Below are 57,095 nucleotides of genomic sequence, written 5' to 3'. Positions count from 1 at the left end.
CGCCAGTACTACGGCCGGCTGATCGCCGACCCGCACCAGATGACCGATCTGCCCGCCGCGATGCGCGACACCGTAGCCGATGCGATGTTCCCGCCGCTGCTCGCCGCGGTGCGCGAGGTCGAATGCGACGACGGTCAGACACGAAAGACGGTGTGGCGCACGCCGGATGGCACAACCTTCGAATCAGTGCTGATGCGCTACCCGCAGCGCAACACCGTGTGCATCTCGTCGCAGGCGGGTTGCGGCATGGCGTGCCCCTTCTGCGCCACCGGGCAGGGCGGGTTGACGCGCAACCTGTCGACCGCCGAAATCGTCGAACAAGTGCGGGCCGCCGCGGCGCACCTGCGCGAGCAGGGTGACCGGCTGTCCAACATCGTGTTCATGGGCATGGGCGAGCCGCTGGCCAACTACAACCGCGTGCTGGCCGCGGTGCGGCGCATCGTCGATCCGCCGCCGGACGGGTTCGGCATCTCGCAACGGTCGGTCACGGTGTCCACCGTCGGACTGGTGCCCGCGATCCGCAGACTTGCCGACGAACAGCTGGGCGTGACGCTCGCGCTGTCACTGCACGCACCCGACGACGAGCTGCGCGACACCCTGGTTCCGGTGAACACCCGCTGGAAGATCGACGAGGCGCTGGACGCGGCCCGGTACTACGCCGATACGACGGGCCGGCGCGTCTCGGTGGAGTATGCGCTGATCCGCGACGTCAACGACCAGCCGTGGCGCGCAGACCTGCTGGGCAAGCGGCTGCACGCGGCGCTCGGCGCGTTGGTGCATGTAAACCTGATTCCGCTGAACCCGACTCCGGGCAGCCGCTGGGACGCCAGCCCCAAGCCCGTCGAGCGGGAATTCGTCCGGCGTGTCCGCGCCCAGGGAGTGTCGTGCACCGTCAGGGACACCCGCGGCCGCGACATCGCGGCGGCGTGCGGCCAGCTGGCGGCCGAGACCTGACGCGGACCTAACGCGTCAAGCCGCGCCGGCGCAGATACCAATCGCGCCCGACCACCACCAGGATCAGGGCAGCGAACACGATCAGATACCAGTTCTCCACCCAGCCGACGTGGTTGCCGCGCATCATCAGCAGCAAAAAGCCCGCAATGAAGATGCCGACCCAGTGCCACAGCCTGGGGGCGTCGCCGCTCCAACCCCATTCGGCGGAGGGCACTTCCGCGACGTCGACTTTGGTGCGTCGTTCAACCTCGGTGCTGGCCATGGCCGACATTCTGGCACAGCGCCACGCGGGCGTAATGTCTGCTCACCGGGAAGGAGACGACCATGGCGGGGCTGTTCGACGGCAAAGTCGCGTTCATCACGGGAGCCGCGCGCGGGCAGGGCCGTTCGCATGCCGTCCGGTTCGCCGAGGAGGGTGCCGACGTCATCGCCGTCGACCTGTGCGAGCAGATCGACAGCGTCTTCTATCCGATGGCCCGGCCCGAGGACCTCGACGAAACCGTCAACCTGGTCGAGAAGACTGGTCGTCGCATCGTGGCTGAGCGCGCCGACGTACGCGATTTCGACGCCTTGACGTCCGCGGTCTCCCGGGCCGTCGCCGAGCTGGGACGGTTGGACTTCGTGATCGCCAACGCGGGGATCGCGCCGCTGGGCGGTGAGCAGTCGCGTGACATCTCGGCGTATCTGGACGCCGTGAACGTGATGCTCAACGGCGTCTACTTCACGATCGAAGCCGCGCTGCCTGCGATGCTGGCGCACGACGACGGCGGGGCAATCGTGATCACGAGTTCAGCGGCGGGGCTGAAGTCGGTCAACTACTCGTTCGCATCGATGAATCATGGGGCGGCCGGCTACAACGCGGCCAAGCACGGCGTCGTCGGCCTGATGCGCTATTACGCAACCTCGTTGGCAGAGAAGAACATTCGCGTCAACACTGTGCACCCCGGCGGGGTCAACACGCCGATGGTGAACAACGAGAATATGCGCGGGCACGCCGACGAACATCGCGAATTCGGTGCGGCACAACGTCCGTTGCTGCCGGTTGCGTTCATGGATCCGGCCGAGATCACCGAGGCGGTGGTGTACCTGTGCGGTCGCTCGGGACGATGCGTCACCGGCGTCACGTTGCCGGTGGACGCCGGGCTCGTGCTCAAGTGATCTGCCCGTAGCGACGCAGCGCCTCCTTGCGTTCGCGGGCGTGGTCGACGATCGGGTCGGGGTAGTCGGCGCTGCCCAGCTCGGGCACCCACCGGGCGATGTAAGCACCCGCGGGGTCGAACTTTTCGGCCTGGGTGGCCGGATTGAACACGCGGAAGTACGGCGCCGCGTCGGTGCCGCAGCCGGCAGACCACTGCCAGCCGTGCTGGTTGTTGGCCATGTCGCCGTCCACCAGTTGCTCCAGGAACCACCGCGCCCCCCACTGCCATGGCAGGTGGAGGTCCTTGACCAGAAACGACGCGGTGATCATCCGGAGTCGATTGGGCATGAAACCGGTTCGACTCAGTTGCCGCATGCCGGCGTCGACGATCGGGAACCCGGTCTGCCCGGCCTTCCACGCCTCGAACTTGCGCTGCGCGTCCGGGCCGGTGTCGACCTCGATCGCGTCGAAGTTGCGGTTCCAGTTCCACCACGCGCTGTGCGGCCAGTGGAAAAGCACCGCGGCGTAGAAATCACGAAAAGCCAACTCCCGCAAAAACGCAGCATGTCCCTTGCGGCGCGCGTCCAGATCTGCGGCCATGGTGCGCGGATGAATCGTGCCGAACTTCAGGTGCGCCGACATGCGGCTCGTGCCGTCGCGGTCGGGCCGGCTGCGGTTCTCGGCGTAGCCGTCGAGTGCGCCGTCGCGGAACCGCTCCCACTGCCGCAGGGCGGCGCTCTCGCCGGCCGCCACGTCGATCTCGACGCCCGGATCAGGGATCTTCACCGCACCGGTCAGCCCGGCGGGATCGAGCCAGCGCGCCGAATTCGCACCGGAGCCGGCCGGTGCACGCCAGCCGATATCCCGCCACCGGTCGAAGTACGAGGTGAAGACCTTGTACGGACTTCCGTCGTCCTTGGTCACCCGGCCCGGTGACACCAGATACGGCGAGCCCGTCGCCTGCAACGGGACGTTGCCGAGCGCGTCGCGCACTTGTGCGTCACGCCGGCGCCCGAACGGCGCGAAGTCGTCCGAGACGTGCACCGCCGAGGCGCCAATCTCGTTGACAACGGTGGGGATTCGCTCCTCGGGACGGCCGCGCGTGACGTAGAGCCGACCGTCGAGCCCCTCGCGCAGTTCGCGCAGCGAGTCGCACAGGAACTGCAACCGACGTGGGCCCGACGAGTCCTCCAGTCGCGGGTCGAGCACGAAGCAGGCGAGCACGTCGTCACCGTCGCCCGCGGCGGCGAGCAGGCACGGCAAGTCTTGGAGCCGCAGGTCGCGGCGAAACCACAACAGCGTCGGCACCAGACCCATGCTGCCCGCCGCCCGAGCCTCATGGGGCGGCGATGTGTGTTACGAGTTCGGGACGCGTTGTGGCCGGAGCCGCCGCGTGGGTGTGGCCCGCCGGGCCGTCGGCTCGGGCACAATAGGCAGGTGAGCAAGCCGACGCGAGTGCTCATTTTGGGCAGCACCGGCTCAATCGGCACCCAGGCGTTAGAGGTGATCGCAGCCAATCCCGACCGGTTCCAGGTGGTCGGTCTGGCGGCCGGCGGGGCCAACGCCCAGCTGCTGGCCGAGCAGCGCCACACCACCGGCGTCACCAACGTCGCCGTCGCAGACCCGGCCGCCGCCGAGGCCGTCGGCGACGTCACCTACAGCGGGCCCGACGCCGCGACCGAACTGGTCCGCAATACCGAGGCCGACGTGGTTCTCAACGCTTTGGTGGGTGCGCTCGGCTTGAAGCCCACCCTGGCCGCGCTGGAATCCGGCGCACGGCTGGCGCTGGCCAACAAGGAGTCGCTGGTCGCCGGCGGCCCGCTGGTACTGAAGGCGGCCCGGCCGGGCCAGATCGTGCCCGTCGACTCCGAGCACTCCGCGTTGGCTCAATGCCTGCGGGCGGGGCAGCCGCGCGAGGTGGCGAGGCTGGTGCTGACCGCCTCGGGCGGACCGTTCCGCGGCTGGTCGGCGGCCGACCTCGAGAACGTGACGCCCGAGCAGGCCGGGGCGCACCCCACCTGGTCGATGGGGCCGATGAACACGCTGAATTCGGCGTCGCTGGTGAACAAGGGACTCGAGCTCATCGAGACGCACCTGCTGTTCGGCGTGCGCTACGAGGACATCGACGTCGTGGTGCACCCCCAGTCGATCGTGCACTCGATGGTCACGTTCACCGACGGTTCGACGATCGCCCAGGCCAGCCCGCCCGACATGAAGCTGCCGATCTCGCTGGCGCTGGGCTGGCCCGATCGCGTGCCGGGGGCGGCGGCGGCCTGCGATTTCTCGGCCGCGAGCAGCTGGGAGTTCGAGCCGCTGGACGGCAGCGTCTTTCCGGCCGTCGACCTGGCCCGCGAGGCGGGCAAGCGGGGTGGCTGCCTGACCGCGGTCTACAACGCGGCCAACGAAGAGGCCGCCGCCGCGTTCCTGGCCGGGCGGATCCGCTTCCCGGCGATCGTGCGGACCATCGCCGACGTGCTCGCCAGTGCCGACCAGTGGGCCGCCGAACCCGCTACCGTGGAGGACGTACTCGACGCGCAGCACTGGGCGCGGGCCCAGGCACGTCGCGTCTTCGCGCAGGAGGTCATACCCGCCCGATGATTTTCGTGATCGGCATCGTGCTGTTCGCAGCCTTCATCCTGGTGTCCGTCGCGCTGCACGAGTGCGGCCACATGTGGGCCGCGCGCGCGACGGGAATGAAGGTGCGGCGGTACTTCGTCGGGTTCGGTCCGACGCTGTGGTCGACGCGGCGAGCCAACAAGCTGGGTTCGACGGAGTACGGCGTGAAGGCCATTCCGCTCGGCGGTTTCTGCGACATCGCGGGCATGACGTCGGTCGAGGAGCTCAAGCCCGACGAAGAGCCTTACGCGATGTACAAGCAGAAGGCATGGAAGCGGGTGGCGGTGTTGTTCGCCGGCCCCGCGATGAACTTCCTCGTCGGGCTCGTGGTGGTCTACGGGATCGCAGTGGTGTGGGGACTGCCGAACCTGAACCCCGACACCCGCGCGGTCGTCGGCGAAACCACATGTGTGCAGCCCGAAATCGCGAAGGGCAAGCTCGGACAATGCGCCGGCGCCGGTCCCGCCGCCGCCGCGAACATCCGCGCCGGCGACGTGATCGTCAAGATCGGCGACAAGGACGTGCACAGCTTCGAAGACGTCGTCGCCGCGGTCCAGCCGCTGACGGGGCCGACGCCGGTGGTCGTCGAACGTGGCGGCCAGCGCATCGACACCGTCGTGAACGTCACCCGCACGCAGCGGTTCGTCGGCGACACGGCGTCGCAGGTCGGGGCCATCGGCATCAAGGCTGCGCCTCAACCCGGCCCGACGCAGTACAACGCACTGACCGCGGTGCCCGCGACGTTCGCGTTCACGGGCGATCTCGGGGTGCGGCTCGGTCAGGCGCTGCTGGCGATCCCCACCAAGGTCGGTGCGCTGCTGCACGCGATCGGCGGCGGCGAGCGCGACATGGACACGCCGATCAGCGTGGTCGGTGCCTCGATCATCGGCGGCGACACCGTCGACCACGGCCTGTGGGTGATGTTCTGGTTCTTGCTGGCCCAGCTGAACTTCGTGCTGGGCGCGGTGAACCTGATCCCGCTGTTGCCGTTCGACGGCGGCCACATCGCGATCGCGGTGTTCGAGAAGGTGCGCAACATGATCCGTTCGGTGCGCGGCAAAGCCGCCGCGGCGCCGGTCAACTACCTGAAGTTGATGCCCGCGACGTACGTGGTCCTGATCGTGGTGGTCGGCTACATGCTGCTGACCGTGACCGCTGATGTGGTCAACCCGATCCGGCTGTTCCAATAGCTCTCTAGGAGATACAGATGACCGTCGGCAGCGTTGGCCTCGGCATGCCGAACCTGCCCGCTCCCACGCTGGCGCCCCGGCGCAAAACCCGTCAGCTGATGGTGGGCAATGTCGGCATCGGCAGCGACTACCCGATCGCCGTGCAGTCCATGACCACGACGAAGACCCATGACGTCAATGCCACCCTGCAGCAGATCGCGGAGCTGACGGCGTCCGGTTGCGACATCGTGCGGGTGGCGTGCCCGCGGCAGGAAGACGCCGACGCGCTGGCCGAAATCGCCCGGCACAGCCAGATCCCGGTGATCGCCGACATCCACTTCCAGCCGAAGTACATCTTCGCCGCGATCGACGCCGGCTGCGCGGCGGTGCGGGTGAACCCCGGCAACATCAAGGAATTCGACGGCAGGGTCAAGGAGGTCGCCAAGGCGGCCGGTGACGCCGGTATCCCGATCCGCATCGGCGTCAACGCCGGCTCGCTGGACAAGCGATTCTTGGCCAAATACGGCAAGGCCACTCCAGAGGCGCTGGTCGAGTCGGCGCTGTGGGAGGCGTCGCTGTTCGAAGAACACGGGTTCGGCGACATCAAGATCAGCGTCAAGCACAACGACCCGGTCATCATGGTGGCCGCCTACGAACTGCTGGCGTCGCAGTGCGACTACCCGCTGCACCTCGGGGTGACCGAAGCCGGTCCGGCATTCCAGGGCACGATCAAATCCGCGGTCGCATTCGGGGCGCTGCTGTCGCGCGGCATCGGCGACACGATCCGGGTTTCGCTGTCCGCGCCGCCGGTCGAAGAGGTCAAGGTCGGCAACCAGATCCTCGAGTCACTGAACCTGCGGCCGCGCTCGCTGGAGATCGTCTCGTGCCCGTCATGTGGCCGCGCGCAAGTCGACGTCTACACGCTGGCCAACGAGGTCACCGCCGGGCTCGAGGGTCTCGACGTGCCGCTGCGGGTCGCGGTGATGGGCTGTGTGGTCAACGGGCCGGGGGAGGCCCGTGAAGCCGACCTCGGCGTGGCTTCGGGAAACGGCAAGGGCCAGATCTTCGTCAAGGGCGAGGTGATCAAAACCGTGCCGGAATCGCAGATCGTCGAGACGCTGATCGAAGAGGCCATGCGAATCGCAGAAGAGCGTGGCTCAGATGCCAGCGGTTCACCGGTGGTGACCGTAAGCTGATGGCGTAGCTTCCGGCCGGAAAGAGCGGCAGAAAGAATCCCCATGTCGGCTCCACCGATCCTTCGTCTGGTCGACGAACGGCGTGTCTCGGTGGCGCGCGACGGAGCGGCGGTGCAGCGGGTGCTCGACGCCGACCCGGTCGGCAGCTGCATGGTGGCGGCGCGGGTCGCCGAGTACGGCGTCGATCCGGTGGCGATCGGCGGCGAGCTGTGGACCCGCCGCGGACCCGACGAATCCCTTTGTTACGCAGGCGCAAACCTGATCCCGCTGCGCGGCACGACGGGCGACCTGCACGCGTTTGCCGACAAGGCGATGGGCGTGGCGCGGCGGTGCTCGTCGGTGGTGGGCCGAGCGGAGTTGGTGCTGCCGATGTGGGGTCGGCTGGAGCACGCCTGGGGGCCGGCGCGCGACGTGCGTGCCCATCAGCCGCTGATGGCGATGGCGACGCGGCCGTCGTGTGTGATCGACGCCGGGGTGCGGCGGGTGCGCGTCGACGAGCTCGAGCCGTACCTGGTGGCGGCGATCGACATGTTCATCGGCGAGGTCGGCATCGACCCGCGGCTCGGCGACGGCGGCCGCGGCTACCGGAGGCGCGTCGCGGGCCTGATCGCGGCGGGCCGGGCCTGGGCTCGCTTCGAGCACGGCCAAGTGATCTTCAAGGCCGAGGTGGGCTCGCAGTCCCCGGCCGTGGGGCAGATCCAGGGTGTCTGGGTGCACCCGGAGTACCGCGGCCGCGGCCTGGGCATCGCGGGGACGGCAGCGGTGGTCGCGGCTGTCGTCGACAGCGGCCGGATCGCCAGCCTGTACGTCAACGACTTCAACACCGTCGCCCGCGCGGCGTACGCGCACGTCGGCTTCGCCGAGGTCGGCACGTTCGCGACCGTGCTGCTGGACTGAGCCGCGACTTCGGCGCGCGCACGTGCGCTGAGCTTCGGTTTGCGCGCCGAAATCGCTTTCGGTCGGTGCGCCTCCGCCGAGGGCGCGTGACCACTTCGTAACATCAGCCTCAATGGCAACACGAGTAACAACCTTCCTGGCTGTCGCCGTCCTGGTGGCGGGCGCACTCGTCGGCTGCACACCTCGGCCTGACGGACCGGCCCCGGCCGCCCAGCAGTTCTTCGCCGCGCTGGCCACCGGCAACACCAGCGCAGCCGCCGCGCTGTCCGACCGCCCCGACGACGCCCGCGCCGCGCTCAATGCCGCGTGGGCGGGTCTGCAGGCCACCAGCCTGGACGCACAGGTGGTGGCCGCGAGCTTCTACGAGGACACCGGCGCCGTCGACTACCGCTACACCTGGCATCTGCCGAAGAACCGGACATGGACGTACGACGGCCGGCTCTCGATGATCCGCGAGGAAGGCCGCTGGCAGGTGCGCTGGACACCTGCCGGTTTGCACCCCAAACTCGGCGAGCACCAGACACTTGCCCTGCGCGCCGACCCGCCGACCCGCGCGTCCGTCAACGAGGTCGGCGGCTCGGACGTGCTCAAGCCCGGCTACCTCTACCACTACGAGCTCGACGCCAAGCAGGCTGGGCTGCAACTGATGCCGACGGCGCGGGCGGTCGTCGAGGCGTTGCGGCCATTCGACAACACGCTGGACCCGCAGCGGCTGGCCGAGCAGGCCAGCTCGACCACCGAGCGGGTGGACCTGGTCACGCTGCGGCCCGACGACAACAATCGCGTGTCGCCGGCGATCGGGCAGCTGCCCGGGGTGGTGGTGACGCCGCAACCGGAGATGTTGCCCACCGACGACGGGTTCGCACCGGCATTGGTCGCGCAGGTGAAGAAGGCGGTGACAGCCCAGCTCGACGGCGAAGCCGGGTGGCGGGTGGTCAGCGTCAACCAGAACGGCGTCGACGTGGGCGTGCTCAGCGAGGTGCCCGGCAAGCCTGCACCGTCGGTGTCGATCACCCTGGACCGCTCGATTCAGAACGCGGCTCAGCGCGCGGTCGGCAACGTCGGCAAGCAGGCGATGATCGTCGTGATCAGGCCGTCGACGGGCGCGATCTTGGCGGTCGCACAGAACGCCGCGGCCGACGCCCAAGGTCCGCTGGCCACGACGGGCCTGTTCCCACCCGGCTCGACGTTCAAGATGATCACCGCGGGTGCGGCGATTGAACGGGACATGGCCACGCCCAACACGCTGCTGGGCTGCCCCGGCACGCTGGACATCGGGCACCGCACGGTGCCGAACTACGGGAAGTTCGATCTCGGTGTGGTGCCGATGTCGCGGGCGTTCGCGAGTTCGTGCAACACCACGTTCGCCGAGTTGGCCAGCCGGATGCCGCCGCGGGCATTGAGCGACGCAGCCGCGCAGTACGGCATCGGGCTCGATTACGACGTGGCCGGTATCCCGACCGTGACGGGCTCGGTGCCGCCGACGGTGAACCTCGCCGAACGCACCGAGGACGGCTTCGGGCAGGGCAAGGTCCTGGTCAGCCCGTTCGGGATGGCACTGGCCGCGGCCACGGTGGCCGCCGGCAAAACGCCTGTGCCGCAACTGATCACGGGCCGGCCCACCGGAATCACCGGCAAGCGCACCGACGTGACACCGCAGATGCTGGACGGCCTGCGGCCGATGATGCGGCTGGTGGTCACCAACGGCACGGCCAAAGACATCGCCGACGCGGGGGAGGTCTACGGCAAGACCGGGGAGGCGGAGTTCCAGGGTGGCTCGCACTCGTGGTTCTCCGGTTACCGCGGCGACATGGCGTTCGCGGCGCTGATCGTCGGGGGCGGCAGCTCCGAGTATGCGGTGCGGATGGTCAAGTACATGCTCTCGCAGCTGCCGCCGGACTATCTGGCCTGATCTCGCGCCCGCGAGAGCTGGGCCAGCGCGCGGTAACTTGGAGGGGTCATGACCAGTGAACAGCCCCTGGAACTGCGCATCAGCGACGCCGACCGCAACGGCACGCTGCGGCGGCTGGCCAATGCGCTGGCGCTCGGGCTGATCGACATCGACGAGTTCGACGAGCGCTCGTCACAGGTCTCGCGGGCACGCACCCGCGGCGAGCTCGACGGCGTGGTGGGCGACCTGCCCGCGCCCGGCGCGATCGTCACGTCGGCCGCGGATCGGGTGGAGCTGCGCGGTTGGGCCGGCTCGCTGCGGCGCCACGGGGAATGGGTGGTGCCCACCCGGCTCGCCCTGGTCCGCCGCTTCGGCTCGATCGAACTCGACTTGACCAAGGCCCGCTTCGCCGGGCCGGTCGTCGTCATCGAACTCGACATGGTCCGCGGCTCGGTCGACATCCGGCTACCCGACGGCGCGAGTGCGTCCATCGACGACGTGACGGTCTACGGCGGCAGCGCACGCGACCGTCGCAAAGAACCGCCGGCTGAAGGCACGCCACATGTCGTGTTCACCGGCCGCCTGATCCTCGGCTCGTTGACCATCCGTGGGCCGCGGCAGCGGGGTCCGAAGCTGCCGACGCTGCGCGGGCTCGGTAATCGTTAGGCTGGTGGACATGCCTGTTCGTGCTGCCCTGCGCTCCGGCGTGCTCTCACCCACCCGCCCGGTGCCGCCGTCGATTCCGCGGCCCGAGTACGCCTGGAAACCGACCGTGAACGAAGGCAGCGAACCGTGGGTGCAGACCCCTGAGGTGATCGAGAACATGCGCATCGCGGGCCGCATCGCCGCGGGCGCACTCGCCGAGGCGGGCAAGGCGGTCGCGCCCGGCGTCACCACCGACGACCTGGACCGCATCGCCCACGAGTACATGGTCGACCACGGCGCTTATCCGTCGACCTTGGGCTACAAGGGTTTTCCGAAATCCTGCTGCACCTCCCTGAACGAGATCATCTGCCACGGCATCCCCGATTCCACGGTGATCGAAGACGGCGACATCGTGAACATCGACGTGACCGCCTACATCAACGGCGTGCACGGTGACACCAACGCCACCTTCCTGGCCGGCGACGTCTCCGATGAGCACCGGCTGCTGGTCGAGCGCACTCACGAGGCGATGATGCGCGCGATCAAGGCGGTCAAGCCGGGCCGGTCGCTGTCGGTGGTCGGACGGGTCATCGAGTCGTACGCAAACCGCTTCGGCTACAACGTGGTTCGTGACTTCACCGGGCACGGCATCGGCACCACCTTCCACAACGGCCTGGTGGTGCTGCACTACGACCAGCCGTCGGTCACCACGATCATCGAGCCCGGCATGACGTTCACCATCGAGCCGATGATCAATCTCGGCTCATTGGATTACGAGATCTGGGACGACGGCTGGACCGTGGCCACCAAGGACCGCAAGTGGAGCGCGCAGTTCGAGCACACACTGGTGGTCACCGACGACGGCGCCGAGATCCTGACGCTCGCCGAATGACGCAGCCGCGGTGACCGGGGCGCTGCTGATCGCGGGCACCAGCTCTGATGCCGGCAAGTCGATGGTCGTCGCCGGGCTGTGCCGGCTGCTGGCCCGCAACGGCGTGAAGGTCGCCCCGTTCAAAGCGCAGAACATGTCCAACAACTCGGCGGTGACCGTCGAAGGCGGCGAGATCGGCCGCGCGCAGGCCGTGCAAGCCCGGGCGTGCGGGCTGGAGCCGAGTGTCCGCTTCAACCCGATCCTGTTGAAGCCGGGCGGCGACCGGTCGTCGCAGCTGGTGGTGCGCGGCCGGGTGACGGGCACGGTCAGCGCCGGCGACTACATCGAGCACCGCGAGCGGCTTGCTGCCGTGGTGGCCGAGGAGCTGCAGGCGCTGCGCGACGAGTTCGACGCGGTGATCTGCGAAGGGGCCGGCTCGCCTGCCGAAATCAACCTGCGGGCAACGGATCTCGCAAACATGGGGCTGGCCAGAGCCGCGAAGCTGCCCGTGCTGCTGGTTGGCGACATCGACCGCGGCGGGCTGCTCGCGCACTTGTTCGGCACGCTCGCCGTGCTGGATCCGGACGACCAGAAGCTGATCACCGGCTTCGTGGTCAACAAGTTCCGCGGCGACCCGGCTCTGCTCGAGCCGGGACTGCGGCAGCTCGAAAAGCTCACGGGCCGGCCCACATACGGCGTGCTGCCCTACGTCGACGAGCTGTGGCTGGACACCGAGGATTCGCTTTCGGTGCTGGCGGACCGGATCGTCGGCAAGCCTCAGCCACCGTGCGGTACCCAGTGGCTGACGGTCGTCGCGATCCGCCTGCCTCGCGTCTCCAACTCCACCGACGTCGAGGCGCTGGCCTGCGAACCCGGCGTGCGGGTGCAGTGGAGCACCGACCCGGCCACGGTCGCCGGCGCCGACGTCGTGGTGATCCCCGGCACCAAAGCCACGGTGGCAGACCTGGATTGGCTGCGGTCGCATGGTCTGGCCGAAGCCGTGCAACGCCACGCCGACGCCGGCAAACCGGTGCTCGGCATCTGCGGCGGTCTGCAAATGCTGTGCAGCACAATCGACGACCGCGTCGAGTCCCGCGCGGGCAGCGTCGCCGGACTCGGCCTGTTGGACGCCGACGTGCAGTTCTGCCCCGACAAGACCCTGCTGCGCCACCACGCGCCGCTCGCCGGCTACGAGATCCACCACGGGCAGCTGCGCAGGTGCACCGAAGAGAACTGGTCGGACGTGGGGATCCGGCGCGACAACGTGTACGGGACGCATTGGCACGGGCTGTTCGACAACGACGTATTCCGGCGCGACTGGCTCACCCAGGCGGCGGCCGCCGCGGGCCGCGAAGGGTTCGTCGTGGCTGACGACGTCGACGTGGCCGCCCGGCGCGACGCGCAACTCGATATCCTCGCCGACCTGCTCGGCGCACACGTCGACGTCGATGCGGTATGGGAACTCGTCGCCAGCGGACCACCGGCCCGGCCCGTCGTCACCAGTACCCTGACAGCGTGCCCAAGCCCCTCGCCCTGATCGCGGCCGTCGCTTCGGCGGTGTCGGTCGCCGGATGCGCCACCACGGTCAGCGGCACCCCGACGTGGCCGGGGGCCAAGCTCGCCAAGGTTTTGCTGACTGCGGCCGACTTCCCGCCGGGTGTCGGCTACGGACGCATCGTCGAGCAGCCCGGCGAGTCCGGCAAAGCCGGCGCTCCGCCGCCGATGCCCTCGCGGCCCCAAGGTTGCTCTAACGGCCTCACCGACGTGATCACGTCGCACGCCGAACGCGGTCCCGGCAGCGCGGCGAAGTACAACGTGATCTACGACGGCGCCCGCATCGTGATCACGGTGCTCACCTCGCCGATGAACCTCGACGCAATCGCGGCGGAGGCCGACCGCTGCCAACGGTTCGACACCTATTTCGACCGCGGCTCGCCGCCCATTCCGATCACCACCAGCAAGCTGGCGTCATCGCGGCCGAATCAGCTGGTGTACCAGCAGACAATGACCCTGCACGGTGTCGACAGCAGCGTCTACGAGTCGTTCGAGAACGTCGGCTCGATGGCGGTGTTCGGAATGGCTTTTCCCACAACCACTCTCGGCGCCGGCCAGTCGTCAGCGCCGAAAGCCTCTCTGCCGCAAACGTTCCTCGAGATCGCCGACCGGCAAGCCCAGCGAATGCAAGACGCCTGAGCAGCTGAGCATCTGCTGGCAGACACGCGAAAACGGCCCGCCGCCGCAGTCAACACCTGTAGCGTCCAACAAGTGCCTTCGACGATGCTCACCGTCGACGGATTCCCGATAACGGTCGGCGTGACCGGTCCTGAGAAAGGACCTGTCGTGACGCTGCTCGGGGGAACGCAGCAAGCGCCCGCGGCGTACGACCCGCTGTGCCACCGGCTGCACACTGCGTCGCTGCGCACAGTCGTCATCGCGCCGGATCGTCGGCTGACGCCGAAATCGGTGGTGGGGATCCTCGACTCGCTGGACGTGAAGTGGGCGGTGCTGGTCGGCGATCGCGTCGGCGGCGAACTCGCATGGGAGCTGGCTGCGAGCCGGCTCGACCGGTTCACCGGTCTGGTGGTGATCGACCGGGGGCATCCGCGCGTCCCCGACTTGACCGGCGTGGTGCGCGACGAGCACTGCCCGCCCGTCGAGGTCAACACCACGGCGATGGTCAGCACGGCGGCCGCGCGGGCGGTCGCGGTGGCCAGCCAGCGCTACGTCTACGGCGACTACCGGATCGTCGAGATGCTGGGCCGGCGCCACGCGCAGCAGTCGACGGCGCAGTTGGCGGCCGAGATCGTGTTGCGCACCAGCACCTGGTGACTGTCAGGGCTGCGGCGCTTCCGGAGTCCAGGCCTGCGGCAGCCGGGGGTGCCCGGGGAACAGGAAGTCGATGAATGCCGCGGCGGTTGGCTGCGGCTCGTGGTTGGCCAGCCCCGGGCGCTCGTTGGCCTCGATGAACACGTACTCCTCGCCGCTCACGTCGGGCACCAGCAGGTCGATGCCGGTCACCGGGATGCCGATGGCCTCGGCCATCTTCACCGCCACGCGGCACAACTCGGGGCTGACCTTGGCGGTGACGTCGTGGATCGTGCCGCCCTGGTGCAGGTTGGCGGTCCGGCGCACCCGCAGCCGGGTGCCTTCCGGCAGCACGTCGTCGAAGGACCAGCCGGCTTCGCGGACCGTGCCTTCAGTCACCGCGTCGAGCGGGATGCGCGACTCTCCGCCGGTCGCGGCGGACCGGCGCCGGCTCTCCGCCTCGATGAGGTCACGCACGCTGTGCCGCCCGGTGCCGATGACCTCCGCAGGCTTGCGGATCGCCGCGGCGACGACCTTGCCGTCGATCACGACGAGGCGCAGGTCTTCGCCGCGGGCGCGCTGCTCGATCAGCACCTCAGGACAGTGCTCGTGCGCTCGTGCCAGTGCCGCGTCGAGTTCGTCGTGCCCGTCGACACCGACCGTGATGCCCTTGCCCTGCTCGCCGCGCGTGGGTTTGACGACGACGTCGCCGACCTCGTCGTAGAACTTGTGGTCCTGTTCGTCGAATGTGGCCAGACGCCCGCGCGACACCGTGATGCCGGCCTCCACGGCGATGCGGCGGGTGCGGCGCTTGTCGTCGCAGCGGCTCATCGCGACCGCGGAGGTGAACTCCGACAGCGATTCGCGGGTGACGACGCTGCGGCCGCCGTGGGTGAGGCGCAGCTCGCCGGTCTCGGCGTCGAGCACTTCCACCTGGATGCCCCGCCGCAACGCTTCGTCGGCGATGATGCGGGCGTACGGGTTCAGGTCGTCGACGGTCTCGGGCGTGATCGCGGTGAACAGCGGCTCGTTGATCGCGTTCTTGCGCTTGATGCACAGGACCGGCACACGGTTGAAGCCGAGCTTCTCGTAGAGCGCGATCGCGGCGTGGTTGTCGTGCACCACCGACAGGTCCATGTAAGAGCGGCCCAGCCGGCGGTAGTGCTCGGCGAGCGCGCGGGTGAGCGCCTCGCCGACGCCGGGCAGCCCGGCGGCCGGGTCGACGGCAAGTGTCCACAGGCTGGTGCCGTGCTCCGGATCGTCGAAGAGCACCCAATGGTCCACGCCGGTGACGGTGCCGACGATCGCACCGTCGGTGTCGCGCACCGCGACCAGATAGGTGACCGCCTCGCAGTTGAGGTGGTTGTCCCAGATGACGTCCACCCGGGCGGGCACCATTCCGCAGCGGACGTACACCCGGTTCATCTCGTCGGCGTCGTCGCGAGACTCCAAGGGCCGCACCGTGATTCCGGTGGGCGTCCAGTCCAGCGACTCGTCGGTGAACCGCAACCGGTAGGTGTGGCTGGGGTCGATGAACAGCTCGTGCGGGCTGCGGGCGACGACGACGTGCGCTTCGCGGGCGTACATGCAGATGTCACGGCGACCGGGGCCTTCGCGGCGCAGCACCTCGGCGAGTTCGTCGGGATCGGAGAACGTCTGCCCGAAGACCAGCCGGCCCCAGCCCAGATCCAGCACCACGTTGTTGGGCATCGCGTCCACCAGGTGTGCTGGCGGCACGTCGTGCAACCCGAGCGTGATGGCCTCGGGGTACTCGTCACCTGCGGCCACCTGACTGACCCTACCGTCAGTTGTCGGTCGCCACCGCCCAACGTTCCTCGATGCGGCCGAAGCGCCAGACCGACACGGCCACCGCCCATGTCAACAGGAACAGCCCGACGATGACGAAGCCCACGATGTTGAGGTCGACACCGGCGACCCAGTCCCAGACCCCGCCGGACAGCCCCAGCTGCTCAGCCAGCAGGCCCAGCAGTTCCACGCTGCCGATCACGAACGCCACCGCCACCGACAGCCCGGTGACCGTGAGGTTGTAGTACACCTTGCGCAGCGGTTTGGAGAACGCCCAGCCGTAGGCGAAGTTCATGAACGTGCCGTCGACGGTGTCCAGCAGGCTCATGCCCGCGGCGAACAGCACGGGCAGGCACATGATCGCGTACCAGGGCACCCCGGCGACAGCGCTGGTGCCGGCAAGCACCAGCAGCGCGATCTCGGTGGCGGTGTCGAAGCCCAGCCCGAACAGCAGCCCGAGCGGGTACATGTGCCACGACTTGGTGATCGACCGGGTGAAACGGCCGAACAGTCTGTTCAGCAGGCCGCGACCGTTGAGTTGCGCTTCCAGCGCGGCGTCGTCGCAGGTGCCGCCGCGCATCCGCACGAAGACCCGCACGATGCCGACCAGGATGACGAGGTTGATCGCCGCGATCAGGTACAGGAACAGCCCGGACACGCTGGTGCCGATCAGCCCGGTGTAGTGGTGCAGCGCCGACGAGTCGTCTTCCACCGGACCGACGATCGCCTTGACGCCCAGCGACAGCAGCACGGCCAGGCCAAAGACCACCGTCGAATGACCGAGCGAGAAGAAAAACCCGACACCCAGCGGGCGTTGGCCGTCGCTCATCAGCTTGCGGGTGGTGTTGTCGATGGCGGCGATGTGGTCGGCGTCGAACGCGTGCCGAAGGCCCAGCGTGTATGCGGTCAGCCCGACGCCGATGCCCAGCGCTTTGTCGCCGACGCTGTAGTGCTCCGGGGCCACGAACCCGACGAGCGTGATCCAGCCGACCAGGTGCAGCAGCGCGATGACGCCGAACATCGACGACAGTGCCAACCATTCGCGGCGGGTCAGTGCGGCGCGCGCGCGTGCCAGCCAAGAAGTGGGCTGCGGCGGTGCATCGGTCACCACTGTCCGACGGTATGTCGTCTTGCAAGCGATTTGCAAGAGCGGGTATCGGTGCCTGGCTTGTCGGTGGTGAGACACTGATCTGGTGAACGGGATCGGCGAGGTGCTGCGGGCGCACGGGCTGCGCCGGACCGCGCCGCGGATCGCGGTGCTGGCCACCCTGCAGCCGGTTCACGGGCACCTGTCAGTCGCCGAAATCCATGCGCGCCTTGGTGATTCGGGCCAACCCGATGTGCCGGACCTCGCGACGGTGTACCGGACGGTGACCACACTGGTCGACGCCGGCGTGCTGCACGCGCTGACCGTCGAGGGCGGCGTCACCACGTACGGGATCGCGGAGAGTCCGCACCATCACGCTGTCTGCACGCGCTGCGGCACGATCATCGAGGTGCCGGCGCAGCGGCTGACCTCGGCGCTGGAGCACGCGATCGAGGGCAGCTCGTTCACGCTGTCCGAGCGGGCCGGCCTGACACTGCACGGCTTGTGCCCCGAGTGCCAACGGCGCTGAAATGATTGACTTCTCGACATGGTGAGAGCGCCCTTGAGCCCGCGCGAGCTCGAAGAGCTGATCGAAGAGGACGCGATCGACACGGTGATCGTCGCGTTCGCCGACATGCAAGGCCGGCTGACCGGCAAGCGGGTTTCGGCGCGGCTGTTCACCGAAGAGGTGGCCCGCCACGGCGCCGAGTGCTGTAACTATCTGCTGGCCGTCGACGTCGACATGAACACCGTCGACGGCTATGCGATGAGCAGCTGGGAGACCGGTTACGGCGACATGGTGATGACCCCCGACTTCGCCACGTTGCGCCTGATCCCGTGGCTGCCCGGCACGGCGCTGGTGCTGACGGACCTGTCGTGGCACGACGGTCGTCCGGTCACCGCGGCGCCGCGCAGCATCCTCGCCCGCCAGATCGGCCGGCTAGCTGAGCGTGGTCTGGTGCCTTACGTGGGCACCGAACTGGAATTCATGGTGTTCGACAACAGCTATCGCGACGCGTGGGCGCGCGGCTACCGCGGTCTGACACCGGCCTCGGACTACAACGTCGACTACGCCATGCTGGCGTCGTCACGGATCGAGCCGCTGCTGCGCGACATTCGCCGCGGCATGGTGGGCGCGGGCATGTATTGCGAAGGCGTCAAAGGTGAATGCAACCGCGGCCAGCAGGAGATCGCGTTCCGCTTCGACCACGCGATGGTCACCTGCGACAACCACACCGTCTACAAGAACGGCGCGAAGGAGATCGCCGACCAGCACGGCATGAGCCTGACCTTCATGGCCAAGTTCGACGAACGCGAAGGAAACAGCTGCCACATCCACATCTCGCTGCGCGGCGACGACGGGTCCGCGGCGTTCGCCGACTCCGACGACGAGCATGGCATGTCAGCGCTGTTCCGCAGTTTCGTCGCCGGGCAACTGGCGACGCTGCGCGAGCTGACCCTGTGCTACGCGCCGAACATCAACTCCTACAAGCGCTTTGCCGACGGCAGCTTTGCCCCGACCGCGATCGCGTGGGGCATCGACAACCGGACGTGCGCACTGCGGGTGGTGGGCCGCGGCGCTGCGATGCGGGTGGAGTGCCGGGTGCCGGGCGGCGACGTGAACCAGTACCTGGCGGTGGCGGCGCTGATCGCAGGTGGCCTGCACGGCATCGAGCATGAGCTGGCATTGCCAGACCCGTTGCGGGGCAACGCCTATCACAGCGACACGCAACGGTTGCCGACCACGCTGGGCGAGGCCGCGGAGCTGTTCGCGGACTCCGCGGTCGCGCGGGCGGCGTTCGGCGATGACGTCGTCGAGCACTACCTCAACAACGCGCGCGTCGAACTCGCCGCGTTCAACGCCGCGGTGACGGACTGGGAGAGGGTGCGGGGCTTTGAGCGGCTCTAGGCCCGTGTTGGGGCTGACGACCTATCTCGAGCAGGCGCAGACCGGTGTCTGGGATGTGCGGGCCAGCTTCCTGCCGCACATCTACTTGGAGGGCGTGACGCAGGCCGGGGGAATAGCGCTGCTGCTGCCGCCTCAGCCGGTCAGCGCCCAGATCACCGACCGCGTGCTCGACCGCCTCGACGGGCTGGTGATCACCGGCGGCAAGGACGTCGACCCAGCCCGGTACGGACAGCCGCGCCATCCGCAGACCGACGAGCCACGGCCCGACCGCGACGCATGGGAATTCGCGCTGCTCCACGGCGCGCTGTGCCGGCGGATGCCGGTGCTGGGCATTTGCCGCGGCGCACAGGTGCTCAACGTGGCTTTGGGTGGCACGCTGCATCAACATCTGCCCGACGTCCTGGGGCACTCGCGCCATCAGCAAGGCAACGCGGTGTTCTCCACGTCCAGAATCCGCACCGTGCCCGGAACCCGGCTGGCCGCGCTGATCGGCGAGCAGTCACAGGAGCAGTGCTATCACCACCAGGCCATCGCCGAATTGGGCGACGGATTGGTGGTCGGCGCGCGCGACGACGACGGTGTGGTCGAAGCGGTCGAAATGCCCGGCGACGCTTTCGTTCTCGCGGTGCAGTGGCATCCCGAAGAGCGGCTCAACGATCTGCGGCTGTTCGCGGCCGTCGTGGACGCGGCGAGGACGTACGCGGGAGTGCGCTCGTGACGGAGGTGATCAACCCGGCCACCGAGGAAGTGCTGTGCACGGTCGAGCCGACCGATGTCGCCGGCGTCGACGACGCGGTGGCCAGGGCGCTGGATGTCCAAAGGCGCTGGGCTGCAACACCTCCCGCGGACCGGGCGGCATCGTTGCGTGCGTTCGCGGCAACGGTGGACGCACACGTCGACGAACTCGCGGCGCTCGAGGTCGCCAACTCCGGGCATCCGATCACGTCGGCCGAGTGGGAAGTCGGCCATGTCCGCGACGTGCTGCAGTATTACGCCGCGAGCCCGGAACGGTTGACGGGCAGGCAGATTCCCGTCGCCGGCGGTCTTGACGTCACGTTCCACGAACCGCTCGGGGTAGTGGGGGTGATCACGCCGTGGAACTTCCCGATGACGATCGCGTCGTGGGGGTTCGCTCCCGCGCTGGCCGCCGGGAACGCAGTTCTGGTGAAGCCGGCCGAATGGACGCCGCTGACCACGATCCGGCTGGGCGAGCTTGCGGTCGAGGCCGGGTTACCGGAGGGTCTTCTGCAGGTGTTGCCCGGGGCGGGCGCCGTGGTGGGCGAGCGGTTCGTCACCCATCCCGATGTCCGCAAGATCGTGTTCACCGGCTCCACCGAAATCGGCACCCGGGTCATGGCCGGGGCTGCCGCACAGGTCAAGCGAGTCACACTCGAGCTCGGCGGCAAGAGTGCCAACATCGTGTTCGACGACTGCGACCTGGAACGAGCCGCCGCGACGGCTCCCTACGGCGTGTTCGACAACGCCGGGCAGGATTGCTGCGCGCGAAGCCGAATACTGTTGCAGCGCAACGTCTTCGACCGTTTCATGCAGTTGCTGGAGCCGGCTGTCAAGGGCGTCGTCGTCGGTGACCCGACGTCGCGGGCCACCGAGATGGGACCGCTGGTGTCTCGGGCGCACCGGGACAGGGTGGCCTCCTATGTCCCCGACGACGCGCCGGTGGCGTTTAGCGGTAGTGCCCCGTCCGGGCCGGGCTTCTGGTTTCCCCCGACGGTGCTGACGCCGCGGCGGTCGGATCCCACCGTGCGCGAGGAGATCTTCGGTCCGGTGGTCGCGGTGTTGCCGTTCGACGACGAGGCCGACGCGATCACGCTGGCCAACGACACGCCCTATGGGCTGTCGGGATCGATCTGGACCGACAACCTGTCTCGGGCGCTGCGCGTGGCGCGGGCGGTGGAATCGGGCAACCTTTCGGTGAACTCGCATTCGTCGGTGCGGTACAGCACGCCGTTCGGCGGCTTCAAGCAGTCGGGTCTGGGCCGCGAGCTGGGGCCGGACGCACCGCTGTCGTTCACCGAGACCAAGAACGTGTTCATCGCTGTAGCAGAGGCGCCGGGGGAGGCCTGATGATCGACCTGACGCAGCGGCTGGCCGGCAAGGTCGCCGTGATCACCGGCGGCGCAAGCGGAATCGGGTTGGCCACCGGGCGGCGGCTACGTGACGAGGGCGCGACCATCGTCGTGGCCGACGTCGACCGCGTCGGCGGCCAGGAAGCCGCCGACCACCTCGGCGGGTTGTTCGTGCCGGTCGACGTCACCGAGGAATCCGGCGTCAACGCGCTGTTCGACACCGCCGCAAGCACGTTCGGCTCAGTCGACATCGCGTTCAACAACGCCGGCATCTCGCCGCCCGACGACGACCTGATCGAAAACACCGGGCTGGCCGCATGGCAGCGCGTGCAAGACGTCAACCTGACGTCGGTGTACCTGTGCTGCCGCGCGGCGCTGCGCCACATGAGCGCCGCCGGAAGAGGTTCGATCGTCAACGTGGCGTCGTTCGTCGCGGTGATGGGCTCGGCCACGTCGCAGATCTCCTACACCGCGTCGAAAGGCGGCGTCCTGGCGATGTCGCGTGAGCTCGGAGTTCAGTACCCGCGCAGCGGAATACGCGTGAACGCACTGTGCCCGGGTCCGGTCAACACCCCGCTGCTCAAAGAGCTGTTCGCCAAAGACCCCGAGCGGGCGGCCCGCCGGCTGGTCCACGTGCCGGTGGGCCGGTTCGCCGAACCGGAGGAGATCGCCGCTGCGGTGGCGTTCTTGGCCAGCGACGACGCGTCGTTCATCACCGCGTCGACGTTTCTGGTCGACGGCGGGATCAGCGCCGCCTATGTCACGCCGCTGTAGCACCACCGCGCCGCGGCGCTAGTGCCTGCGCGACGGCGGCCACGGCGGCTCACCGCACAGCGCCAGCAGTGCGTTCTCGATCACCTCGGGCAACGCCGGGTGAATCCAGTACTGGCCGCGCGCCATGTCTTGTGCGGGCAAGCCGAAACTCATCGCCTGCACCACGGGCTGGATCAATGACGACGCCTGGTAACCCATGATGTGCGCGCCGAGAATCAGACCGGTGTCGTCGTCGACGACCAGCTTCGCGAACCCGGTGGTGTCCTCCATCGCCCAGCCGTAGGCGACGTCGCTGTAGTCCTGCACCTTGACCTTGATGCTGTAACCGGCTGCCCTGGCCTGGTTTTCGGTGAGCCCGACGCTGGCGATCTGCGGGTCGGTGAACACCGCGGACGGCACGTAGCGGTGGTCGGAGGCCACCATCGCATCGGTGTCGTCCCAGTCCTGCAGCAGGTTGTGCCGCACCACCCGGGCTTCGTGGTTCGCGACGTGCTTGAGCTGATACGCGGAGCTGACGTCGCCGAGGGCGAAAATGCCGCGGGCCGTAGTGCGTTGGTATTCGTCGACCACCACGCGCCCGCTCGGCTGCACCTCGACGCCGGCCTGCTCGGCGTCCAGCAGGTCGCCGTTGGGTACGCGGCCGGTAGCCACCAGCAGCGCGTCCGCGCGGATGGTCGACCCCTCGTCGCACGTCAGCACCACCTCGTCGCCGTCTTGGCGGGCGTCGATGATCTCGCGGTGCGCGTGGATCTCCCACTTCTTGGCGGCGATGTCGGTGAACCGCATCATGATCGTGTCGTCATGCCCGCGCAGCAGCGTGCTGCCGCGGATCACCAGCGACACGTGGGTGCCCAGCGACGAGAAGATGTGCGCGAACTCGGTGGCGACGTATCCCCCGCCGACGATCACCAAATGCCGCGGAAGCTCGGGGATCCGCATGATCGTGTCGCTGGTGTAGTACGTCACGCCACAGTCGGCGACCGCCTTGGGAACCACGACGCGTGAGCCGGCGGCGATCACCACCTTGTCAGCGGTGAACTCCTCACCGCCGTCGACGCGCAGCGTGTGCCGGCCGTTGCGGCTGGGGCCGAACCGGGTGTGCCGGTCGAAGACGGTGACGTTGGGCGACGCTCGCCGATAGTTCTCGCCGCCCACGGACAGCGGGTCGATGCGGCCGAAGATCCGGGACACGATGTCGGGCCAGCGCACCGCGTCGACACGTGCGTCGACACCGAAACGTGTCGATTCGCGGGCGGTTTCGGCGATTTCGGCGGTGTAGACGAACATCTTGGTCGGAATGCAGCCCACGTTGAGGCACGTGCCGCCGAAGATGTTCTGCTCGCAGATGGCGACGCTGAAGTCGTCGTAGCGTTCGTCGAGAATCGTGTTGCCCGAGCCGGTTCCGATGATGGCCAGGTCGAAATGCGTCATGAGCTCTGCCTCGCATCGCTTCGTTCGGGCGACACCGCCGCCGTGTACCAGTCCAGCCAGGCAGCGAGCTCGCGGTAGGCCTGCTCGCGCGCGTGGGGCAGCGACAAGAACACGTCGTGTTTCGCGTCGGCGACCGGCACCACATTGGTCCGGTTGCCCACACACCCTGCCCAGCGCGCGATCTGCGACACGTCCAGCACCGCGTCACCGCGCTGCATGGACTGCGGGTCCTTGGTCTCCGGGATGCTGCGGTCCGACCGCAGGATCAGGTTGGGCACCCCCACATCGAGGCCGCGGTGCAGCTGCATCTGCCCGCGACGCACCGCGTTGATCCACCCGGCGGTGACGGGAAAGCCGCCCAACGGTTTCCAGGCCAGGTTGTAGTCGAACTCACCGCCGTAGTCGCGGTGCAGGCTGGTGCCGTAGCCGCCCTCGCCGGCAGCCCGCAGCACCCGCTTGCTGCCGAACCGCGCCGCGGCCCGGATCGCCGCCGAGGTGATTCCGGCCCGCAGTATCACCGGGCCGGGCAGGTCGAAGAACGGGCTGTTGAGCACCAGGCCGCTGACGCCCAGCCTTGCGATCCCGGCGCGCTGACGCAGCCGGTCCAGCCACAGCGTGACGATCAGCCCGCCGGCCGAGTGGCCGTAGACCAGGATGCGGGCACCGGCCGTCTCGCGTGCGATCACCGCCGCAGCGCGCTCGAGTTCCACGTCGTACCGCGACAGGTCGGTGGTGAAGTGCGGAGTCTGCCCGGCGCGCCAGGACCGCCCGCACTTGCGCAAGTCGATGGCATAGAACGCGAAGCCCGCGGCGGCGAACCGGTCAGCCAGCTCGGTGTGGAAGAAATAGTCGGTGTAGCCGTGCACCGCGAGCACTGCGTGCTTCGCCGGCGCCGGGGCGCCGCGGCGGATCAGCGTGGCCACGATCTCGCCCTCGCCGTCGGGGTCGGCGCCCAGTGGCAACGTGCTCTGCCAGCATCCATTCAGGACGTCGGGCTCCCACACAGCCGCCACGCTGCTCACCTTAATCGCCGCGCACCCTGCTGCCTGGTACGACGCCACGGCACCGAGTCGATAACCTTGGACGATGCCGTCAGACGCTAGGGCCAGGACAGACATCGTGCTGGTGGGGGCCGGGATCATGAGCGCCACGCTGGGCACGCTGCTGCGGCTGGTCGAACCGGACTGGTCGATCACCTTGGTGGAACGCCTCGACGGAGCGGCCGCCGAGAGCAGCGACCCGTGGAACAACGCCGGCACCGGCCACTCGGCGCTGTGCGAATTGAACTACACGCCGCAGCAGGCCGACGGGTCGATCGACATCACCAAGGCCGTCAACGTCAACGAGCAATTCCAGCTGTCGCGGCAGTTCTGGGCCTACGCGGTGGAAAACGGTGTGCTGAGCGACGTGCGCAGTTTCTTGAACCCGACTCCGCATGCGAGCTGGGTGATGGGCGCCGACCAGGTGGAGTTCATGCGCCGCCGCCGCGACGCGCTGGTGCACAACCCGCTGTTCGAGGGAATCGAACTCATCGAAGATCCCGACGAGTTCGCTCGCCGGCTGCCGCTGATGGCCGCCGGCCGCACGTTTCGCGAACCGATCGCGCTGAACTGGGCGCGCAACGGCACCGACGTCGACTTCGGCAGCCTGACCAGAAAGCTGATCGCCTACAGCGTCCAGCACGGCACCGAAGCGCTGTTCGGCCACGAGGTTCGCGACCTGTCCCGTGAGTCCGACGGCACCTGGACCGTGGCCGTGCGCAACAACCGCACCGGAGCCAAACGCAAGATCAACGCCAAGTTCGTGTTCGTCGGCGCCGGCGGTGACGCGCTGCGGCTGATGCAGAAGTCGAACATCCCGGAGATCAAGGGCTACGGCGGTTTTCCGGTGAGCGGCAAGTTCCTGCGCACCGACAACCCCGAGCTCACTGAGCGACACCGCGCCAAGGTGTACGGCTTCCCGGCGGTCGGTGCGCCGCCGATGTCGGCGCCGCACCTGGACGCCCGGATCATCAGCGGCAAGTCGTGGCTGCTGTTCGGGCCGTTCGCGGGGTGGTCACCGAAGTTTCTCAAGCGTGGCCACGTCACCGACCTGCCGTTCTCGATCAAGCCGGGCAACCTGACGCAGCTGCTCAGCGTCGGCGTCAGCGAGCTGAGTCTGGTGCGGTACCTCGTCGGCCAGCTGCTGCTGTCGGACGAGGACCGCATCGAGGCGCTGCGCGACTTCGTGCCGTCGGCGAAGTCGTCGGACTGGGAGACCATCGTCGCCGGGCAGCGCGTGCAGGTGATCAAACCGAAGGGTGGCACACGCGGCGTGCTGGGGTTCGACACCACCGTGATCGCGTCGGCGGACGGCAGCATCGCCGGTCTGCTCGGTGCTTCGCCGGGCGCGTCGACGGCCGTGCACGACATGCTCGAGGTGCTCGAGCAGTGCTTCGAGGACCGGTACCAGTCGTGGTTGCCCAAGCTCAAGGAGATGGTGCCGTCGCTGGGCACCAAGCTGTCCGACGAGCCGCGGCTGCGGGCCGAAGTATGGGAGTGGACCCGAAAGGCGTTAGGTGCATGACGGTCACGCTGCACCGCACCTGGGCCAAGGACCTGGACACCGCGACGCTGTACGAGCTGTTGAAGCTGCGGATCGAGGTGTTCGTCGTCGAGCAGGCCTGCGCCTACCCGGAGCTCGACGGCCGCGACCTTCTCCCCGAAACCCGCCACTTCTGGCTCGAAGGGCCACGCGGTGAGGTGATCTGCACGCTGCGGCTGCTGGAGGAACACACCGGAGGCCACAAGGCCTTCCGGATCGGCCGGCTGTGTACCCGCAAGGAAGCGCGCGGCCACGGCCACACCACCCGCGTACTGCAGGCCGCGCTGGCCGATGTCGGCGACTTTCCGTGCCGCATCGATGCGCAGACCTACCTCGAAGAGATGTACGCCCAGCACGGATTCGTCCGGGAGGGAGACGAATTCGTCGAGGACGGCATCCCACACGTGCCGATGGTTCGGCCAGGCGCGCGTGGTGTCGCGTCGTGATCTACCCGTTCAGCGCAATCGTCGGCCAGGATCTGTTGCGGTTGGCGCTGGTGCTGTGCGCGGTGCGCCCCGAGATCGGCGGGGTGCTGATCCGCGGCGAGAAGGGTACCGCGAAATCGACTGCGGTGCGCGGACTTTCGGCGGTGCTCGCCGAGGCAGGCTTCGGGTGTCTCGTCGAGCTGCCGATCGGCGCCACCGAAGATCGGGTGATCGGGTCACTGGATCTGCAGCGGGTCCTGCGCGACGGCGAGCACGCCTTCACGCCGGGGCTCTTGGCCCAGGCGCACGGCGGTGTGTTGTACGTCGACGAGGTGAACCTGCTGCCGGACCACCTCGTGGACGTGCTGCTGGACGCTGCCGCGATGGGCCGCGTGCACGTCGAGCGCGACGGCGTGTCGTACACGCACGAGGCGAAGTTCATGCTCGTCGGCACCATGAACCCGGAGGAGGGTGAGCTGCGTCCGCAGCTGCTGGACCGGTTCGGCCTGACCGTCGATGTGCGCGCTTCCCGCGACGTCGACGAGCGCGCCGAAGTGATCCGCCAGCGCATGGCGTTCGAGGCGGACCCGGCTGGCTTCGGCCGTCGCTACGCCGAGCGGGACGCCGCGTTGGCACGCCACATTGCCAACGCGCGCAGGGTGGTTGGCGAGGTCGTGCTGCCGGAACGCGAACTGCGGCGGATTGCGGCGCTGTGCGCGGCGTTCGGTGTTGACGGGATGCGCGCAGACCTGGTGGTGGCGCGCACCGCGGTGGCGCACGCCGCCTGGCGCGGCGCCGGCGCGGTGGAGGAGCAGGACATCCGGGTGGCCGCGCAGCTGGCGCTGCCGCACCGACGGCGCCGCGACCCGTTCGACGAGCCGGATCTGGACCCGCAGGCGCTCGACGAGGCGCTGGCTCAGGCGGGCGACGAACCCGAACCTGAACCAGACCCGCCTGGCGGTGGAGTAACGAATAATGGAGAGCAGCAAGCTGATTCGCATACTGCTCCATCGCCACCGCGGCCCAGCGCCCCGCCGATGCCGCCGTTTCGCACCCGGCTACTGACGGTGCCCGGCCTCGGCGACGGTGCGCCCGGGCGCCGATCGCGGGCCCGCAATAGTTCCGGCGCCGTGATGTCCGCTCATCCGCGTGACGGTTCCGGCATCCACCTGTTCGGCACAGTGCTGTCGGCCGCACGCCGCACGCACCGGCCCGGGCCGCCACGGGTGCGTCCGGACGACCTGCTCCGCGCGATCCGCGAAGGGCGCGAGGCCAACCTGGTGATTTTTCTCGTCGACGCGTCCGGTTCGATGGCCGCGCGCGACCGGATGTCCGCGGTCAGCGGCGCCACGCTGTCGCTGCTGCGTGACGCCTACCAGCGCCGCGACAAGGTCGCGGTGATCACGTTCCGCGGCAACGGCGCAGACGTGCTGCTGCCACCGACGTCGTCGGTGCACATCGCGTCGCGACGGCTCACCCGATTCGCCACCGGCGGGAGAACGCCGCTGGCGCAAGGGCTCCTGGCCGCGCGTGCGATGGTCGCCAGAGAGCGTGTGCGCGACCCGGCGCGGCGCAGCCTGGTCGTCGTGCTCACCGACGGGCGTGCGACCGGCGGCCCCGACCCGGTCGGCAGGGCCGGGGCGGCCGCGGACCTGCTCGTGGCCGAAGGCGCGTCAGCGGTCGTCGTCGACTGCGAAACATCGTGGGTGCGCCTCGGTTTGGCCGAACAGCTCGCAGCGCGGCTCGGTGCGCCGACCGTGCGGTTGGCACACTTGCGCGCCGAGGCACTCACCCACGTCGTCCGCGGCGCTGCCTGAGAAGGAGGTCACCATGCCGCAGGGCCGTCCGATCGAGGTACCCGACGACGGGCTGACCACCCGGGCTCGCCGCCAGGCCCCGCTGCTTGCGGTGCACACCGGCGACGGAAAGGGCAAGTCGACGGCGGCCTTCGGCATGGCACTGCGCGCCTGGAACGCGGGGCTGTCGGTGGCGGTGTTCCAGTTCGTCAAGAGCGCGAAGTGGAAAGTCGGGGAGGAGAACGTGTTCGGCGAGTTGGGCCGGCTCCACGACGAGCGCGGGGTCGGCGCGCCGGTCGAGTGGCACAAGATGGGTGCCGGCTGGTCCTGGGCCCGCAAACACGGCAGCGCCGACGACCACGCGGCCGCTGCCGCGGACGGTTGGGCCGAGATCGCCCGGCGGCTGTCCGAACAGCGCCACGACTTCTACCTGCTCGACGAATTCACCTATCCGCTGAAGTGGGGGTGGGTCGACGTCGACGAGGTGGTCGCCACCCTCGCCGGCCGCCCCGGCACGCAGCATGTAGTGATCACCGGCCGTGGCGCGCCCGCAGCGTTGCTCGACGCCGCCGACCTGGTGACCGAGATGACCAAGGTGAAGCACCCCATGGATGCCGGCCGCAAAGGCCAGAAGGGCATCGAGTGGTGACGGCACCCTTCCCGCGAGCGTGCGTGTCTGCTCATGTTCTGACGGCGTGTCCTGTACCTGGGCGCACGCTCGCGCAGGACGGTGAGTGACCCGATGACCCCAGCCGTCGTCATTGCCGCGCCCGCATCGGGAAGCGGAAAGACCACTGTCGCAACGGGTTTGATCGGCGCGCTCCGGCGCGCCGGCCACGCCGTCGCTCCGTTCAAAGTCGGCCCCGACTACATCGACCCCGGCTACCACACGCTGGCCGCCGGTCGACCCGGCCGCAACCTCGACCCCGTGCTGGTCGGCGAGCGGCTCATCGGGCCGCTGTACCGGCACGGCACCGCGGGTGCCGACATCGCGGTGGTGGAGGGTGTGATGGGGCTGTTCGACGGACGCCTCGACGGCGCGCTCGTCGCCACAGGATCCACTGCCCACGTGGCGAAACTGCTGGGCGCGCCGGTGGTGTTGGTTGTCGACGCCCGCGGCCAGAGCCACAGCATCGCCGCGCTGCTGCATGGGTTTTCGACGTTCGACCCTGCCGTCCGGATCGCCGGCGTGATCCTCAACCGCGTCGGCTCGACCCGCCACGAAGAGGTGCTGCGCCAAGCCTGCGGTCACGCCGGTGTCGCGGTTCTGGGCGCGATTCCCCGCCACGTCGACTTGGCCGTTCCCGCAAGGCATCTCGGCTTGGTCACCGCCGCAGAACACGGCGCGCTCGCCGAGCACGCGGTCGACGCGATGACCGAACTCGTCGGCGCACACGTGAGCCTTGATGCGGTAGTCGGGCTGGCCGGCAGCACCGTCACCGCCGCCGCCTGGGAGCCGGCCGTCGAGTGCGTCGCTGAGCGGGTCACCGTCGCGATCGCCGCCGGCAAGGCGTTCACGTTCGGCTATGCCGAACACGTCGAACTCCTGCGAGCCGCCGGAGCGGACGTCGTGGGCTTCGACCCGCTCAGCGACGCGCTACCGGCCGACGCGGACGCGCTCGTCATCCCGGGCGGGTTCCCGGAGCAGTTCGGCGCTGAGCTCGCCGCCAATGACGTTGCGCGCCAACAAGTCAACGCTCTGGCTGCTCGCGGCGCCCCAGTCCACGCCGAGTGCGCCGGACTGACTTACCTGGTGGCGGAACTCGACGGGCATCCGATGTGCGGCGTGCTGTCCGGCTCCGCGCGCTTCACCGACCATCTGACCCTGGGTTACCGAGACGCCGTCGCCGTCGCGGAGTCGTCGCTGCACGCCGCCGGGGACCGTGTCACAGGCCACGAATTCCACCGCACCACAGTCGAATTCACCGACGCATACCAGCCGGCATGGGTATACCGGGACCGCAACACCCCGGTCCGCGACGGCGCAGTGCACCGCGGCGTCCACGCCTCCTATTTGCACACCCACCCGGCGGCCGCACCACAGTCGGTGGCGCGCTTCGTCGCTCACGCCGCGAGCCCTAGGGTCAACTAGTGACCGAGAACCCGTACCTGGTCGGGCTGCGGCTGGCCGGCAGGAAGGTCGTGGTCGTCGGCGGCGGCAGCGTCGCGCAACGGCGCCTGCCTCTGCTGATCGCCAGCGGGGCCGACGTGCACGTCGTCACCCGGTCCGCCACCCCGGCGGTCGAAGCCATGACCGGGATCACATTGCAGCTCAGGAAGTATCGCGAGGGCGACCTCGCCGGCGCCTGGTACGCGATCGCCGCCACCGACGACCCGGACGTCAACGCGGCCGTCGTCGCCGAAGCCGAATCGCGCCACATCTTCTGCGTCCGCGCCGACATCGCCCGCGAGGGCACCGCCGTCACACCCGCCTCGTTCGAGTACGAAGGCTTGGAGGTCGGGGTGCTGGCCGGCGGTGAGCACCGGCGCTCCGCGGCGATCCGGTCGGCGATCCGCGAAGCCCTGCAGCGCGGTGTCATCGCCACGGAGACCCCTGACGTGGTGCACACCGGCGTCGCGCTCGTAGGCGGCGGTCCCGGTGATCCCGAGCTGATCACCGTGCGGGGCCGGCGCTTGCTGGCGCACGCGGACGTGGTGGTCGCCGACAGGCTGGCGCCGGCCGAGTTGCTGGCAGAGCTGCCGCCGCACGTCGAAGTGATCGACGCCGCGAAGATTCCGTACGGCCGCGCGATGGCTCAGGACGCGATCAACGACGTGATGATCGAGCGGGCCAAGGCGGGTCAGTTCGTCGTGCGCCTCAAAGGTGGCGACCCGTTCGTCTTCGCCCGCGGCTACGAAGAGCTGCTGGCCTGCGTCGACGCGGGCGTGCCGGTCACTGTGGTGCCCGGCGTCACCAGCGCAATCGCGGTTCCCGCCATGGCCGGTGTGCCGGTCACGCACCGCTCCGTGACGCACGAGTTCGTGGTCGTCAGCGGTCACGTCGCACCGGACGACCCGGATTCGTTAGTCAATTGGAATGCGCTGGCCGCGATGTCGGGCACGATCGTGCTGATGATGGCGGTCGAGCGCATCGAGCTCTTCGCCGACGCGCTGCTCAAGGGCGGCCGACCTGCGCAAACCCCGGTGCTCGTGGTGCAGCAGGGCACCACTGCGGCGCAGCGGACCGTCCGCGCGACGCTTGCTGACGCGCCGAAAAAGATTCGCGAAGAAGGCATTCGACCTCCCGCGATCATCGTCATCGGGGCCGTCGCGGGATTCGCGGAATTAAAGAAAAGCTAAGAGTACTGTAAGGTAACTCTCCATGACGGCTCTCAATGACGCGGAGCGGATGTCTCTGGATCGCGCCAATCAGGCCGCCCTCGAGGTCGCCCGGCAGACGAGCTGGTCGCGCCCAGCGTGGCTGCCGTCGCGCCGGTTCATCGCCGCGGTGGTCGCGATCGGCGGCATGCAGCTGCTGGCCACGATGGACAGCACGGTCGCGATCGTCGCGCTGCCCAGGATCCAGGACGAGCTGAATCTGTCCGACGCCGGCCGCAGCTGGGTGATCACCGCTTATGTGCTGACGTTCGGCGGTCTGATGCTGCTGGGCGGCCGCCTCGGCGACACGATTGGGCGCAAGCGCACATTCATCGCCGGCGTCGCGATGTTCACCATCGCTTCGATCCTGTGCGGACTCGCCTGGAATGAGGCGACCATGGTGGTCGCGCGGCTGGCGCAGGGAGTAGGTGCGGCGATCGCGTCGCCCACCGCGCTCGCGCTGATCGCCACCACGTTCCCGAAGGGCCCGGCCCGTAACGCCGCGACCGCGATCTTCGCCGCGATGACCGGCATCGGCTCGGTGATGGGCCTGATCGTCGGCGGAGCGCTCACCGAAGTGTCGTGGCGGCTGGCCTTTTTGGTGAACGTGCCGATCGGGCTGCTGATGCTGTACCTGGCTTATACGACGCTGACCGAGACGCACCGCGAGCCGATGAAGCTCGACGCCACCGGCGCGCTGCTGGCCACGCTGGGCTGCACGGCCGCGGTGTTCGGCTTCTCGATGGGCCCGGAGGCCGGGTGGCTGTCGCCGCTGACCGTCGGCTCCGGCATCGCGGCGGTGGTTTTCCTCGGCGCGTTTGCGCTGGTGGAACGCACCGCTGACAACCCCCTGGTGCCGTTCGACCTGTTCCGCGATCGCAACCGCGTGGCGACGTTCGCGGCGATCTTCCTGGCCGGTGGCGTGATGTTCACGCTGACCGTGCTGATCGGCCTGTACGTGCAAGACATCATGGGCTACAGCGCGCTGCGCGCCGGCGTCGGCTTCATCCCGTTCGTCATCGCCCTCGGCATCGGTCTGGGCCTGTCGTCGCAGCTGGTATCGCAGTTTCCGCCACGGGTGCTGGTGATCGCCGGCGGCGTGCTGGTGCTCGGCGCCATGCTCTACGGGTCGACGCTCAACCGCGGCATCCCGTACTTCCCCAACCTCGTCGTGCCGATCGCCGTCGGGGGCGTGGGCATCGGGATGATCGTCGTGCCGCTGACGGTGTCGGCGATCGCGGGCGTCGGCTTCGACCGCATCGGGCCCGTGTCGGCGATCGCGCTGATGCTGCAGAACCTCGGCGGTCCGGTGATCCTGGCGATCGTCCAGGCCGTGATCACCTCGCGCACGCTGTACCTGGGCGGCACGACCGGCCCGGTGAAGAACATGAACGCCGCGCAGTTGCACGCGCTCGACCACGGCTACACCTACGGGCTGCTGTGGGTCGCGGGGGTGGCCGTGATCGTCGGCGGCGCCGCGCTGCTGATCGGCTACACCTCCGAAGAGGTGGCGCATGCGCAGGAAGTCAAGGACGCGCTGGACGCCGGAGAGCTGTAGAGCTCGACATTGGACGCCGGAGAGCTGTAGAGCTCGACATTGGACGCCGGAGAGCTGTAGAGCTCGACATTGGACGCCGGAGAGCTGTAGAGCTCGACATTGGACGCCGGAGAGCTGTAGAGCTCGACAGCGCGTCTAAGCCGCGGACAGGGCCCTCGGTAGGGTAGGCAGCCATGTTTGCGGCGCGGCGGACCCAGCGTTCGTCGCCGCTCGCCGCCAGCGTCATCGGGATCGCGATCGTCGCGATCACCGGCATGCAACTGATGTCGACACTCGACGGCACCATCGTCGTGGTGGCGCTGCCTCGCATGCAGGCCGACCTTGCGTTATCCGACGCCGCTAAGAGCTGGGTCATCACCGCGTACGTGCTGACGTTCGGCGGCCTGCTGTTGTTGGGCGGGCGCGTCGGCGACGCGATCGGTCACAAGCGCGCATTCGTCGGCGGAGTCGCGGTGTTCACCGTGGCGTCGCTGATCTGCGGGCTGGCGTTCGACCCGGCGATGTTGATCGCCGCCCGTGCCGTGCAGGGCATGGGGGCAGCCGTCGCCGCACCCACCGGGCTGGCGCTGATCGCGTCGACGTACGCCGTCGGTCAGGCGCGCAACCAGGCGATGGCGGTGTCGGCGGCGATGATGGGCCTCGGCTCGGTGCTCGGCCTCGTCCTCGGCGGCGCGTTCACGGTGATCTCGTGGCGGCTGGCTTTCCTGATCAATCTGCCGATCGGCATGGTGATCATTGCGATTGCGCTCACCCGGCTGTGTGAGACACATCGCGAACGTCTCCGCCTCGACGCGGCCGGGGCGGCGCTGGCCACGCTGGCGTGCACGACGGCGGTGCTGATCTTCACCCAGGGGCCGCCGCTGGGCTGGATCAACCCGTGGATCTTCGGCGCAGCGATCGCCACCGTGCTGTTGTTCGGCGGCTTCCTGGTGGTCGAACGCACCGCCGAGCACCCGATCGTGCCGCTGTCGTTGTTCGCCGACCGCAACCGGGTGATGACGTTCTTGTCGCTATTTCTGGCCGGCGGCGTCCTGTTGACGCTGACAGTGATGATCGGGCTGTACGTCCAGGACGTGATGGGCTACTCGGCATTGCGTGCGGGAACGTCGTTCATCCCGTTCGCCGTTGCGCTCGGGCTCGGCAACGTGGCAGCGGCTCGCGTGGCGCCGCTGATCGCCCCGCGCTGGCTGATCATTGGTGGCGGCTCGTTTGTCCTCGGCGCCATGCTGTACGGCTCGACGCTGAACCGCGCCATCCCGTACTTCCCGGACCTCTTCGTACCGATCATCGTCGGCGGCTTCGGCATCGGCGTGATCTCGGTGGTGCTGCCGCTGTGCGCGCTGGCCGACGTGGGCCCGCGAGAGATCGGCCCCGTGTCGGCGCTCACGCTGATGGTGCAAAACCTCGGCGGCCCGCTGGTGCTGGTTGTCATCCAGGCCGTGCAGACGTCGCGCACGTTGTATCTCGGCGGCACCACCGGGGCCGTGCGCAACATGACGCCGGCGCAGCTCGACGCGCTCGACCGCGGCTACACGTACTCGCTGCTGTGGGTCGCCGCGGTCGCGGTGTTGGTGGGCGTCACCGCGTTCTTCATCGGGTTCTCCGCCAGGCAGATCGCGGCCGCGCAGCATACCCGTGAAGCAGTAGAGGCCGGCGAGCTCTAAGGTTGTCGGCTGTGATCACCCGCATGTCCGAGTTGTTCTTGCGCACACTGCGCGAGAACCCCGCCGATGCCGAGGTGCCCAGCCACAAGCTGCTGATCCGCGCGGGCTACGTCCGGCCCGCCGGGCCTGGCCTCTACACCTGGCTGCCGGTCGGATTGCGGGTGCTGCGCAAGATCGAGCGCATAGTCCGCGAAGAGATGAATGCCATTGGGGGACAAGAGATCCTGTTCCCCGCGCTGCTGCCGCGTGCGCCGTACGAGACGACGAATCGCTGGACGGAGTACGGCGACAGCGTGTTTCGGCTGAAGGACCGCCGCGGCAACGACTACTTGCTGGGCCCCACGCACGAGGAGTTGTTCACGCTCACCGTGAAAGGGGAGTACAGCTCTTACAAGGACTTTCCACTACTGCTCTACCAGATCCAGACGAAATACCGCGACGAGGCGCGGCCCCGGGCGGGGATCCTGCGGGTGCGCGAGTTCGTGATGAAGGACTCGTACTCGTTCGACGTCGACGAGGCGGGGCTCAAGGCCCAGTACCATGCGCATCGCGAAGCGTACCAACGGATCTTCGACCGATTGGGTGTGCGCTACGTGATCGTCTCGGCGGTGTCCGGGGCGATGGGCGGCAGCGCGTCTGAGGAGTTCCTGGCCGAAAGTCCGGTCGGCGAAGACACTTTCGTGCGCTGCGTGGAGTCGGGCTATGCGGCCAACGTCGAGGCGGTCACCACACCGGCACCGGATCCACTGCCGTATGAGCACCTGCCCGAGCCGGTGGTGCACGACACCGGTGACACGCCGACCATCGCCACGCTGCTCGACTGGGCCAACTCGGCGTTGGACCGTGCGGTGAGCGCCGCGGACACGCTGAAGAACGTGCTGCTCAAGGTCCGTCAGCCTGGCGGCGACTGGGAGTTGTTGGGAATCGGTATTCCCGGTGACCGCGAGATCGACGAGAAACGGTTGGGGGCGGCTTTGGAGCCGGCCGAGTACGCGATGCTCGACGACGCGGACTTCGCCAAGTACCCATTTCTGGTGAAGGGCTATATCGGTCCGAAAGGCTTGCAGCAGAACGGTGTTCGGTATCTCGTCGACCCCCGCGTCGTCGACGGCACCAGCTGGATCACCGGAGCCGACGCACCCGGCCAGCACGTCGTCGGGCTGGTGGCCGGACGAGATTTCGTACCCGACGGCACCATCGAGGCCGCCGAGGTACGCGACGGCGACATGTCGCCGGACGGCGCGGGCCCCTTGGTGTCGGCGCGCGGCATCGAGATCGGCCACATCTTCCAACTGGGCCGCAAATACACCGACGCGTTCTCGGCCGATGTGCTCGGCGAGGACGGCAAACCGGTGCGGCTGACCATGGGCTCCTACGGGATCGGGGTGTCGCGGCTGGTCGCCGTGATCGCCGAGCAGCACCACGACGAGCTCGGGCTGCGGTGGCCGTCCTCGGTGTCGCCGTTCGACGTGCACCTGGTGATCGCGAACAAGGACGCGGCGGCCCGCGACGGCGCAATCGAGCTGGCCCGCGAATTGGACCGGTTGGGCGTCGACGTGTTGCTCGACGACCGCGGCGCGTCACCGGGCGTCAAGTTCAAAGACGCCGAGTTGCTGGGGGTGCCATGGATTGTGGTGGTCGGCCGGGGATGGGCCGGTGGCGTGGTCGAGCTGCGCAACCGGTTCAGCGGCGAAACACGCGAGGTGCCAGTCGACGCTGCGGCGACTGAGATCGTCGACGCGATCTCGGGCTGAGTCTCATTCGGTGCCGCCGGGGAACGGCACGGTGAGCGGCCACGCGCCCACCACCTGTCGCCACTGTGCGGCGCGCACAGCGCACTGGGTCAGTGCCGTCATCGCGAAAGCGCGGTCCTCGGACGATTTCGCGTGTTCGAGCACCGCTCGCCATGCCACCGCGTCGTCGGATTCCATCCGAAGGGCCAGGTTCGCTGCGTCCTTCCAGTTCTTGACTGCAATCGGCAGTTGATAGCCGACGGCGGCCACCGGTGCGGCCACGGATCGCGACGCGAGCATTCCGATGGCCGCTTCCCGCCGGGCGCGGTGTTCGGCCAGGGAATCCGACACCAGCTCGTTCATGTCCGGCATCGAGTGGGCCGACACGAAGCCGTAGCCGTAGATCGTCGCGTGCTCGGCCGCGATCGCGTCGGCGATGGCTTTGTCGTCGGGGGAGTCCGGCTTGTTGGTCGGGGTGGGGTGAGGCGTGGTCATTGCGCCGGCTCCTTCATTGCCAGCGGCACGGCCAGTGATGCGGCGCACGCGGCTGCGATCGAGCCCACCAGGCCGGACCGGTAGCCGGACAGATCAGCGGCGAGTTTGGTTGCGCGGTCGGCGGATTCGCGCAGAGCTCCGATCACGTCGTCGCGCGACGGCGGCGGCCCGGCAGGTGCGGCAGAAGGGGGATTCGGTGGCGGCGACGTCGTCGACGTCTCTTTGGCCACGCGGGCGATCTCTTGGCTCAGCGCCTTGGCGTGCGCGGCGCGTTCGTCGGCCACGACCGTGAGCACCGGGGCGTAGAGCGGTCCGGCTGCGGCGGCGGCTGCGCGGGCCATCTGGCTGTCGCGCTGGGCAAGCTCGAGTTGCGATTCCAGCGGGTCAGGTTGGGGCGGCTCAGGCGCGCCGCTGCAGGCGGATGCTGTCGCCCCCAGCGCCGCCAAAGCGGCCGCGCCGATCAGCACGCGTCGCCGACTCAGGTGCGGTGCGGCGCCGGGCATGGCGACATATTGCCATTTCGGCTTGCCGGCACCGGCGAGCGCATGCAGGCAGGCGCGTCGGGACCGACCGCGATCGTCGAACCTCGATCGCCGTTTCGAGCCGCGGTTCTGGCGTATCGTTGATGGCTGGCTCCATCTGTTCGGAGCCTGAGCCGGACAACTCAAGATGAGGAGCTCGCCGTGACTGAGCGATCCACCGGGTTGCCGTCGCAGGAACAGGTGATCGAGCTACTCGATAACGAGTTCGCGCGCGCCGGCTACGAGATCGAAGACGTGGTCCTCGACACCAGAACCCGTCCGCCGCGCATCACCGTGATCGCCGACGGCGACGAACCACTGGACCTCGACACCATTGCCGATCTTTCCCGCCGCGCCTCGACTCTGCTCGATGACGTGGACGACGCCGCGACCAGTTACGTCCTCGAGGTCAGCTCGCCGGGCGTCGACCGCCCGCTGACCACGCACAAGCACTTCCGCCGCGCCCGCGGACGCAAGGCCAGACTCACGCTGGCCGACGGATCGTCGGTCACCGGCCGCATCGGTGAGACCGACGGCGCCGTCCTGCGGCTCGTCGTGCGCGAGAAGGCAGACTGGGCTGTGCACGACATCCCGCTTGCCGACATCGCGAATGCCGTTGTGGAGGTGGAGTTTTCGACGCCGGACCCACGCGAGCTGGCTTTGGCCGGGGTGGCCTCATGAACATCGACATGGCGGCGCTGCATGCGATCGAAGTCGACAGGGGCATGTCGGTTGGCGAGCTGCTCGAGACCATCAAGTCGGCGCTGCTGACCGCATACCGGCACACTCCCGGTCATCACCCGGACGCGCGGATCGACATCGACCGCAAGACCGGCGAGGTGAAGGTGATCGCCTGGGAAGCCGACGCCGATGGCAACGTCATCACAGAATGGGACGACACCCCCGAGGGATTCGGCCGGGTCGCCGCCACCACCGCTCGCCAGGTGATGCTGCAACGGCTTCGTGACGCCGAAAACGAGAAAACCTACGGCGAGTTCTCTGCCCGGGAGGGCGACGTCGTCGCCGGCGTCATCCAGCGCGACGCCCGCGCCAACGCGCGCGGGCTGGTGGTGGTGCGCATGGGCAGTGAGACCAAGGGCTCCGAGGGCGTGATTCCGGCCGCCGAGCAGGTGCCCGGCGAGCGCTACGAACACGGCGACCGGCTGCGCTGCTACGTCGTCGGGGTCAGTCGCGGCGCCCGCGAGCCGGTGATCACGCTGTCGCGCACGCACCCGAACCTCGTCCGCAAACTCTTCAGCCTGGAGGTCCCCGAAATCGCCGACGGCTCGGTCGAGATCGTCGCCGTCGCGCGCGAGGCCGGCCACCGCTCGAAGATCGCCGTGCGGTCGAAGGTGCCCGGGCTCAACGCGAAGGGTGCCTGCATCGGTCCGATGGGCCAGCGGGTGCGCAACGTGATGAGCGAGCTGTCCGGCGAGAAGATCGACATCATCGACTACGACGAGGATCCGGCGCGGTTCGTCGCCAACGCCCTGTCGCCCGCCAAAGTGGTGTCCGTGTCCGTCGTCGACCCCAACGCGCGCGCCGCGCGTGTTGTCGTGCCGGACTTCCAGCTGTCGCTGGCCATCGGCAAGGAAGGGCAAAACGCCAGGCTGGCGGCCCGGCTCACCGGCTGGCGGATCGACATCCGCAGCGACAACGAGGCCACGCAGGGTCAACCCACGGCGTAGTCAACACTGTGGTGAAACTCCGGCCCGGGTGCCGCTAAACTAGGCCGTGATCCAGCGCGAGACTTCGGCTTCCCGACCGGGGCCGGTACGGACCTGCATCGGGTGCCGAAGACGAGAGCTGGCCGCCGAACTGCTTCGCGTGGTTGCTGTGTCGATGGGGAATGGCGAGTTCGTCGTGACCGTTGACACCGCAGGTAATCTGCCGGGGCGGGGTGCCTGGCTGCATCCCGACCAGCAGTGCCTTCGCGCAGCGGTCCGACGGCGAGCCTTCGGCCGAGCGCTGCGCATCACCGGTCCACCGGACATATCCGCGGCCGTCGAGCACATCACCACGCTCGAGACCCGGCAACAGAACAGGTAGCGAAGAACATGAGCACACCGTGAAGTCCCGATGACCATGTGTCGTAGCTAAACCCGAGGCGCTGGCCTTTCACAGCCGTCGCCTCGAGAGATGGAGAGGTAGTGGCAGGTAAGGCCCGCGTACACGAGTTGGCGAAGGAACTCGGTGTCACCAGTAAAGAAGTTCTCGCACGGCTGAGCGAACAAGGCGAATTCGTCAAGTCGGCATCCTCCACCGTGGAAGCGCCGGTCGCCCGGCGGTTGCGGGAGTCGTTCGGCGGCGGCAAAGCAGCTCAAGCTGCCGCCAAGGACGGCAACGGCGCCGCAGCCAAGGCGGTCGCCGACGGCGGTACCGCAGTCAAAGCGGCGCCCGCGCCGGCCGCGCCCACCCCAGCCGCGCCAGCTCCGCCTGCCGTCCCGGCACCTCCCACCCCGAAGCCGCCCGCGCAACCGTCGGCACCCGCGGCCAGCGCACCGCCGGCCAGCCCGCCTCGTCCAGCGCCCACTCCCGGCGCACCGCGGCCCGGGCCTACCCCCAAGCCGGCCCCGCGCACCCCGCGCGTCGGCAACAACCCGTTCTCGACCGCGCAGCCGGTCGATCGGCCGATCCCTCGACCGCAAGCACCTCGCCCCGGCATGCCGCGGCCCGGCCCGCGTCCGGGCGCATCGCCGGGCAACATGCCTCCGCGTCCCGGCGGCGGCGTTCCCGGCCGCGCGCCGCGACCCGGCGCGCCCCGGCCCGGCACCGGCGGACGCCCCGGCGCGCCGAGCGGCGGGCGGCCCGGTGGTGGTAACTACCGCGGCGGTGCGCCCGGCGGCGCACCCGCGGGCGGTGGCTTCCGCGGCCGTCCCGGTGGCGGCGGTCGGCCTGGTCAACGCGGCGGAGCAGCCGGCGCGTTCGGTCGTCCCGGCGGCGCGCCCAAGCGCGGTCGCAAGAGCAAGCGGGCGAAACGCGCGGAATACGAAAACATGCAGGCCCCGGTTGTCGGTGGCGTGCGGTTGCCCAAGGGCAACGGCGAAACCATCCGGCTGGCCCGCGGCGCGTCGCTGAGTGACTTCGCCGAGAAGATCGACGCCAACCCGGCGGCGCTGGTTCAGGCGCTGTTCAACCTCGGTGAGATGGTCACCGCAACCCAGTCGGTGGGCGACGAGACGCTCGAGCTGCTGGGCAGCGAGATGAACTACAACGTCCAGGTGGTCAGTCCGGAGGACGAGGACCGCGAACTGCTCGAGTCGTTCGACCTCACCTACGGCGAAGACGAGGGTGGCGAAGAGGACCTGCAGACCCGGCCTCCGGTGGTCACGGTCATGGGCCACGTCGACCACGGCAAGACCCGACTGCTGGACACGATCCGCCAGGCCAACGTCCGCGAAGGCGAGGCGGGTGGCATCACCCAGCACATCGGCGCGTATCAGGTGTCGGTCAACCTCGACGGCAACGAACGGCTGATCACGTTCATCGACACCCCCGGTCACGAAGCGTTCACCGCGATGCGTGCCCGCGGCGCGAAGGCCACCGACATCGCGGTACTGGTGGTCGCCGCCGACGACGGCGTGATGCCCCAAACGGTGGAAGCCATCAACCACGCGCAGGCCGCCGACGTGCCGATCGTCGTGGCGGTCAACAAGATCGACAAGGAAGGCGCCGACCCCCAAAAGATCCGCGGTCAACTCACCGAATACGGGCTCATTCCCGAGGAGTTCGGCGGCGACACCATGTTCGTCGACATCTCGGCGAAGCAGGGCACCAACATCGAGCAGCTGCTCGAGGCGGTGCTGCTGACCGCCGACGCCGCGCTGGACCTGCGGGCGAACCCCGACATGGAAGCCCAGGGTGTGGTCATCGAGGCGCACCTGGACCGCGGCCGCGGTCCGGTGGCCACCGTGCTGGTACAGCGCGGCACGCTGCACATCGGCGACTCGGTGGTGGCCGGCGACGCGTACGGCCGCGTGCGGCGCATGGTCGACGAGCACGGCGAGGACGTCGATCAGGCGCTGCCGTCGCGGCCGGTTCAGGTCATCGGCTTCACGTCGGTGCCTGGCGCCGGTGACAACTTCCTCGTCGTCGAGGAGGACCGCATCGCCCGCCAGATCGCCGAGCGCCGCAGTGCCCGCAAGCGCAACGCGATGGCTGCCCGTGCCCGCAAGCGGATCAGCCTCGAGGACCTGGATTCGGCGCTGAAGGAAACCAGCCAGCTGAACCTGATCCTCAAGGGCGACAACGCAGGCACCGTCGAAGCGCTGGAAGAGGCGTTGCTCGGCATCCAGGTCGACGACGAAGTGGAGCTGCGCGTCATCGACCGCGGCGTCGGCGGTGTCACCGAGACCAACGTCAACCTGGCGTCGGCGTCGGACGCAATCATCATCGGCTTCAACGTGCGCGCCGAAGGCAAGGCCACGGAGCTGGCCAACCGCGAGGGTGTGGAGATCCGCTACTACTCGGTGATCTACCAGGCCATCGACGACATCGAGAAGGCGCTGCGCGGGCTGCTCAAGCCGGTGTACGAGGAGCGCGAGCTGGGCCGCGCCGAGGTGCGGGCGCTGTTCCGCAGCAGCAAGGTCGGCGTGATCGCCGGTTGCCTGGTCACTTCAGGCATCATCCGGCGCAACGCCAAGGCCCGGCTGCTGCGTGACAACGTCGTGGTGACCGAGAATCTCACGGTGCAGTCGCTGCGCCGGGAGAAGGACGACGTCACCGAAGTCCGCGACGGCTACGAGTGCGGTCTGACGATCGGCTACTCCGACCTCAAGGAGGGCGACGTGATCGAGACGTACGAGCTGGTCGAGAAGCAGCGCGGATGAGCCGCTTGCGCGAAGACCAAAAGGCGCGGATGAGCCGCTTGCGCGAAGACCAAAAGGCGCGGATGAGCCGCTTGCGCGAAGACCAAAAGGCGCGGATGAGTCGCTTGCGCGAAGACCAAAAGGCGCGGATGAGCCATGGCTGATCCGGCGCGCGCGCGTCGGCTGGCCAAGCGGATCTCGATGATCGTCGCATCGGCAATCGAATACGAGATCAAAGACCCGCGGCTGGCCGGCGTGACGATCACCGACGCGAAGGTGACCAACGACCTGCACGACGCGACGCTGTACTACACGGTCATGGGGCGCACCCTCGAGGACGATCCCGACTACGCCGGTGCGGCGGCCGCGCTGGAGCGGGCCAAAGGCGTACTGCGCACGAAAGTCGGTGCAGGCACCGGGGTTCGGTTCACTCCGACGCTGACCTTCGTGCGCGACACCGTGCCTGATGCGGCCGTTCGGATGGAGGAGCTACTCGAACGGGCTCGTCAGGCCGACGCCGATCTGGCGAGGGTGAGGCAGGGTGCGAAGCCGGCGGGCGACGCGCAGCCGTACCGTGTGGTAGGAGATAACGGGGGCGCCACAACCGACACGGACGAGCGAGACGACGGTGACCGCGATCGAGACGACTGAAGTATCGAGTACTCGCGTCGATGCGCATGGCGCGGCCGACGCGCTGGCCGGGGTTCGCACAGTCAACATCGTGTGCCACGTGCACCCCGATGCGGACAGCGTCGGTGCCGGCTTGGCGCTGGCGCTGGTGCTCGACCGGGAAGGCGTCGACGTGGAGGTCAGCTTCGCGACGCCTCCGGTCCTTCCCGAATCACTGCGAATGCTGCCCGGGTGCGAGTTCCTGGTGCCGCCGTCGGACATGCGCCGCGACGCGGATCTGGTGGTGACGGTCGACGCGCCCAGCCTGCACCGGTTGGGCACGCTGGCCGAGCTGACCGCTTCTGGCAACGCGGTGCTGGTGATCGATCACCACAAGTCGAACGCGATGTTCGGAGACTTGAATTTCGTTGATCCGCAAGCGGATTCGACCACCCTGCTGGTCGCCGAACTGCTGGACGCGTGGGGCAGGCCGATCGACCGCGATGTGGCCACGTGCCTGTATGCCGGGCTGACGACAGATACCGGATCGTTCCGGTGGGCCAGTCCGCGCGCATTGCGGCTGGCCGCCCGGCTCGTCGAAGCCGGCGCGGACAACGCCGCGATATCGCGGGCGCTTCTCGACACGCACCCCTTTGCCTGGCTGCCGATGCTGTCGCGCGTGTTGTCGACGGCGCAGCTACTGCCGGACGCCGTCGCCGGGCGCGGCCTGGTGTATGTGGTGGTCGACCACGACGAGTGGAAGGCGAGCCGGTCCGAAGAGGTGGAGAGCATCGTCGACATCGTCCGGACCACCCAGCAGGCCGAGGTCGCCGTGGTGTTCAAGGAGATCGAGCCGCAGCACTGGTCGGTGTCGATGCGGGCCAAGTCATTCGATCTGACGCCGGTGGCGGCGCAGTTCGGCGGCGGAGGGCATCAGTTGGCGGCCGGGTACTCGATCGACGGCTCGATCGACGACGTCGTCGCCGCGTTGCTGCACGCTGTCGGCTGACACGTCACGCGCATCTTCGACGATGCCATCTGGCCCGCTCGACTAGTCCATGGCGCGAGCCAGTGCGATGTGGCCCGCGAACCCGCAGGATTCGGCGCGCAGGCGATATCGGTCACGGAAATCGCGATAGCGATTCTGCTCGCCACGAGCTTTGGCAAGCATTGCGTTCAACCGCAGTAATGGCAGCTCGTGGTAGACGAACCCGGGTTCCGTCGGCGTCGCCGCCAGGTCGTCGATCGCTTTTTGCGCTTCGTCGAGGTCGCCGTCGCGACCCCGATTGAGCAAGGCTTCGACGAGAACGCTGGTGCACCAACCGCGGTTGGTCAGTTCGCCAGATCGAATTTCATTCTGCAGCACGGCGCGACACAAGCCGACGGCATTGTCGTAGTCGCCGGTACGAATCTTCTCCACTGCGAAATCGATGTCGACGCACCATGCGGCAACGACGAGGTTCCGATGTTCGAGCGCTGCTCGCCGAGCCCTCTGCAACAGCTCGAAGCCCAGGTTGCGGTCGGCGTCCTCGTGGCGCACCAAGATGAGCCCGTGGCTGAACTCTGCGTTGGTCAGCGTGAAATCGTCGCCGAACTGCTTCGCAATCTCCAAGGCCTCAGCGGTGTCATGCAGCGCTTGGTCATCGGCGAGCAGCGCTCCGCTCTGCGCGGCAATGTATTTGAACATGACAACGGCGCAGAACGTGAACTTATCGGTTCTGCGGGCAAGCGCGACGGCGTTGTCGAAGTCCTCGCGCCAGCCTGCGATGCCCAGCGCACACCGCGCTGACGCACGCATCACCAGTGCGAACGCCAGTGGCGATCCCACGATCAAGTCGCCCATCGTGGGGTCGCCGCGGGACTCGTCTATTGCACGCTGGCTCAGTTTCAAAGCCTCGCTCACTTCACCGACGGCCCATTTGATGATCATCGGTGTCATCAACAGACCGACGGTCAACTCGGAATCACCGATGGAATCAAGCAATTCGACATGATAGGACGCCAATCGCGAAGCCTCTTCGTACTCGCCGTAGAACTGCATCAAGGTGACGAGTCCGGTCATGCCGATGGCCAAGGACCGTTTATCCCCTGCAGCGGTTGCCAATTCGCTCAATTGGTCGAAGCCAGTGTCGTCGAGGCTGCCGCTGACCCGCCAGACCGTCGCGCACAGCAACGTACGCGGGGCGATACGCATGCTCATGCGACGTACATCCTCGGGGGGCAACCGGTCGGCCACCTGACGAGCGCGCTCCCAGCTCATCCGCGCACCTAGGATGTCGCGATGGGTGAGGACGTGTCCGGCCCGCATGTGCCAGTCGAAGGCTGCGTGCAAATCGCCTGCAGCTTCAAGGTGCTCGGCGATCAACGCCGCGTGCTCGTCAGCCGATTCCGGTCTGCGAGCTTGCAGAGCGGCTGCGACCCGCTGGTGCAACTCGGCGCGATCGGATCTGAGCTGTGATTCATACGCCACCGCCCGGATCAGCGGATGGTGAAAGAGGTACTCGGGATCATCGGTGAACCCGACTTGATCGATCAGCTGGCCCACCACCAGGTCGTCGACGGCCGGCTCGACACCCAATGCTCTCACCAGTCCCAAGCTGAATCTGGCACCGATCACTAAAGCCGCGCTCAACGTGCGTTTGGCCCCCTGTTCGAGACGGTCGATGCGAGCGGCAATGGTGGCCTGCAACGTCGGCGGCACAACGACTTCGGCTACCTGTGCTGTCGACCTGTACGCGCCCGGCTTGCCATAAAGCACACCTCGCTCCGCCAATTCGCGCACGATCTCTTCGGTGAAAAGTGGTGTGCCGGCGGATCTTTCGGCGATCAGCTGGCCCAGCGGCGCCGTGGATGTATCCCGTCCAAGCAACTCGATGATCAACTGAGCCGAGTCCTGGTCACTCAGTGGCGCCAGCGTTATCGCTGTAGCGCCAGGCGGTTGCGCCAGCGCCCCACGGTACTCGGGACGGTAGGTGACGATCGTCAGCGAAGGCGTCCGCGGTAAAACCTCGAGGACATCGGCAATCATCGACTCACTGACTGCGTCAATCCAATGGGCGTCTTCCACCACGTACACCGCCGGACTTTTCCGCGCCGACAAGGTGGCTCTCACCAGAGCCGTCAACCGCCGTCGACGTGCATCCGGATCGATCCGATGACGGGGCTCTTCAGCGCCGGCAATCCCCAAGAGGTCTTCGAACAGCAACAGATCGTCTTTGTCCGCGTCAGAAAACAGCCGGCGGAGATGATTTCGGGCAGCGTGCGCGTCCAATCCCTCCACTGCGGTTATTGCACGCAGCAATCCTGCGACGGCTTGAAAGGGGATCTGGCTGGTGTGCGACTCGCAGAAAGTCGTGAAGACCGCGACACCACGCTGCGCGGCCTGGGCCGAAACCTCGCGCAGCAGACGGCTTTTGCCGATACCGGCGGGTCCCACCACATCGACGACCTCGCCATGGCCGCCGACGGCGCGATCTAACAGGCCCTTGATGACGGACATCTCCTGTCGGCGACCCACAAAGTTCGCCTCAGTGCGTCTGATGGCGCGAGCCCGGCGCATGCCGACGAGCCGGTGCGCGGGTACTGACTCGTCAGCACCCTTGATGCGAACCAACTCTCGCGGACCGAGGGTTGCGATGTGCTCGACTAGTCGTGCGGTTGATGCGCTGAGCATGACGCCGCCCGCGGGCGCCACCGATTCCATCCGCTGGGCCATCCCCACCTGCTCGCCGACGGTGGTGTAGCCGAACGGTCCGGACCCCATTTCACCGGCGATCACCTGACCGGAGTTCAGTCCGACCCGCAGCAACAATTCCACGCCATCGCGCCTTCGCACGTCGACGGCCAGCTTTTTGGCTTCGTCCTGGATCGCCAGAGCGGCCACGCACGCGCGCACCGCATGATCCTCCAGCGCGACCGGTGCCCCGAACACGGCCATGATCCCGTCGCCGGTGAAACTGCTCACGGTGCCGCCGTAGCGCTGCACGACCGCGGCACAACGGCTGGCGAGCTCGCTCATGATCTCGCGCAGTCGCTCCGGCCCCACCGCAGCTGCGATATCCATTGAATGGACGACGTCGGCGAACAACACGGTGACTTGCTTGTACTCGGCCGCGTGGGTGAGCGTGGTCAGCCGAGCACCGCACTCGCTGCAGAACTTGGCCGTTGAACTGCAGTGCGCGGTGCAGGAACTGCAGATCAGCCCTGCCGGTGCGAGACGACTGTCGCCGTCCCAGCTGGCGCCCACGTCAATATCGTGCATCGCTGGTCAATCGGTGTCTGTCAGATCCGGTGAAAATCGGCGCGGAACTGAACAGAAACGTCACCACCCCAGACGGGGCAGCCCCTGCCACGCGCACAGAATGTCACCCAGCGCGGTTGCGGAGTCGCGGTTCAGTGAGGGAGAGCATGACGGCGTCGGAGGACTCGACCGCGAGCGCGGGCCGGATCGCGGCGCTGGCTGTGCCGGCACTCGGCGTGCTGGCAGCCGAGCCGCTGTACCTGCTCTTCGACACCGCTGTGGTCGGCCGTCTCGGGGCGTTGGCGCTGGCGGGTCTGGCGATCGGTGGCCTGATCGTCAACATGGTCGGTTCGGGCCTGGTCTTTCTGTCCTACGGCACCACGGCAAGGTCAGCCCGCTATTTCGGTGCCGCAGACCGGGTGGCGGCGGTCCGCGAAGGCGTACAGGCCAGCTGGCTGGCTTTGGCTCTGGGCGTGTTGTTCGTAGCCGTGGTGCAGGCGGCCGCGGTGCCGGTCGTGTCCGCGATCGCGTCGAAGCCGCCCATCGCCGACGAAGCGCTGTCGTGGCTGCGGATCGCCGTACTGGCCGCCCCGGCGATGCTGATGTCGCTGGCCGGCAACGGCTGGATGCGGGGCGTGCAGGACACTGTGCGGCCGCTGCGGTACGTCGTCATCGGATTCGCGGTGTCGGCGCTGCTGTGCCCGCTGCTGGTGTTCGGCTGGATTGGCCTGCCGCGCTTGGAGCTACCCGGCTCGGCCGTCGCGAACGTGGTCGGGCAGTGGCTTGCTGCGCTCTTGTTCGCTCGGGCGTTGCTGGTCGAACGGGTACCGCTCGGTGTCGACTGGCGGGTATTGCGGGCCCAGGTGGTCATGGGTCGCGACCTGTTGGTGCGCACGGTGGCATTCCAGGTGTGCTTCGTGTCGGCCGCTGCGGTGGCGGCGCGATTCGGAGCGGTGTCGGTGGCCGCGCACCAGGTGGCGCTGCAGCTGTGGAATTTCCTTGCGCTCGTGCTGGATTCACTCGCCATCGCGGCGCAGTCACTGGTTGGCGCCGCCCTGGGGGCGGGACGGGCACAGCACGCCAAGTCGGTGGCGTGGCGGGTGACGACGTTCTCTGCGGTTGCAGCCACAGTGCTTGCGGTGGTGTTGGCGGCGGGCGTTGCAGTGGTGCCGAAGATGTTCACCAACGATCGGGCCGTGCTCGACGCCGTCGGTGTGCCGTGGTGGTTCCTCGTGGCTCAACTACCGGTCGCCGGAGTGGTGTTCGGCCTCGACGGTGTGCTGCTGGGCGCCGGCGATGCGAAATTCATGCGCAACGCCACAGTGCTCAGCGCGGTGCTCGGCTTCCTGCCGCTGATCTGGCTGTCGCTGGTCTTCGGCTGGGGCTTGGCCGGTATCTGGGCCGGGTTGTCGTCGTTCATCCTGCTGCGGTTGATCTTCGTGGGTTGGCGCGCGCTGTCCGGCCGCTGGGCCGTCCCCGGCACTGGTTGACACGGCGACGCCGCCGGTCACCACCTCATGGCGTACGCCGGAGCGGCGGCGGCCATCTGGTCCGCCAGCCGCTCGAGGCGGGCGATGCGCTCGCGCATCGGCGGATGCGTCGAAAACAACGCTTCCAATCCCTCGCCGCGCAGTGGGTTCGCGATCATCAGATGTGCGGTGCTAGCCAACTGCCCTTCTGCGGGCAACGGCATCAGTCGAGTTCCGGCGTGGATCTTCTTCAGCGCACTGGCCAGCGCGGCCGGATCTTGGCTCAGCATCGCGCCGTCGGCGTCCGCGGCGAGTTCACGGCTCCTGCTCACGGCCAATTGGATCAGGGTGGCCGCCACGGGCGCCAAGATCAGCGTCAGCACGCTTCCGAGCAAGCCCGGCCCGTCGTCGTCGTCGCTGGCCTCGATCGGCGTGAACCACGCCAGATCGGCCAGCATCGTTACCATGCCGGCAAGGGCTGCCGCAACGGTCGACGTCAGGATGTCGCGGTTGTACACGTGCGCCAGCTCGTGGCCCAGCACCGCCCGAAGCTCGCGGGCGCTCAGCAGCTCGAGGATGCCCTCGGTGACGCACACTGCCGCATGCCTGGGGTTTCGCCCGGTGGCGAAAGCGTTGGGCTGCCGGATCGGGCTGACGTACAGCTTCGGCATGGGTTGGCCTGCCTGCGTGGACAATTCAGCCACCATGGCGTGAAGCTGGGGAGCCTCGGCACGGCTCAACGGCCGGGCCCGCATCGCCCGCAGGGCAACGGTGTCGCCGCGGAAGTAAAGGACCAGGTTGATGGCGATGGAGATCGCGGCGGCGATCACGAGCCCCGTGCCACCACCCAGCCAATGCCCGACCAGCAGGATCAGCCCGGTGAGCAAACCCAGCAAGGCGGCCGTCTTCACTCCGTTGGTGTAACGGTGCACGTGCGATACCTCCTTCATGGTCTTCTCGCAGACATCAACGCCAGTCGCCCGATGCCGCATTTCCTTCGGAAGCGGTTGTCGCGCAGTCTCATTCGGATAAGAAAAGGGGCCGGCTGCTGCCGGCCCCGTGTGAACACACTGAGGCGCTGATCGACTCGGCCGCGGACTTTGTCACCGTGTCGCCGGGCGGGCGGATGCGCACGCGAGGCGCGTCCTCGCGGATGGCGCCGTCAACGGTCTGGCCGCGTCCGGTTGCCATTGCATTTGATCGCCGTCCCCAACCTCCCGCAGCGTCTCAGCACGGACTATCGGCGGTGACCGCTCCAGCGGGCGGCTGTGGGCGGTCACCCGCACACTGGCACCCGTAGAGATCAGGCGCTGATGGCTTGCTTCTCCTTCAGGCCGGTAGCCACCTCGATCTTGCGCGGCTTGGCTTGTTCGGCCACCGGGATCGTCAGCCGCAGCACGCCCTCGGTGTAGTCGGCCTTGATGTTGTCGACATCGAGACCGCTGCCGAGATAGATCTGTCGGCTGAATACGCCGTGCGGGCGTTCGGAGGCCAGCCACTGTCGGTTGTCCTGCGCGGCGGGCCGTTGCGCGCGCACCGTCAGCACGTCGTTCTCGACATTGATGTCGATTGAATCGGCGTGTGCGCCAGGCAGATCGAGTTCCACGACGAACTGCTCGTTGTCGCGCCAAATGTCCATCGGCATGACCGCGGGACGAGCCGGTGTGCCTACCGCGCCGCCGAGTAGCTGCTGGGTCAGACGGTCGACGTCACGGAAGAACGGGTCCAACTTCAGCATGGTCATCACCTCCTCGGACTATTTGCTGGTCTCTCGTTTTCGTCCTAGAAAACCGATTCAACGCCGGGCGTATTTCCGACCGGCGGGGGCAGGCTACCGCCCTCTGCGGTTGCCGCGCCCGTCGCCGTTCGTCTGCACCGAGGCGAGCAGACGCTGGGCGACGTCGTGGAGTTTGACGTTGTGGTCCTGTGATTGCTTGACCAGCAGTTGGAATGCTTCGTCGGCACTGCATCCATGCAGCGCCATCAGCACGCCCTTCGCCTGGTCGATGTCGGCGCGCGACGTCAGCGCCCGCTCGAGCTGGGTGACCGTCTCGCGGGACTGCTGCCAGCGCCGGGCGTTGGTGATCGCCGCGCCGGCCGCCTCGGTGAACAGGCGCATGAATCCCTCGTCGAACGGATCGAAAGCCGTTGCGGTGTAGCTGTATACGTTCAACGAGCCGACCAGTTCCTGATGATCGGGATCACCGACGAGCAACGGAACCGACAGGCACGCCCGCAGCCCCTGACGCTGGGCGGCTTCGCAGAACTGCGGCCAGCGCCCCGAGTGCTCGGTGATGCGGTCGCGCACTGGGCGACGCTGTTCGGCGCATTCGACGCTCGGTCCGCTGCCGGACTCGTGCTGCACACGCTCGAGGTCGACCACTCGCTCGTCGGTGGCGGCAGCGGTGCGGAACTCGTCTCCGTCGAGCACGGTGATGGTGACGGCGTCGGCGTCGGGAACGGCTTGTGCCGCTGTCGATGCCACTCGCGCCAAGACGCTGTCCAAGTCTTCTTCGGCGGCGAAGATGTCGCGCAGTGCGCCGATGGCGTCCGACGTCGCATCCAACCGGATCAGCGGATCGGGGCGGCCGCCTTCGCGGTCGCCGGAATTGTCACTCACCTGTCATTCTTCTCTCGACGTGTTCGGGAAAAGCACGCCGAGGAGGGAATCGGATCCGGCGAGCCGGAGCGAGTCTGCACGCCATTGGCGATGCCTTCGGCTGCCAGCTCAACCGACAGAATCCTACTGGTCGCGGGTTTTCAGTCGTGAATCTGCGCGCGGCCTCTCTTGATGACGGCTTCGCGGTTGGCCGCGATGTCGTCGCTGCTGGCGTTCGTGCGCAGCCACTGCTGTGCGGACTCCTGCTCGATCGCGAACGCCTCGCGGGTCTGCGCTTCGTCGATGCGGTGATACGACGCCAGATACGCGCGCACCGCGGCGCCGTTGTTGTTGACGATCGACGTGGCGACCGCCCGTGCGGTGCTCATCAGTTCGTCGTGCAGCACCACCTCGGTGACCAGCCCGATACGCAGAGCGTCATAGGCGTTCACATAGTCGCCGGTGAGGCTCATCCGATAGGCCATGCCACGGCCGACCAGCTGCGGCAGCCGCACCGACATGCCCCAGCCGGGAAGCAGACCCACCCGCGCGTGGGTGTCGGCGAACCGGGCGTTCTCCGAGGCGATCAGGATGTCGCAGCTCAGCGCCAGCTCGAAGCCGCCGGTGACGCACACGCCGTTGATCGCACCGATCACGGGCTTGGACAGCGCCGGCCACCGCACCTTCGACAGGCTGTCGCGGGAATCGCCGAGGCTGGTGCTGATCTCCTTGAGGTCCACGCCGGCCGAGAACGCCGGATCGGTGCCGGTCAGGATCACCACGTCGACGTCGTCGTCGGTTTCCGCCTGGGCCAGCGCCGCGAACAACTTGTCCTGCAGCTCCTTGCTCAGCGCATTGCGCACCCGCGGGCGGTTGAGCGTGATCGTGCGGATCCGGTCGGAGGTTTCGATCAGCAGCACGTCATCAGACATCTGCTGAGCCTATCGTCGTGGGCATGTGCCGAAACATCACCGAGCTGCGCGGGTTGCAACCCGCTGCCACCGACGAGGAGATCCAGGCCGCCGCCCGCCAGTACGTGCGCAAGGTCAGCGGAATCACCCGGCCGTCGGCCGCAAACGCCGACGCGTTCGAGACCGCGGTCGCCGAAGTCGCCGCATCGACGTCGCGGCTGCTGTCCCTGTTGCCGCCGCGCAAACAGCCGCCGAAGACGGTGCCGCCGTTGCGTCGCCCGGAAGTGCGCGCCCGGCTGCGGGTATGACCCCGACGACGCCCGCGCTCAAGGAGTGGAGCGCGGCGGTGCATGCGCTGCTCGACGGCCGCCAAACCGTGCTGTTGCGCAAGGGCGGGATCGGCGAGAAGCGCTTCGACGTGGCGGCGGACCGGTTTCTGCTGTTCCCGACGGTCGCGCACAGCCATGCCGAACGCGTGCGGCCCGAACACCAAGACTTGCTGGCCCCGGCGGCGGCAGACAGCGGACAGGATCACGTGGTAGTACGGGCCGCCGCGAAAGTGATTGCAGCGGTTCAGGTTTCGGAGACCGACGGGTTGCGGAAGATCGAGCCCTTGCACATCTGGACCGAGCAGTCTGTGCGCGAGGACCGGCTCGACTTCCGCCCAAAGCACCGGCTGACTGTGCTGGTGGTGCAGGCCTGCCCGCTGACAAGCCCGATGCGGCTCGTTCGCACGGCCGATTATGCGGGCTGCACCAGTTGGGTGGAGCTACCGGTGCAGCCGACGTGGGGCCCGCCGGTACACGACGATGCAACGCTTCAGCGCATCGCCGAAGAAGTCCGCTGCGCCCTGGCCTAGAACTTCGGCTCAGAGCTTCGGCTCAGAACTTGTAGTACGGCGCCAGCTGCTGGGCCCGGGTCATGTTCTCGGTCGGGCAGTCCACGTCGGGGTTGGAGTAGATGGGCGAGAAAAACAGCGACTGCTGGATCACTCCGTAGCTGGTCTCGAACATCACCATGCAGGAAAACCACCAGCGGTTGTTCCAGTCGGTGGGCTTCATCACCCAGAACCACGCTGCGCGATGGCCTGCGATCGTGGTCTCGACCGCATCGGACGACAGGCTCTGTTCGTAGCTGCGCCAGACGATCGGCTCGATCGCCATCTGGTAGTTGGCGGCGTCGAAGTGACAGCGCAACCCGTCTTCCGGTTCGGGCGGCGTGAAAGCCAGACCGAGCCGCTGGATCACGTCCATCGGGATGTCCTGACACGGGTCGAACGGGCGGGGATTGTTGAAATCGATCACCGGCGACTTGATCGTGGTGCTCGGCGTATCCAACGGCACGGCCGTGGACCGCAGCTGCACGTCCGGTGGAGAGGTCAAGCCGCCCGGGGCAGCTTGCCACGCCACCACCACCGCCGCGACCACCGCACACATCACCGCGAACAGCCGCAGCCTGGTCGCCATCGCAGCCCCTCCGTTCGGCATCCCCGCAGGGGGAGTGTACAAGCGCGACAACGCCGGCACGACGGTAAAAGAGAACCTGTTCTAGTTGGCTACCCTGGTCGGTTGTGGCGACACTTTGGGCTGTCAGTGACCTGCACACCGGTCACGTGGGGAACAAGCCGGTCACGGAGTCGCTGTATCCGTCGTCGCCGGACGACTGGCTGATCGTCGCAGGCGACGTCGCCGAGCGCACCGACGACATCCGCTGGTCGCTGGACCTGTTGCGTCACCGGTTCGCCAAGGTGATCTGGGTACCGGGCAACCACGAGCTGTGGACGACGAGTAAGGACCCGGTGCAGCTGTTCGGCCGCGCCCGCTACGACTACCTGGTCGAGATGTGCGACCAGATGGGCATCCTCACCCCCGAGCACCCGTATGCGGTGTGGACCGGTGAGGGTGGTCCCGCGACGATCGTGCCGATGTTTCTGCTCTACGACTACACGTTCCTGCCGGCGGGCGCGTCGTCGAAGGCCGAAGGTCTGGCCATCGCGCGCGAGGCCAACGTGGTGGCCACCGACGAGTTCGTGCTGTCCTCGGAGCCGTACGCCACCCGCGACGCCTGGTGCCGTGACCGGGTGGCCGTCACGCGGAAACGACTCGAGCAGCTCGACTGGATGACACCGACGGTGCTGGTGAACCATTTCCCGCTGGTGCGCGAGCCGTGCGAGGCGCTGTTCTATCCCGAATTCTCGCTGTGGTGCGGCACCACCGCCACCGCCGATTGGCACACCCGCTACAACGCGATCTGCTCGGTCTACGGGCACCTCCACATTCCGCGGACCACGTGGTATGACGGCGTGCGGTTCGAAGAGGTGTCGGTGGGTTATCCGCGAGAGTGGCGGCGCCGCAAGCCATATCGGTGGCTGCGGCAGGTATTGCCCGACCCGCAGTACGCACCGGGCTACCTCAACGAGTTCGGCGGCCACTTCGTGATCACGCCGGAGATGCGCGCCAATGCGCAGCGGGTGCGCGAGCGGATCGAGGCCCGCAGGCGATGAACGCTTGCCCGAAGAGCAATGAGCCGGCCTCGAGCTTGATCTCCACCGTGGTGCCCGAGACGGTGGCCGCAGCCGAGTTGTACACCGACCCACCGGATCTGGCGCCGCTGCCCGACGAGGAGCCGCTGATCGCGCGGTCGGTTGCCAAGCGGCGCAACGAGTTCGTCACTGCCCGTTACTGCGCCCGGGTGGCACTGGGCAAGCTCGGCATCCCGCCCGTGCCGATCCTCAAGGGCGACAAGGGAGAACCGTGCTGGCCCGACGGCGTGGTGGGCAGCCTGACGCACTGTGAAGGTTTCCGCGGTGCGGTTGTGGGCCGGATCACTGATGTTCGGTCGATAGGCATCGACGCCGAGCCGCACGACGTCCTTCCCGACGGCGTGCTCGACGCGGTCAGCATTCCCGCCGAGCGGCGGCAGCTGGCTGCCCTGCCTCCCGATCTGCATTGGGATCGAATCCTGTTCTGCGCCAAGGAGGCAACGTATAAGGCGTGGTTTCCGCTGACTCGCCGGTGGCTGGGTTTCGAGGACGCCCACATCGTGTTCGACGTGGACTCCGACGGCGCCGGCGGCGAGTTCGTATCGCAGATCTTGATCGACCCGACGACGTTGTCGGGGCCGCCGCTGAAAGCGTTGCACGGTCGGTGGTCGGTGCGGCAGGGCTTGGCGCTGACGGCGATCGTGCTGTGAGTGCAGGCCTGGTCGTCGTCGACAAACCCGCCGGCATGACCAGCCACGACGTCGTCGCCCGCTGCCGGCGGATCTTTTCCACGCGCAAGGTCGGGCATGCCGGCACGCTGGACCCGATGGCCACCGGTGTGTTGGTGGTGGGCGTCGAGCGCGCGACCAAGATTCTTGGCCTGCTGACTACCGAAACCAAGTCGTATGCCGCGACGATGCGGCTGGGGCAGACCACCACCACCGACGACGCCGACGGTGACGTAGTGGCGACGACGCCCGCCGACGCAGTGACGGACGATGCGATCCGGACCGCGGTTGCGTCGTTGCGGGGCGAAGTCGAACAGGTGCCGGCGGCGGTGAGCGCGGTCAAAGTGGGCGGCAAGCGGGCGTATCGGCTGGCTCGCGAAGGCCAGGCCGTCGATCTGGCCGCGCGCAGGGTGCGGATCGACCGCTTCGACGTGTTGCAGATTCGACGCGCCGACGGCTTCGTGGACGTCGACGTCGCGGTGGACTGTTCGTCAGGCACTTACGTCCGCGCGCTGGCCCGCGATGTCGGCGCGGCGCTGGGCGTCGGCGGGCATCTGACTGCGCTGCGGCGCACCAGGGTGGGCCCCTTCGGTGTCGAGGATGCTCACGCGCTCGACGAGCTTGCGGCTCAACCACGGCTGTCGTATTCGCTCGACGAGGCGTGCCTGCTCTGCTTCCCACGCAGGGATCTCAGTGCCGAAGAGGCCGAATCTGCCCGGCACGGAAGGGCTTTGGCGTCGGCCGGCATCGACGGGGTCTACGCGGCGACGGCTCCTGACGGCAGGGTGATCGCGCTGCTGCGTGACGAAGCCGGCCGGACGAAATCCGTGGTGGTGCTGCGGCCGGCCACGCTCTAGCAGGGCACCACCCAAATCGATTCTGCCGCAGGGTGGCCCAACTCCACTGTGCGATTACCGGGGTCGCCGTCGTGGCCGTCGTCGATCGCCACCGACAGTGTTCCGGCGAAGTCTCGCCGGGCCAGCACCGTCAGGTGCGAGTCCAGCGCGATCCCGACGGAATCGAAGTAGCGCAGCATCTCGGGGTCCGCGTCGGAGATCCGCGCCACCGAGCCGTGGTCGCCGTCTGCGCATTCGGACAGCTGCCGCGCGGGCGGCGTCGGCACCCGGCCGTCGAGCGTCGGAATCGGGTCGCCGTGCGGGTCCCGTTGTGGATGGCCGAGCTTCGCGTCGATCCGCGACATCATCAGGTCGCTGACCGCGTGCTCGAGTACCTCGGCTTCGTCGTCCACTTCGTCCCAGCTGTAGCCGAGCACCTGCACCAAGAACGTCTCCAGCAGCCGGTGCCGGCGCACCACCGACACCGCGGCGCGCCGACCACGCTCGGTCAGCGTCACCGCCCCGTACTTCTCGTGCTCCACCAATCCCTGGTCGGCGAGCTTGCGGATGGTCTCGGAGGCGGTACTGGCCGACACCCCGAGCCGCTCGGCGAGCATCTTGGTGCTGATCTTGTCGCCGGACCACTCCTGGACCTTCCAGATCACCCGCAGGTAGTCCTGGGCGACCGACGTCAGCCCACGGGCGTCGTCGGCAGCAGTCACGGGTGAAAGTGTAGGCACTGGCGGGCGATAGCGGGGATGTCACGCGCGCGCGCAAGTTGGCTCTTCGCGCAAGCGCTCATCGCGCGAGTTGGCTCTTCGCGCAAGCGCTCATCGCGTGGGTCGTAGGCTTGCCGCTGTGCAGCGCTGGCGCGGTCAGGAGGAGATCCCCACTGACTGGGGCAGATGTGTCCTGACGATCGGGGTGTTCGACGGCGTACATCGCGGCCATCAGGAGCTGATCGCGACCGCGGTCAAAGAAGGACGGTCGCGAGGCGTGCCGACGGTGCTGATGACCTTCGATCCGCACCCCATGGAAGTGGTG

The 57,095-nt window shown here is 68.1% G+C and carries 55 protein-coding genes (2 of these 55 cut by a window edge); 40 read left to right on the top strand and 15 right to left on the bottom strand.

Annotated features, from left to right (window positions below; translation table 11 throughout):
- Nucleotides 1-954, top strand: partial view of a dual-specificity RNA methyltransferase RlmN gene (gene rlmN, locus AC5Y4N_RS10540; RefSeq protein WP_499910235.1) — the 3' portion only. Its footprint begins 108 nt before the window's first position; 954 of the gene's 1,062 nt are visible here — the last part of the coding sequence; its start codon lies beyond the left edge, outside the window; the stop codon is at nt 952-954.
- A 7-nt stretch (nt 955-961) separates the two neighbouring features.
- Here the strand turns inward: rlmN and AC5Y4N_RS10535 are convergent, their stop codons facing one another.
- Nucleotides 962-1,216 carry a DUF2631 domain-containing protein gene (locus AC5Y4N_RS10535; protein ID WP_499910237.1) on the bottom strand — a complete coding sequence of 85 codons (255 nt, stop codon included), beginning with the start codon at nt 1,214-1,216 and terminating at the stop codon, nt 962-964.
- Between the two features lie 62 nt (nt 1,217-1,278).
- Between AC5Y4N_RS10535 and AC5Y4N_RS10530 the strand changes: the two genes are divergently transcribed.
- Nucleotides 1,279-2,112 carry a mycofactocin-coupled SDR family oxidoreductase gene (locus tag AC5Y4N_RS10530; protein WP_499910240.1) on the top strand — a complete coding sequence of 278 codons (834 nt, stop codon included), beginning with the start codon at nt 1,279-1,281 and terminating at the stop codon, nt 2,110-2,112.
- Here AC5Y4N_RS10530 and AC5Y4N_RS10525 read toward each other — a convergent pair.
- Complete coding sequence (locus AC5Y4N_RS10525) at nt 2,105-3,400, bottom strand: cryptochrome/photolyase family protein (RefSeq protein WP_499910242.1); 1,296 nt, start codon at nt 3,398-3,400, stop codon at nt 2,105-2,107. The genes AC5Y4N_RS10530 and AC5Y4N_RS10525 overlap by 8 nt on opposite strands.
- Before the next feature lie 129 nt (nt 3,401-3,529).
- Here AC5Y4N_RS10525 and dxr point away from each other — a divergent pair, with 129 nt between their 5' ends.
- The 10 genes from dxr (at nt 3,530) to AC5Y4N_RS10475 (ending at nt 14,206) form a co-directional block, all read left to right on the top strand.
- Nucleotides 3,530-4,690 (top strand): 1-deoxy-D-xylulose-5-phosphate reductoisomerase, encoded by a 1,161-nt coding sequence (dxr, locus tag AC5Y4N_RS10520; RefSeq protein WP_499910244.1) that lies wholly within the window; start codon nt 3,530-3,532, stop codon nt 4,688-4,690.
- On the top strand, nt 4,687-5,898 hold the full coding sequence (locus tag AC5Y4N_RS10515) for a M50 family metallopeptidase (RefSeq protein ID WP_499910246.1): 1,212 nt from the start codon (nt 4,687-4,689) through the stop codon (nt 5,896-5,898). The genes dxr and AC5Y4N_RS10515 overlap by 4 nt, the downstream gene beginning before the upstream one ends.
- A 17-nt stretch (nt 5,899-5,915) precedes the next feature.
- Entirely contained in the window at nt 5,916-7,073 is a 1,158-nt protein-coding gene (gene ispG / locus AC5Y4N_RS10510; RefSeq protein WP_499910248.1) for a flavodoxin-dependent (E)-4-hydroxy-3-methylbut-2-enyl-diphosphate synthase, read from the top strand.
- Nucleotides 7,074-7,115: 42 nt separating this feature from the next.
- The gene (locus AC5Y4N_RS10505) at nt 7,116-7,970 is read left to right on the top strand and encodes a GNAT family N-acetyltransferase (protein WP_499910251.1); all 855 of its coding nucleotides are present in this window, start codon (nt 7,116-7,118) and stop codon (nt 7,968-7,970) included.
- 112 nt (nt 7,971-8,082) lie between these two features.
- The gene (locus tag AC5Y4N_RS10500; RefSeq protein WP_499910253.1) at nt 8,083-9,882 is read left to right on the top strand and encodes a penicillin-binding transpeptidase domain-containing protein; all 1,800 of its coding nucleotides are present in this window, start codon (nt 8,083-8,085) and stop codon (nt 9,880-9,882) included.
- A 48-nt stretch (nt 9,883-9,930) separates the two neighbouring features.
- Complete coding sequence (locus AC5Y4N_RS10495; protein ID WP_499910255.1) at nt 9,931-10,527, top strand: DUF1707 SHOCT-like domain-containing protein; 597 nt, start codon at nt 9,931-9,933, stop codon at nt 10,525-10,527.
- 10 nt (nt 10,528-10,537) lie between these two features.
- Nucleotides 10,538-11,398 (top strand): type I methionyl aminopeptidase, encoded by an 861-nt coding sequence (gene map / locus AC5Y4N_RS10490; RefSeq protein ID WP_499910256.1) that lies wholly within the window; start codon nt 10,538-10,540, stop codon nt 11,396-11,398.
- Nucleotides 11,399-11,408: 10 nt separating this feature from the next.
- Nucleotides 11,409-12,914, top strand: a complete 1,506-nt coding sequence (locus tag AC5Y4N_RS10485) for a cobyric acid synthase (RefSeq protein WP_499910258.1) — start codon at nt 11,409-11,411, stop codon at nt 12,912-12,914.
- Nucleotides 12,893-13,570: a hypothetical protein gene (locus AC5Y4N_RS10480; RefSeq protein ID WP_499910260.1), complete on the top strand. Its 678-nt coding sequence runs from the start codon at nt 12,893-12,895 to the stop codon at nt 13,568-13,570. The genes AC5Y4N_RS10485 and AC5Y4N_RS10480 overlap by 22 nt, the downstream gene beginning before the upstream one ends.
- Nucleotides 13,571-13,654: 84 nt before the next feature.
- Nucleotides 13,655-14,206, top strand: a complete 552-nt coding sequence (locus AC5Y4N_RS10475; RefSeq protein ID WP_499910622.1) for an alpha/beta fold hydrolase — start codon at nt 13,655-13,657, stop codon at nt 14,204-14,206.
- 3 nt (nt 14,207-14,209) lie between these two features.
- On the opposite strand, the gene ngg is transcribed toward AC5Y4N_RS10475, so the two are convergent.
- Nucleotides 14,210-15,970: an N-acetylglutaminylglutamine synthetase gene (ngg, locus tag AC5Y4N_RS10470; protein ID WP_499910262.1), complete on the bottom strand. Its 1,761-nt coding sequence runs from the start codon at nt 15,968-15,970 to the stop codon at nt 14,210-14,212.
- A gap of 16 nt (nt 15,971-15,986) precedes the next feature.
- Nucleotides 15,987-17,096, bottom strand: a complete 1,110-nt coding sequence (gene nicT / locus AC5Y4N_RS10465; RefSeq protein WP_499910264.1) for a Nickel transporter NicT — start codon at nt 17,094-17,096, stop codon at nt 15,987-15,989.
- Nucleotides 17,097-17,181: 85 nt separating this feature from the next.
- Here nicT and AC5Y4N_RS10460 point away from each other — a divergent pair, with 85 nt between their 5' ends.
- From AC5Y4N_RS10460 to AC5Y4N_RS10440, 5 genes are read left to right on the top strand one after another with little or no spacing between them, the layout of a single operon-like run.
- The gene (locus AC5Y4N_RS10460) at nt 17,182-17,604 is read left to right on the top strand and encodes a Fur family transcriptional regulator (protein ID WP_499910266.1); all 423 of its coding nucleotides are present in this window, start codon (nt 17,182-17,184) and stop codon (nt 17,602-17,604) included.
- An 18-nt stretch (nt 17,605-17,622) separates the two neighbouring features.
- Nucleotides 17,623-18,984 carry a glutamine synthetase family protein gene (locus AC5Y4N_RS10455; RefSeq protein WP_499910268.1) on the top strand — a complete coding sequence of 454 codons (1,362 nt, stop codon included), beginning with the start codon at nt 17,623-17,625 and terminating at the stop codon, nt 18,982-18,984.
- Nucleotides 18,971-19,702, top strand: a complete 732-nt coding sequence (locus AC5Y4N_RS10450) for a gamma-glutamyl-gamma-aminobutyrate hydrolase family protein (RefSeq protein WP_499910270.1) — start codon at nt 18,971-18,973, stop codon at nt 19,700-19,702. Before AC5Y4N_RS10455 ends, AC5Y4N_RS10450 begins: the two co-directional genes overlap by 14 nt.
- Nucleotides 19,699-21,069, top strand: a complete 1,371-nt coding sequence (locus AC5Y4N_RS10445) for an aldehyde dehydrogenase family protein (RefSeq protein WP_499910272.1) — start codon at nt 19,699-19,701, stop codon at nt 21,067-21,069. Before AC5Y4N_RS10450 ends, AC5Y4N_RS10445 begins: the two co-directional genes overlap by 4 nt.
- Nucleotides 21,069-21,845: a 3-oxoacyl-ACP reductase gene (locus AC5Y4N_RS10440; protein ID WP_499940487.1), complete on the top strand. Its 777-nt coding sequence runs from the start codon at nt 21,069-21,071 to the stop codon at nt 21,843-21,845. Before AC5Y4N_RS10445 ends, AC5Y4N_RS10440 begins: the two co-directional genes overlap by 1 nt.
- A gap of 18 nt (nt 21,846-21,863) precedes the next feature.
- On the opposite strand, the gene mtr is transcribed toward AC5Y4N_RS10440, so the two are convergent.
- The gene (mtr, locus tag AC5Y4N_RS10435; protein WP_499910276.1) at nt 21,864-23,276 is read right to left on the bottom strand and encodes a mycothione reductase; all 1,413 of its coding nucleotides are present in this window, start codon (nt 23,274-23,276) and stop codon (nt 21,864-21,866) included.
- Nucleotides 23,273-24,298 carry an alpha/beta hydrolase gene (locus AC5Y4N_RS10430; protein ID WP_499910278.1) on the bottom strand — a complete coding sequence of 342 codons (1,026 nt, stop codon included), beginning with the start codon at nt 24,296-24,298 and terminating at the stop codon, nt 23,273-23,275. Before AC5Y4N_RS10430 ends, mtr begins: the two co-directional genes overlap by 4 nt.
- 64 nt (nt 24,299-24,362) lie before the next feature.
- On the opposite strand from AC5Y4N_RS10430, the gene mqo reads away from it, so the two are divergent.
- From mqo to AC5Y4N_RS10385, 9 genes are all read left to right on the top strand, one after another.
- Complete coding sequence (gene mqo / locus AC5Y4N_RS10425) at nt 24,363-25,841, top strand: malate dehydrogenase (quinone) (RefSeq protein ID WP_499910280.1); 1,479 nt, start codon at nt 24,363-24,365, stop codon at nt 25,839-25,841.
- A complete protein-coding gene (locus AC5Y4N_RS10420; RefSeq protein ID WP_499910282.1) occupies nt 25,838-26,305 on the top strand; it encodes a GNAT family N-acetyltransferase in 468 nt (155 codons plus the stop codon). The genes mqo and AC5Y4N_RS10420 overlap by 4 nt, the downstream gene beginning before the upstream one ends.
- Nucleotides 26,302-28,101 carry a magnesium chelatase subunit D family protein gene (locus tag AC5Y4N_RS10415; protein WP_499910284.1) on the top strand — a complete coding sequence of 600 codons (1,800 nt, stop codon included), beginning with the start codon at nt 26,302-26,304 and terminating at the stop codon, nt 28,099-28,101. Before AC5Y4N_RS10420 ends, AC5Y4N_RS10415 begins: the two co-directional genes overlap by 4 nt.
- Before the next feature lie 13 nt (nt 28,102-28,114).
- A complete protein-coding gene (gene cobO, locus AC5Y4N_RS10410) occupies nt 28,115-28,729 on the top strand; it encodes a cob(I)yrinic acid a,c-diamide adenosyltransferase (RefSeq protein WP_499910286.1) in 615 nt (204 codons plus the stop codon).
- A 93-nt stretch (nt 28,730-28,822) separates the two neighbouring features.
- Nucleotides 28,823-30,172: a cobyrinic acid a,c-diamide synthase CobB gene (locus AC5Y4N_RS10405; protein WP_499910290.1), complete on the top strand. Its 1,350-nt coding sequence runs from the start codon at nt 28,823-28,825 to the stop codon at nt 30,170-30,172.
- Nucleotides 30,172-31,380, top strand: coding sequence for a uroporphyrinogen-III C-methyltransferase (gene cobA, locus AC5Y4N_RS10400; protein ID WP_499910293.1), 1,209 nt, complete (start codon nt 30,172-30,174; stop codon nt 31,378-31,380). Before AC5Y4N_RS10405 ends, cobA begins: the two co-directional genes overlap by 1 nt.
- A 22-nt stretch (nt 31,381-31,402) precedes the next feature.
- Nucleotides 31,403-32,956 carry an MFS transporter gene (locus tag AC5Y4N_RS10395; protein ID WP_499910297.1) on the top strand — a complete coding sequence of 518 codons (1,554 nt, stop codon included), beginning with the start codon at nt 31,403-31,405 and terminating at the stop codon, nt 32,954-32,956.
- Nucleotides 32,957-33,129: 173 nt separating this feature from the next.
- The gene (locus AC5Y4N_RS10390) at nt 33,130-34,620 is read left to right on the top strand and encodes an MFS transporter (protein WP_499910299.1); all 1,491 of its coding nucleotides are present in this window, start codon (nt 33,130-33,132) and stop codon (nt 34,618-34,620) included.
- A gap of 11 nt (nt 34,621-34,631) precedes the next feature.
- Nucleotides 34,632-36,374, top strand: coding sequence for a proline--tRNA ligase (locus tag AC5Y4N_RS10385; RefSeq protein WP_499910301.1), 1,743 nt, complete (start codon nt 34,632-34,634; stop codon nt 36,372-36,374).
- Nucleotides 36,375-36,377: 3 nt separating this feature from the next.
- Here the strand turns inward: AC5Y4N_RS10385 and AC5Y4N_RS10380 are convergent, their stop codons facing one another.
- Both AC5Y4N_RS10380 and AC5Y4N_RS10375 read right to left on the bottom strand, forming a co-directional pair.
- On the bottom strand, nt 36,378-36,848 hold the full coding sequence (locus AC5Y4N_RS10380) for a ferritin-like domain-containing protein (RefSeq protein WP_499910303.1): 471 nt from the start codon (nt 36,846-36,848) through the stop codon (nt 36,378-36,380).
- Complete coding sequence (locus tag AC5Y4N_RS10375) at nt 36,845-37,351, bottom strand: hypothetical protein (protein ID WP_499910306.1); 507 nt, start codon at nt 37,349-37,351, stop codon at nt 36,845-36,847. The genes AC5Y4N_RS10380 and AC5Y4N_RS10375 overlap by 4 nt, the downstream gene beginning before the upstream one ends.
- 180 nt (nt 37,352-37,531) lie before the next feature.
- On the opposite strand from AC5Y4N_RS10375, the gene rimP reads away from it, so the two are divergent.
- The 7 genes from rimP to AC5Y4N_RS10340 all read left to right on the top strand — a co-directional run bounded on the left by rimP (nt 37,532) and on the right by AC5Y4N_RS10340 (nt 43,795).
- Nucleotides 37,532-38,050 carry a ribosome maturation factor RimP gene (gene rimP / locus AC5Y4N_RS10370; protein ID WP_499910309.1) on the top strand — a complete coding sequence of 173 codons (519 nt, stop codon included), beginning with the start codon at nt 37,532-37,534 and terminating at the stop codon, nt 38,048-38,050.
- Complete coding sequence (gene nusA / locus AC5Y4N_RS10365) at nt 38,047-39,057, top strand: transcription termination factor NusA (RefSeq protein ID WP_499910311.1); 1,011 nt, start codon at nt 38,047-38,049, stop codon at nt 39,055-39,057. The genes rimP and nusA overlap by 4 nt, the downstream gene beginning before the upstream one ends.
- Nucleotides 39,058-39,103: 46 nt before the next feature.
- The gene (locus AC5Y4N_RS10360) at nt 39,104-39,418 is read left to right on the top strand and encodes a YlxR family protein (RefSeq protein WP_499914222.1); all 315 of its coding nucleotides are present in this window, start codon (nt 39,104-39,106) and stop codon (nt 39,416-39,418) included.
- A gap of 101 nt (nt 39,419-39,519) precedes the next feature.
- Nucleotides 39,520-42,198: a translation initiation factor IF-2 gene (infB, locus tag AC5Y4N_RS10355; RefSeq protein WP_499910314.1), complete on the top strand. Its 2,679-nt coding sequence runs from the start codon at nt 39,520-39,522 to the stop codon at nt 42,196-42,198.
- Nucleotides 42,195-42,341, top strand: a complete 147-nt coding sequence (locus AC5Y4N_RS10350) for a hypothetical protein (protein ID WP_499910317.1) — start codon at nt 42,195-42,197, stop codon at nt 42,339-42,341. Before infB ends, AC5Y4N_RS10350 begins: the two co-directional genes overlap by 4 nt.
- Nucleotides 42,334-42,828, top strand: a complete 495-nt coding sequence (rbfA, locus tag AC5Y4N_RS10345) for a 30S ribosome-binding factor RbfA (protein WP_499910320.1) — start codon at nt 42,334-42,336, stop codon at nt 42,826-42,828. Before AC5Y4N_RS10350 ends, rbfA begins: the two co-directional genes overlap by 8 nt.
- Nucleotides 42,806-43,795, top strand: a complete 990-nt coding sequence (locus AC5Y4N_RS10340; protein WP_499910322.1) for a DHH family phosphoesterase — start codon at nt 42,806-42,808, stop codon at nt 43,793-43,795. The genes rbfA and AC5Y4N_RS10340 overlap by 23 nt, the downstream gene beginning before the upstream one ends.
- A gap of 42 nt (nt 43,796-43,837) precedes the next feature.
- On the opposite strand, the gene AC5Y4N_RS10335 is transcribed toward AC5Y4N_RS10340, so the two are convergent.
- Complete coding sequence (locus tag AC5Y4N_RS10335; RefSeq protein WP_499910324.1) at nt 43,838-47,032, bottom strand: ATP-binding protein; 3,195 nt, start codon at nt 47,030-47,032, stop codon at nt 43,838-43,840.
- Nucleotides 47,033-47,193: 161 nt separating this feature from the next.
- On the opposite strand from AC5Y4N_RS10335, the gene AC5Y4N_RS10330 reads away from it, so the two are divergent.
- Nucleotides 47,194-48,516 carry an MATE family efflux transporter gene (locus AC5Y4N_RS10330; RefSeq protein ID WP_499910327.1) on the top strand — a complete coding sequence of 441 codons (1,323 nt, stop codon included), beginning with the start codon at nt 47,194-47,196 and terminating at the stop codon, nt 48,514-48,516.
- 17 nt (nt 48,517-48,533) lie between these two features.
- Here the strand turns inward: AC5Y4N_RS10330 and AC5Y4N_RS10325 are convergent, their stop codons facing one another.
- From AC5Y4N_RS10325 to AC5Y4N_RS10310, 4 genes are all read right to left on the bottom strand, one after another.
- Nucleotides 48,534-49,427 (bottom strand): M48 family metalloprotease, encoded by an 894-nt coding sequence (locus tag AC5Y4N_RS10325; protein ID WP_499910330.1) that lies wholly within the window; start codon nt 49,425-49,427, stop codon nt 48,534-48,536.
- Between the two features lie 371 nt (nt 49,428-49,798).
- Complete coding sequence (locus AC5Y4N_RS10320) at nt 49,799-50,233, bottom strand: Hsp20/alpha crystallin family protein (RefSeq protein ID WP_499910332.1); 435 nt, start codon at nt 50,231-50,233, stop codon at nt 49,799-49,801.
- A gap of 93 nt (nt 50,234-50,326) precedes the next feature.
- Complete coding sequence (locus AC5Y4N_RS10315; protein WP_499910334.1) at nt 50,327-51,115, bottom strand: ANTAR domain-containing protein; 789 nt, start codon at nt 51,113-51,115, stop codon at nt 50,327-50,329.
- 140 nt (nt 51,116-51,255) lie between these two features.
- The gene (locus tag AC5Y4N_RS10310; protein ID WP_499910336.1) at nt 51,256-52,026 is read right to left on the bottom strand and encodes an enoyl-CoA hydratase; all 771 of its coding nucleotides are present in this window, start codon (nt 52,024-52,026) and stop codon (nt 51,256-51,258) included.
- A gap of 23 nt (nt 52,027-52,049) precedes the next feature.
- On the opposite strand from AC5Y4N_RS10310, the gene AC5Y4N_RS10305 reads away from it, so the two are divergent.
- Together AC5Y4N_RS10305 and AC5Y4N_RS10300 are read left to right on the top strand one after the other, a co-directional pair.
- A complete protein-coding gene (locus tag AC5Y4N_RS10305; protein WP_499910338.1) occupies nt 52,050-52,313 on the top strand; it encodes a DUF2277 domain-containing protein in 264 nt (87 codons plus the stop codon).
- Entirely contained in the window at nt 52,310-52,864 is a 555-nt protein-coding gene (locus AC5Y4N_RS10300) for a DUF1802 family protein (RefSeq protein ID WP_499910340.1), read from the top strand. Before AC5Y4N_RS10305 ends, AC5Y4N_RS10300 begins: the two co-directional genes overlap by 4 nt.
- 22 nt (nt 52,865-52,886) lie before the next feature.
- On the opposite strand, the gene AC5Y4N_RS10295 is transcribed toward AC5Y4N_RS10300, so the two are convergent.
- On the bottom strand, nt 52,887-53,471 hold the full coding sequence (locus AC5Y4N_RS10295; RefSeq protein ID WP_499910343.1) for a DUF3558 domain-containing protein: 585 nt from the start codon (nt 53,469-53,471) through the stop codon (nt 52,887-52,889).
- A gap of 104 nt (nt 53,472-53,575) precedes the next feature.
- Here AC5Y4N_RS10295 and pptH point away from each other — a divergent pair, with 104 nt between their 5' ends.
- From pptH to truB, 3 genes are read left to right on the top strand one after another with little or no spacing between them, the layout of a single operon-like run.
- Nucleotides 53,576-54,508 carry an ACP phosphodiesterase PptH gene (pptH, locus tag AC5Y4N_RS10290; RefSeq protein ID WP_499910346.1) on the top strand — a complete coding sequence of 311 codons (933 nt, stop codon included), beginning with the start codon at nt 53,576-53,578 and terminating at the stop codon, nt 54,506-54,508.
- Nucleotides 54,505-55,197, top strand: coding sequence for a 4'-phosphopantetheinyl transferase PptT (gene pptT / locus AC5Y4N_RS10285; protein ID WP_499910348.1), 693 nt, complete (start codon nt 54,505-54,507; stop codon nt 55,195-55,197). Before pptH ends, pptT begins: the two co-directional genes overlap by 4 nt.
- The gene (gene truB / locus AC5Y4N_RS10280; protein ID WP_499910350.1) at nt 55,194-56,072 is read left to right on the top strand and encodes a tRNA pseudouridine(55) synthase TruB; all 879 of its coding nucleotides are present in this window, start codon (nt 55,194-55,196) and stop codon (nt 56,070-56,072) included. Before pptT ends, truB begins: the two co-directional genes overlap by 4 nt.
- Here the strand turns inward: truB and AC5Y4N_RS10275 are convergent.
- Nucleotides 56,069-56,773 (bottom strand): metal-dependent transcriptional regulator, encoded by a 705-nt coding sequence (locus AC5Y4N_RS10275; RefSeq protein ID WP_499910353.1) that lies wholly within the window; start codon nt 56,771-56,773, stop codon nt 56,069-56,071. The genes truB and AC5Y4N_RS10275 overlap by 4 nt on opposite strands.
- A 136-nt stretch (nt 56,774-56,909) precedes the next feature.
- Here AC5Y4N_RS10275 and AC5Y4N_RS10270 point away from each other — a divergent pair, with 136 nt between their 5' ends.
- Nucleotides 56,910-57,095, top strand: the beginning of a protein-coding gene (locus AC5Y4N_RS10270; RefSeq protein WP_499910355.1) for a bifunctional riboflavin kinase/FAD synthetase. Its footprint extends 789 nt past the window's final position; only the first 186 of its 975 coding nucleotides appear in the window; the start codon lies at nt 56,910-56,912; its stop codon lies beyond the right edge, outside the window.

The sequence above is a fragment of the Mycobacterium sp. NGS19 genome, from assembly GCF_059813155.1.
This window is presented reverse-complemented; position numbering and strand designations above follow the sequence as displayed.

Bases quoted from the DNA above. Each gene is read 5' to 3' on its own strand.
- AC5Y4N_RS10535 (WP_499910237.1), bottom strand. From the start codon at position 1,216: ATGGCCAGCACCGAGGTTGAACGACGCACCAAAGTCGACGTCGCGGAA.
- AC5Y4N_RS10530 (WP_499910240.1), top strand. From the start codon at position 1,279: ATGGCGGGGCTGTTCGACGGCAAAGTCGCGTTCATCACGGGAGCCGCG.
- AC5Y4N_RS10515 (WP_499910246.1), top strand. From the start codon at position 4,687: ATGATTTTCGTGATCGGCATCGTGCTGTTCGCAGCCTTCATCCTGGTG.
- ispG (WP_499910248.1), top strand. From the start codon at position 5,916: ATGACCGTCGGCAGCGTTGGCCTCGGCATGCCGAACCTGCCCGCTCCC.
- AC5Y4N_RS10505 (WP_499910251.1), top strand. From the start codon at position 7,116: ATGTCGGCTCCACCGATCCTTCGTCTGGTCGACGAACGGCGTGTCTCG.
- AC5Y4N_RS10500 (WP_499910253.1), top strand. From the start codon at position 8,083: ATGGCAACACGAGTAACAACCTTCCTGGCTGTCGCCGTCCTGGTGGCG.
- AC5Y4N_RS10495 (WP_499910255.1), top strand. From the start codon at position 9,931: ATGACCAGTGAACAGCCCCTGGAACTGCGCATCAGCGACGCCGACCGC.
- map (WP_499910256.1), top strand. From the start codon at position 10,538: ATGCCTGTTCGTGCTGCCCTGCGCTCCGGCGTGCTCTCACCCACCCGC.
- AC5Y4N_RS10475 (WP_499910622.1), top strand. From the start codon at position 13,655: ATGCTCACCGTCGACGGATTCCCGATAACGGTCGGCGTGACCGGTCCT.
- AC5Y4N_RS10455 (WP_499910268.1), top strand. From the start codon at position 17,623: ATGGTGAGAGCGCCCTTGAGCCCGCGCGAGCTCGAAGAGCTGATCGAA.
- AC5Y4N_RS10440 (WP_499940487.1), top strand. From the start codon at position 21,069: ATGATCGACCTGACGCAGCGGCTGGCCGGCAAGGTCGCCGTGATCACC.
- mtr (WP_499910276.1), bottom strand. From the start codon at position 23,276: ATGACGCATTTCGACCTGGCCATCATCGGAACCGGCTCGGGCAACACG.
- mqo (WP_499910280.1), top strand. From the start codon at position 24,363: ATGCCGTCAGACGCTAGGGCCAGGACAGACATCGTGCTGGTGGGGGCC.
- AC5Y4N_RS10420 (WP_499910282.1), top strand. From the start codon at position 25,838: ATGACGGTCACGCTGCACCGCACCTGGGCCAAGGACCTGGACACCGCG.
- cobO (WP_499910286.1), top strand. From the start codon at position 28,115: ATGCCGCAGGGCCGTCCGATCGAGGTACCCGACGACGGGCTGACCACC.
- AC5Y4N_RS10405 (WP_499910290.1), top strand. From the start codon at position 28,823: ATGACCCCAGCCGTCGTCATTGCCGCGCCCGCATCGGGAAGCGGAAAG.
- AC5Y4N_RS10395 (WP_499910297.1), top strand. From the start codon at position 31,403: ATGACGGCTCTCAATGACGCGGAGCGGATGTCTCTGGATCGCGCCAAT.
- AC5Y4N_RS10390 (WP_499910299.1), top strand. From the start codon at position 33,130: ATGTTTGCGGCGCGGCGGACCCAGCGTTCGTCGCCGCTCGCCGCCAGC.
- AC5Y4N_RS10380 (WP_499910303.1), bottom strand. From the start codon at position 36,848: ATGACCACGCCTCACCCCACCCCGACCAACAAGCCGGACTCCCCCGAC.
- AC5Y4N_RS10375 (WP_499910306.1), bottom strand. From the start codon at position 37,351: ATGCCCGGCGCCGCACCGCACCTGAGTCGGCGACGCGTGCTGATCGGC.
- nusA (WP_499910311.1), top strand. From the start codon at position 38,047: ATGAACATCGACATGGCGGCGCTGCATGCGATCGAAGTCGACAGGGGC.
- AC5Y4N_RS10350 (WP_499910317.1), top strand. From the start codon at position 42,195: ATGAGCCGCTTGCGCGAAGACCAAAAGGCGCGGATGAGCCGCTTGCGC.
- rbfA (WP_499910320.1), top strand. From the start codon at position 42,334: ATGGCTGATCCGGCGCGCGCGCGTCGGCTGGCCAAGCGGATCTCGATG.
- AC5Y4N_RS10330 (WP_499910327.1), top strand. From the start codon at position 47,194: ATGACGGCGTCGGAGGACTCGACCGCGAGCGCGGGCCGGATCGCGGCG.
- AC5Y4N_RS10320 (WP_499910332.1), bottom strand. From the start codon at position 50,233: ATGCTGAAGTTGGACCCGTTCTTCCGTGACGTCGACCGTCTGACCCAG.
- AC5Y4N_RS10310 (WP_499910336.1), bottom strand. From the start codon at position 52,026: ATGTCTGATGACGTGCTGCTGATCGAAACCTCCGACCGGATCCGCACG.
- AC5Y4N_RS10305 (WP_499910338.1), top strand. From the start codon at position 52,050: ATGTGCCGAAACATCACCGAGCTGCGCGGGTTGCAACCCGCTGCCACC.
- AC5Y4N_RS10300 (WP_499910340.1), top strand. From the start codon at position 52,310: ATGACCCCGACGACGCCCGCGCTCAAGGAGTGGAGCGCGGCGGTGCAT.
- AC5Y4N_RS10295 (WP_499910343.1), bottom strand. From the start codon at position 53,471: ATGGCGACCAGGCTGCGGCTGTTCGCGGTGATGTGTGCGGTGGTCGCG.
- pptT (WP_499910348.1), top strand. From the start codon at position 54,505: ATGAACGCTTGCCCGAAGAGCAATGAGCCGGCCTCGAGCTTGATCTCC.